Source organism: Pseudomonas putida (assembly GCA_041879295.1).
GTDB classification, from domain to species: Bacteria; Pseudomonadota; Gammaproteobacteria; order Pseudomonadales; family Pseudomonadaceae; genus Aquipseudomonas; species Aquipseudomonas putida_Y.
On record CP047152.1, the window covers coordinates 5,567,581 to 5,624,796 of the forward strand.

General features: G+C 62.0%; 53 protein-coding genes, 1 other RNA gene and 1 pseudogene (1 of these 55 only partly in view). 26 read left to right on the forward strand and 29 right to left on the reverse strand.

Going from position 1 to position 57,216, the window contains the following annotated elements; all coding sequences use genetic code 11:
- Positions 1–96: 96 nt before the first annotated feature.
- Positions 97–1,770 carry a type II/IV secretion system protein gene (locus GST84_25325; GenBank protein ID XGB15492.1) on the forward strand — a complete coding sequence of 558 codons (1,674 nt, stop codon included), beginning with the start codon at positions 97–99 and terminating at the stop codon, positions 1,768–1,770.
- An 88-nt stretch (positions 1,771–1,858) separates the two neighbouring features.
- Entirely contained in the window at positions 1,859–2,173 is a 315-nt protein-coding gene (locus GST84_25330; GenBank protein XGB15493.1) for a DUF2388 domain-containing protein, read from the forward strand.
- 65 nt (positions 2,174–2,238) lie between these two features.
- Here the strand turns inward: GST84_25330 and GST84_25335 are convergent, their stop codons facing one another.
- The 10 genes from GST84_25335 to GST84_25380 form a co-directional block, all read right to left on the reverse strand.
- Positions 2,239–5,112 carry a glycine dehydrogenase (aminomethyl-transferring) gene (locus GST84_25335; protein XGB15494.1) on the reverse strand — a complete coding sequence of 958 codons (2,874 nt, stop codon included), beginning with the start codon at positions 5,110–5,112 and terminating at the stop codon, positions 2,239–2,241.
- Between the two features lie 196 nt (positions 5,113–5,308).
- Entirely contained in the window at positions 5,309–5,692 is a 384-nt protein-coding gene (gene gcvH, locus GST84_25340; protein ID XGB15495.1) for a glycine cleavage system protein GcvH, read from the reverse strand.
- Between the two features lie 51 nt (positions 5,693–5,743).
- Positions 5,744–6,826 (reverse strand): glycine cleavage system aminomethyltransferase GcvT, encoded by a 1,083-nt coding sequence (gene gcvT / locus GST84_25345; GenBank protein ID XGB15496.1) that lies wholly within the window; start codon positions 6,824–6,826, stop codon positions 5,744–5,746.
- Between the two features lie 127 nt (positions 6,827–6,953).
- Positions 6,954–8,576: an ABC transporter permease subunit gene (locus GST84_25350; protein XGB15497.1), complete on the reverse strand. Its 1,623-nt coding sequence runs from the start codon at positions 8,574–8,576 to the stop codon at positions 6,954–6,956.
- 160 nt (positions 8,577–8,736) lie between these two features.
- Positions 8,737–9,738 (reverse strand): extracellular solute-binding protein, encoded by a 1,002-nt coding sequence (locus tag GST84_25355; GenBank protein XGB15498.1) that lies wholly within the window; start codon positions 9,736–9,738, stop codon positions 8,737–8,739.
- A gap of 116 nt (positions 9,739–9,854) precedes the next feature.
- Positions 9,855–11,078, reverse strand: a complete 1,224-nt coding sequence (locus tag GST84_25360) for a 2-octaprenyl-3-methyl-6-methoxy-1,4-benzoquinol hydroxylase (GenBank protein ID XGB15499.1) — start codon at positions 11,076–11,078, stop codon at positions 9,855–9,857.
- A 3-nt stretch (positions 11,079–11,081) separates the two neighbouring features.
- Positions 11,082–11,564 carry a DUF4442 domain-containing protein gene (locus GST84_25365; protein XGB15500.1) on the reverse strand — a complete coding sequence of 161 codons (483 nt, stop codon included), beginning with the start codon at positions 11,562–11,564 and terminating at the stop codon, positions 11,082–11,084.
- Positions 11,561–12,760, reverse strand: coding sequence for a 2-octaprenyl-6-methoxyphenyl hydroxylase (gene ubiH / locus GST84_25370; GenBank protein ID XGB15501.1), 1,200 nt, complete (start codon positions 12,758–12,760; stop codon positions 11,561–11,563). The genes GST84_25365 and ubiH overlap by 4 nt, the downstream gene beginning before the upstream one ends.
- Positions 12,757–14,091 carry a Xaa-Pro aminopeptidase gene (pepP, locus tag GST84_25375; protein ID XGB15502.1) on the reverse strand — a complete coding sequence of 445 codons (1,335 nt, stop codon included), beginning with the start codon at positions 14,089–14,091 and terminating at the stop codon, positions 12,757–12,759. Before pepP ends, ubiH begins: the two co-directional genes overlap by 4 nt.
- Before the next feature lie 21 nt (positions 14,092–14,112).
- The gene (locus GST84_25380; protein XGB15503.1) at positions 14,113–14,667 is read right to left on the reverse strand and encodes a UPF0149 family protein; all 555 of its coding nucleotides are present in this window, start codon (positions 14,665–14,667) and stop codon (positions 14,113–14,115) included.
- A 181-nt stretch (positions 14,668–14,848) separates the two neighbouring features.
- On the opposite strand from GST84_25380, the gene GST84_25385 reads away from it, so the two are divergent.
- The 8 genes from GST84_25385 to GST84_25420 all read left to right on the forward strand — a co-directional run bounded on the left by GST84_25385 (position 14,849) and on the right by GST84_25420 (position 21,964).
- A complete protein-coding gene (locus GST84_25385; protein ID XGB15839.1) occupies positions 14,849–15,031 on the forward strand; it encodes a TIGR02449 family protein in 183 nt (60 codons plus the stop codon).
- On the forward strand, positions 15,028–15,348 hold the full coding sequence (gene zapA, locus GST84_25390) for a cell division protein ZapA (protein XGB15504.1): 321 nt from the start codon (positions 15,028–15,030) through the stop codon (positions 15,346–15,348). The genes GST84_25385 and zapA overlap by 4 nt, the downstream gene beginning before the upstream one ends.
- Positions 15,349–15,365: 17 nt before the next feature.
- Positions 15,366–15,545: non-coding RNA, 6S RNA (gene ssrS / locus GST84_25395), on the forward strand.
- A gap of 124 nt (positions 15,546–15,669) precedes the next feature.
- Positions 15,670–16,278, forward strand: a complete 609-nt coding sequence (locus GST84_25400) for a 5-formyltetrahydrofolate cyclo-ligase (GenBank protein XGB15505.1) — start codon at positions 15,670–15,672, stop codon at positions 16,276–16,278.
- Positions 16,279–16,628: 350 nt separating this feature from the next.
- Complete coding sequence (locus GST84_25405) at positions 16,629–17,078, forward strand: EVE domain-containing protein (protein ID XGB15506.1); 450 nt, start codon at positions 16,629–16,631, stop codon at positions 17,076–17,078.
- 95 nt (positions 17,079–17,173) lie between these two features.
- Complete coding sequence (locus GST84_25410) at positions 17,174–18,133, forward strand: HlyD family efflux transporter periplasmic adaptor subunit (protein XGB15507.1); 960 nt, start codon at positions 17,174–17,176, stop codon at positions 18,131–18,133.
- On the forward strand, positions 18,130–20,850 hold the full coding sequence (locus GST84_25415; GenBank protein XGB15508.1) for a ribosome-associated ATPase/putative transporter RbbA: 2,721 nt from the start codon (positions 18,130–18,132) through the stop codon (positions 20,848–20,850). Before GST84_25410 ends, GST84_25415 begins: the two co-directional genes overlap by 4 nt.
- 1 nt (position 20,851) lies before the next feature.
- The gene (locus GST84_25420; protein XGB15509.1) at positions 20,852–21,964 is read left to right on the forward strand and encodes an ABC transporter permease; all 1,113 of its coding nucleotides are present in this window, start codon (positions 20,852–20,854) and stop codon (positions 21,962–21,964) included.
- A 180-nt stretch (positions 21,965–22,144) separates the two neighbouring features.
- Here GST84_25420 and GST84_25425 read toward each other — a convergent pair whose 3' ends face one another.
- On the reverse strand, positions 22,145–22,588 hold the full coding sequence (locus GST84_25425; protein ID XGB15510.1) for a hypothetical protein: 444 nt from the start codon (positions 22,586–22,588) through the stop codon (positions 22,145–22,147).
- A 154-nt stretch (positions 22,589–22,742) separates the two neighbouring features.
- Entirely contained in the window at positions 22,743–23,147 is a 405-nt protein-coding gene (gene fliL, locus GST84_25430) for a flagellar basal body-associated protein FliL (protein ID XGB15511.1), read from the reverse strand.
- Positions 23,148–23,304: 157 nt separating this feature from the next.
- Here fliL and GST84_25435 point away from each other — a divergent pair, with 157 nt between their 5' ends.
- On the forward strand, positions 23,305–24,282 hold the full coding sequence (locus tag GST84_25435; GenBank protein ID XGB15512.1) for a zinc-binding dehydrogenase: 978 nt from the start codon (positions 23,305–23,307) through the stop codon (positions 24,280–24,282).
- A 140-nt stretch (positions 24,283–24,422) separates the two neighbouring features.
- Here the strand turns inward: GST84_25435 and GST84_25440 are convergent, their stop codons facing one another.
- The 5 genes from GST84_25440 to trxA form a co-directional block, all read right to left on the reverse strand.
- Entirely contained in the window at positions 24,423–25,073 is a 651-nt protein-coding gene (locus GST84_25440; GenBank protein XGB15513.1) for a gamma-glutamylcyclotransferase, read from the reverse strand.
- 260 nt (positions 25,074–25,333) lie between these two features.
- On the reverse strand, positions 25,334–26,302 hold the full coding sequence (locus tag GST84_25445; protein ID XGB15514.1) for a 2Fe-2S iron-sulfur cluster binding domain-containing protein: 969 nt from the start codon (positions 26,300–26,302) through the stop codon (positions 25,334–25,336).
- Positions 26,302–27,768: a 4-hydroxy-3-polyprenylbenzoate decarboxylase gene (gene ubiD / locus GST84_25450; GenBank protein ID XGB15515.1), complete on the reverse strand. Its 1,467-nt coding sequence runs from the start codon at positions 27,766–27,768 to the stop codon at positions 26,302–26,304. The genes GST84_25445 and ubiD overlap by 1 nt, the downstream gene beginning before the upstream one ends.
- 203 nt (positions 27,769–27,971) lie before the next feature.
- Positions 27,972–29,231, reverse strand: coding sequence for a transcription termination factor Rho (rho, locus tag GST84_25455; GenBank protein ID XGB15516.1), 1,260 nt, complete (start codon positions 29,229–29,231; stop codon positions 27,972–27,974).
- Positions 29,232–29,458: 227 nt separating this feature from the next.
- On the reverse strand, positions 29,459–29,788 hold the full coding sequence (gene trxA, locus GST84_25460; protein XGB15517.1) for a thioredoxin TrxA: 330 nt from the start codon (positions 29,786–29,788) through the stop codon (positions 29,459–29,461).
- A 253-nt stretch (positions 29,789–30,041) separates the two neighbouring features.
- Here trxA and ppx point away from each other — a divergent pair, with 253 nt between their 5' ends.
- Positions 30,042–31,544: an exopolyphosphatase gene (gene ppx, locus GST84_25465; protein XGB15518.1), complete on the forward strand. Its 1,503-nt coding sequence runs from the start codon at positions 30,042–30,044 to the stop codon at positions 31,542–31,544.
- Here ppx and ppk1 read toward each other — a convergent pair.
- Positions 31,531–33,774 (reverse strand): polyphosphate kinase 1, encoded by a 2,244-nt coding sequence (gene ppk1 / locus GST84_25470; protein XGB15519.1) that lies wholly within the window; start codon positions 33,772–33,774, stop codon positions 31,531–31,533. The genes ppx and ppk1 overlap by 14 nt on opposite strands.
- A 213-nt stretch (positions 33,775–33,987) precedes the next feature.
- Here ppk1 and GST84_25475 point away from each other — a divergent pair.
- Positions 33,988–34,560 (forward strand): annotated as a pseudogene (locus tag GST84_25475) (DedA family protein).
- Here GST84_25475 and GST84_25480 read toward each other — a convergent pair.
- The gene (locus tag GST84_25480; protein XGB15520.1) at positions 34,465–35,760 is read right to left on the reverse strand and encodes a hypothetical protein; all 1,296 of its coding nucleotides are present in this window, start codon (positions 35,758–35,760) and stop codon (positions 34,465–34,467) included. The pseudogene GST84_25475 and the gene GST84_25480 overlap by 96 nt on opposite strands.
- A 112-nt stretch (positions 35,761–35,872) precedes the next feature.
- Here GST84_25480 and elbB point away from each other — a divergent pair, with 112 nt between their 5' ends.
- Positions 35,873–36,532: an isoprenoid biosynthesis glyoxalase ElbB gene (gene elbB / locus GST84_25485; protein ID XGB15521.1), complete on the forward strand. Its 660-nt coding sequence runs from the start codon at positions 35,873–35,875 to the stop codon at positions 36,530–36,532.
- 130 nt (positions 36,533–36,662) lie between these two features.
- On the opposite strand, the gene GST84_25490 is transcribed toward elbB, so the two are convergent.
- The gene (locus GST84_25490; protein ID XGB15522.1) at positions 36,663–37,115 is read right to left on the reverse strand and encodes a YaiI/YqxD family protein; all 453 of its coding nucleotides are present in this window, start codon (positions 37,113–37,115) and stop codon (positions 36,663–36,665) included.
- 166 nt (positions 37,116–37,281) lie between these two features.
- On the opposite strand from GST84_25490, the gene GST84_25495 reads away from it, so the two are divergent.
- Positions 37,282–40,137: a class I adenylate cyclase gene (locus tag GST84_25495; GenBank protein XGB15523.1), complete on the forward strand. Its 2,856-nt coding sequence runs from the start codon at positions 37,282–37,284 to the stop codon at positions 40,135–40,137.
- Positions 40,138–40,199: 62 nt separating this feature from the next.
- Here the strand turns inward: GST84_25495 and GST84_25500 are convergent, their stop codons facing one another.
- The 3 genes from GST84_25500 to cyaY all read right to left on the reverse strand — a co-directional run bounded on the left by GST84_25500 (position 40,200) and on the right by cyaY (position 41,315).
- Positions 40,200–40,610, reverse strand: coding sequence for a nucleoside diphosphate kinase regulator (locus tag GST84_25500; protein ID XGB15524.1), 411 nt, complete (start codon positions 40,608–40,610; stop codon positions 40,200–40,202).
- Positions 40,611–40,756: 146 nt separating this feature from the next.
- Positions 40,757–40,981, reverse strand: a complete 225-nt coding sequence (locus GST84_25505) for a DUF1289 domain-containing protein (protein XGB15525.1) — start codon at positions 40,979–40,981, stop codon at positions 40,757–40,759.
- Between the two features lies 1 nt (position 40,982).
- Complete coding sequence (gene cyaY / locus GST84_25510) at positions 40,983–41,315, reverse strand: iron donor protein CyaY (protein ID XGB15526.1); 333 nt, start codon at positions 41,313–41,315, stop codon at positions 40,983–40,985.
- A 239-nt stretch (positions 41,316–41,554) separates the two neighbouring features.
- On the opposite strand from cyaY, the gene GST84_25515 reads away from it, so the two are divergent.
- Genes GST84_25515 through GST84_25540 form a run of 6 tightly spaced genes read left to right on the forward strand, consistent with a single transcriptional unit; the run spans position 41,555 to position 46,174 of the window.
- Entirely contained in the window at positions 41,555–41,767 is a 213-nt protein-coding gene (locus tag GST84_25515; protein XGB15527.1) for a hypothetical protein, read from the forward strand.
- A 9-nt stretch (positions 41,768–41,776) separates the two neighbouring features.
- Positions 41,777–43,024 (forward strand): diaminopimelate decarboxylase, encoded by a 1,248-nt coding sequence (gene lysA, locus GST84_25520; protein XGB15528.1) that lies wholly within the window; start codon positions 41,777–41,779, stop codon positions 43,022–43,024.
- Positions 43,025–43,028: 4 nt separating this feature from the next.
- Positions 43,029–43,859 carry a diaminopimelate epimerase gene (dapF, locus tag GST84_25525; protein XGB15529.1) on the forward strand — a complete coding sequence of 277 codons (831 nt, stop codon included), beginning with the start codon at positions 43,029–43,031 and terminating at the stop codon, positions 43,857–43,859.
- Between the two features lie 13 nt (positions 43,860–43,872).
- Positions 43,873–44,583 carry a DUF484 family protein gene (locus tag GST84_25530; GenBank protein XGB15530.1) on the forward strand — a complete coding sequence of 237 codons (711 nt, stop codon included), beginning with the start codon at positions 43,873–43,875 and terminating at the stop codon, positions 44,581–44,583.
- Positions 44,583–45,482, forward strand: a complete 900-nt coding sequence (gene xerC / locus GST84_25535) for a tyrosine recombinase XerC (protein ID XGB15531.1) — start codon at positions 44,583–44,585, stop codon at positions 45,480–45,482. The genes GST84_25530 and xerC overlap by 1 nt, the downstream gene beginning before the upstream one ends.
- Positions 45,479–46,174, forward strand: coding sequence for an HAD-IA family hydrolase (locus GST84_25540; protein ID XGB15532.1), 696 nt, complete (start codon positions 45,479–45,481; stop codon positions 46,172–46,174). Before xerC ends, GST84_25540 begins: the two co-directional genes overlap by 4 nt.
- Before the next feature lie 180 nt (positions 46,175–46,354).
- On the opposite strand, the gene GST84_25545 is transcribed toward GST84_25540, so the two are convergent.
- The 3 genes from GST84_25545 to glnK all read right to left on the reverse strand — a co-directional run bounded on the left by GST84_25545 (position 46,355) and on the right by glnK (position 48,830).
- A complete protein-coding gene (locus GST84_25545; protein ID XGB15533.1) occupies positions 46,355–46,684 on the reverse strand; it encodes a hypothetical protein in 330 nt (109 codons plus the stop codon).
- Positions 46,685–47,113: 429 nt separating this feature from the next.
- Complete coding sequence (amt, locus tag GST84_25550) at positions 47,114–48,445, reverse strand: ammonium transporter (GenBank protein ID XGB15534.1); 1,332 nt, start codon at positions 48,443–48,445, stop codon at positions 47,114–47,116.
- Between the two features lie 46 nt (positions 48,446–48,491).
- The gene (gene glnK, locus GST84_25555; GenBank protein XGB15535.1) at positions 48,492–48,830 is read right to left on the reverse strand and encodes a P-II family nitrogen regulator; all 339 of its coding nucleotides are present in this window, start codon (positions 48,828–48,830) and stop codon (positions 48,492–48,494) included.
- 533 nt (positions 48,831–49,363) lie between these two features.
- Here glnK and GST84_25560 point away from each other — a divergent pair.
- On the forward strand, positions 49,364–49,630 hold the full coding sequence (locus tag GST84_25560; protein XGB15536.1) for an accessory factor UbiK family protein: 267 nt from the start codon (positions 49,364–49,366) through the stop codon (positions 49,628–49,630).
- Entirely contained in the window at positions 49,631–49,984 is a 354-nt protein-coding gene (locus GST84_25565; GenBank protein XGB15537.1) for a gamma-glutamylcyclotransferase, read from the forward strand. It begins immediately after the preceding gene.
- Here GST84_25565 and GST84_25570 read toward each other — a convergent pair.
- The gene (locus GST84_25570) at positions 49,938–52,013 is read right to left on the reverse strand and encodes a DUF4034 domain-containing protein (protein XGB15538.1); all 2,076 of its coding nucleotides are present in this window, start codon (positions 52,011–52,013) and stop codon (positions 49,938–49,940) included. The two genes, GST84_25565 and GST84_25570, sit on opposite strands and share 47 nt — an antisense overlap.
- A 256-nt stretch (positions 52,014–52,269) precedes the next feature.
- Between GST84_25570 and GST84_25575 the strand changes: the two genes are divergently transcribed.
- The 3 genes from GST84_25575 to GST84_25585 all read left to right on the forward strand — a co-directional run bounded on the left by GST84_25575 (position 52,270) and on the right by GST84_25585 (position 54,630).
- On the forward strand, positions 52,270–52,596 hold the full coding sequence (locus GST84_25575; protein ID XGB15539.1) for a magnesium chelatase: 327 nt from the start codon (positions 52,270–52,272) through the stop codon (positions 52,594–52,596).
- A 558-nt stretch (positions 52,597–53,154) separates the two neighbouring features.
- Positions 53,155–53,643, forward strand: coding sequence for a type VI secretion system tube protein Hcp (hcp, locus tag GST84_25580; protein XGB15540.1), 489 nt, complete (start codon positions 53,155–53,157; stop codon positions 53,641–53,643).
- Between the two features lie 9 nt (positions 53,644–53,652).
- Positions 53,653–54,630, forward strand: a complete 978-nt coding sequence (locus tag GST84_25585) for a hypothetical protein (GenBank protein XGB15541.1) — start codon at positions 53,653–53,655, stop codon at positions 54,628–54,630.
- 950 nt (positions 54,631–55,580) lie between these two features.
- Here GST84_25585 and GST84_25590 read toward each other — a convergent pair.
- Both GST84_25590 and tnpB read right to left on the reverse strand, forming a co-directional pair.
- The gene (locus GST84_25590) at positions 55,581–57,113 is read right to left on the reverse strand and encodes an IS66 family transposase (GenBank protein XGB15542.1); all 1,533 of its coding nucleotides are present in this window, start codon (positions 57,111–57,113) and stop codon (positions 55,581–55,583) included.
- 18 nt (positions 57,114–57,131) lie between these two features.
- Positions 57,132–57,216: the end of an IS66 family insertion sequence element accessory protein TnpB gene (tnpB, locus tag GST84_25595; GenBank protein ID XGB15840.1), read on the reverse strand. 272 nt of this gene lie beyond the right edge of the window; only the last 85 of its 357 coding nucleotides appear in the window; the start codon falls outside the window, past its right edge — the gene reads right to left on this strand; the stop codon is at positions 57,132–57,134.

Here is a 57,216-nt window from a genome sequence, read left to right on the forward strand (position 1 = left end):
AGACGCAGCAAAATCCCGAAACCTTTCACCTCCAATAGTCTCCCGCCGCCGGGCTAGCCTTGATCAGCACTACACGATCAGGCACGGACGCCAACCATGCACACCCCCGACAACCCGGCACTCGACCTCAAGCGCGTGCTTCAGGCCCTGCTCGCTGATCAGCACCTGCACGCCAGCGATACCCTGCAAGTACTCGAACACGCCGCCACCCACCCCGCTAGCCACCCGCTGGAACACATCGCCGCCTGCAGCCTGGAAAGCCGCCAGCGCCCCGGCCAGCCCCTGGACCTGGAGCACCTTTGCCAGTGGCTGGCCGACAAGGTCGGACAACCCTACCTGCGCATCGACCCCATGCAACTCGACCTGCCCCAGGTCACCGGCCTGATCTCCCCTGCCTTCGCCCAGCGCCACGGCATCCTCATCGTCGCGGCCGATGCCTCCAGCGTCACCGTCGCCAGCGCCCAGCCTTTCCAGGATGACTGGCAAGCCGACCTGGCCCGCAGCCTCGGCCGGTCGATCCGTCGCGTACTGGCCAGCCCGCAGCAGATCCGTCAGTCGGCGCAGTCGTTCCACCGCCTGGCCCAGTCGGTAAAAGGCGCGCAATACCAGCAGTCGGCCAGCCTGGGGGAACTTGAGCAATTGCTGGAGCTGGGCAAACGCCAGGCCGAGGCCAGCGCAGACGACGCACATATCGTGCATATCGTCGACTGGCTGTTGCAGTACGCCATTGAGCAACGCGCCAGCGATATCCACCTGGAACCACGCCGCGAACAGGGCCAATTGCGCTACCGCATCGACGGCCTGCTGCACACCGTCTATGCCTTCCCCGCCGGGGTCACCCTGGCCCTCGTCAGCCGCCTTAAACACCTGGGCCGCATGGACGTTGCAGAGAAGCGCCGGCCGCAGGACGGCCGGCTGCAAAGCCGCCTGCCCGGTGGTGGCGAGGTGGAGCTGCGGCTTTCGACCCTGCCCACCCCGTTTGGCGAGAAACTGGTGCTGCGCCTGTTCGACCCGCAACAGTTGCAAGAAGGCTTCGAACGCCTTGGCTTGCACGGCCAGCAACTGGCCCAATGGCAGAGCCTGCTACGTCAACGCCAAGGCATCATCCTGGTCACCGGCCCCACCGGCTCCGGCAAGACCAGCACGCTGTACACCAGCCTCAAACTGCTGGCCACACCACAGGTCAACCTGTGCACCATCGAAGACCCGATCGAGCGTCTGGAACCAGCCTTCAACCAGCTGCAGGTGCAGCCCGCGCTGGACCTGGGGTTTGCCAACGCGGTCAGGGCCATGCTGCGCCAAGACCCCGACATCATCATGATCGGCGAAATCCGCGACCGCGAAACCGCCCTGGTAGCGGTGCAGGCAGCGCTGACCGGGCACCTGGTGCTGTCGACCCTGCATACCAACGATGCCTGCGCAGCCATCACCCGCTTGCAAGAGCTGGGTGTGGCCGACTACCTGATCAAGGCGACGCTTATCGGGGTGATGGCCCAGCGCCTGGTGCGAACCGTCTGCACCGACTGCCAGGCAGGTTCATCACCCGCCTGCCGAGCTTGCCGCGGTACCGGCTTTCAGGGGCGCACGGGATTATTCGAACTGCTCGAGCCCAGCGACGCCTTGCGCGCATTGATCGGCCCGCATGCCGACCTGACCCGTTTGCGGCGCCAGGCGCTGGCCGATGGCCTGATTGACCTGCGCCGTTGCGGCGAGGCCAAAGTAGCCGCTGGGCAGACCCGTGCCGAGGAAGTGCTGCGCGTCTGCAACTGACGAAAAGTCCTTTGTATTCAAGGAACTTGCCTTGCCCGAAAAGATCCAAGCGCGCATCTTCAACCATCACCCTTCGAGGTGTTTCAACATGCGTCTCAAAACCGCCATTGCCGCGGCTACCTTGCTTTCGCTGCCTCTTGGCTCGGCCATGGCCGATACCTTCTGGCGTAACGTGATGACGTCCGGTGCTACCACGGCGTCGAGCTACCTGACCTCGCGGGATCACAAGCTGGTAGTGGCCGCGCAGGATGACGCCAGCAGCTTCGTCGCCAGCGAAGGCGAGATCCGCGGGCCGTTCCTGGAAGCGGCCATGCGCGAGGCACGGGCAGAGAACCCAGGGATGCAGGCATCCGACATGGAACTGGCCAATGCCATCCTGGCCAAGAATGCGGTAGCCGAGTAACTGCGTCGCCTGCTTCGCGGGTAAACCCGCTCCTACAGGTACCCGCGAAGCATCCAACACCAACCTCAGCGATAAGCCTCCACCGGCACACACGCACAGAACAGGTTCCTGTCCCCATATACGTTGTCTACCCGGTTCACCGCCGGCCAGTACTTGTGCTGGCGCACGTGAGCACTGGGGGCCACCGCCTGCTCCAGGCTATACGGCCTGTCCCATACCCCCAGCACATCAGCCAAGGTATGCGGTGCATGCTTCAGCGGGTTGTTCTCCGCTGGCCAGTTGCCCTGCTGTACTTCGTCAATTTCCGCGCGAATCGCCAACATCGCTTCGACAAACCGATCCAGCTCAGCCTTCGATTCACTCTCGGTCGGCTCCACCATCAGCGTGCCCGGCACTGGGAAGGACATGGTCGGTGCGTGGAAGCCATAGTCCATCAGGCGCTTGGCCACGTCCTCTTCGCTGATGCCTGTCAGTGCCTTCAACGGCCGTAGGTCAAGGATGCACTCATGCGCCACACGCTGGTTGCGTCCGCGGTAGAGCACCGGGAACGCCGCGCCCAACTGGCTGGCGAGATAGTTGGCCGAGAGGATAGCCACCTCGCTGGCGTCGGCCAGCTGCGGGCCCATCATGGCGATGTACATCCAGCTTATCGGCAAGATGCTTGCACTGCCCCAAGGGGCGGCGCTGACCGCGCTATTGTTCGGGTCCAACCCAGGCACCGGCACTACCGGGTGGCTGGCGACGAACGGCTTGAGGTGCGCGCGGATACCGATCGGCCCCATGCCTGGACCGCCGCCACCGTGGGGAATGCAGAACGTCTTGTGCAGGTTCATGTGTGAAACATCGGCCCCAATGTCTGCGGGGCGCGCCAGGCCCACCTGGGCATTGAGGTTGGCACCGTCCATGTAAACCTGGCCGCCGTGATGGTGCACCACCTCGCAGATTTCGCGTATCCCCTCTTCGTACACACCGTGGGTCGAGGGGTAGGTGATCATCAGGCACGACAGACGCTCACCGGCCGCGTGTGCCTTGGCCTTGAGGTCAGCCAGGTCGACGTTGCCATCGTTGTCGCAATCGACGATCACCACTTCCATGCCGGCCATCTGTGCCGACGCCGGGTTGGTGCCGTGGGCCGACGACGGGATCAGGCACAACGTGCGCATCGGCTGATGGCGGCTGCGGTGATAGCGCGTGATGGCCATCAGGCCGGCGTATTCACCCTGAGCACCGGAGTTAGGCTGCATGCAGATCGCATCGAAGCCGGTGATCGCGCACAGCCAGCTTTCCAGTTCGTCGATCATCGCCTTGTAGCCTGCTGCCTGGGCCGCCGGGGCGAACGGGTGCAGCTGGGCAAAACCGGGCCAGGTGATGGGGATCATCTCACTGGTGGCGTTGAGTTTCATGGTGCACGAGCCCAACGGGATCATCGACTGGTTAAGCGCCAGGTCCTTGTTCTCTAGCTGCTTGAGATAGCGCAGCATCTCTGTTTCGCTGTGATGCAGGTTGAACACGGGGTGGGCGAGGAATGGCGTGCGTCGCACCAGGCTGGCAGGGATACCTTCAGGCAGGGCCAGCTGGTCGAGGGCGGTGATTTCCAGGCCATGATCCACCCCCAGGAAGATGTCGAGCAGGCGCAGCACCGTCTGTTCGTTGCAGGTTTCATCCAGGCTCACCCCCAGGTGCCCGCGACCGAGAATACGCAAATTGATGTGCGCGGCCTCGGCGCTTTCAATGATGGCCGCCTGGGCACCGCCAACATCCAGGGTAAGGGTGTCGAAGAAGTGTTGATTGAGGCGTTTGATGCCTTTGGCCTCGAGGCCGGCAGCCAGGATGAAGGTCAGCCGGTGCACACGCTGAGCGATACGCTGCAGGCCTTCCGGGCCATGGTAAACCGCGTAGAAGCCAGCAATGTTGGCCAGCAGCACCTGGGCCGTGCAGATGTTGGAGTTGGCCTTTTCGCGGCGAATATGCTGCTCGCGGGTCTGCAGGGCCATACGTAGTGCGGTGTTGCCACGGGCATCGCGTGACACGCCGATGATGCGTCCCGGCATAGCCCGCTTGTAGTCATCGCGACAGGCGAAGTAGGCCGCGTGAGGCCCGCCGTAACCCATCGGCACACCAAAGCGCTGGGTCGAGCCCAGCACTACATCGGCGCCCAGTTCTCCGGGCGGCGCCAACACTACCAGGCTGAGCAAGTCCGCGGCCACGCAGGCCAAGGCCTGCTGGCTGTGCACCTGGTCGATCAGCGGGCGCAAGTCGCGCACTTCACCGTGGGTGTCGGGGTACTGCAGCAAAGCACCGAACACCGAGTGTTTGGCAAGGTTATCCACAGAGTCGACGATCAGCTCGAAACCGAAGCCCTCGGCGCGGGTCTTGAGTACCGAAAGGGTCTGCGGATGGCAGTGCTCGTCGGCGAAGAAGGCGTTGCTCTTGTTGCGTGCCACCCGCTTGGCCAGGGCCATGGCTTCGGCGGCAGCGGTGGCTTCATCGAGCAGCGAGGCATTGGCCAGAGCCAGGCCAGTAAGGTCGATGACCATTTGCTGGAAGTTCAGCAGCGCCTCCAGCCGGCCTTGGGCAATTTCGGGTTGGTAGGGCGTGTAGGCGGTGTACCAGCCAGGGTTCTCCAGCACGTTGCGCAGGATGACTGTGGGGGTGATGGTGCCGTGGTAGCCCATGCCGATGAGGCTGGTCCAGACCTGGTTCTGTTCGGCGTAGCCGGCGAGCTTGGCCAGGGCGGCTTGCTCGTCCAGTGCCGCAGGCAGGTCGAGGGGGCGATTGAGGCGGATGTCTGGCGGAACGGTTTGCTCGATCAGTTCGTTGCGGCTGTTGATACCCAGCGCGTTGAGCATGGCCTGCTGCTCTGTGGCATCGGGGCCCAGGTGGCGGCGCAAAAATGGGTTGAGCTCTTGCAGTTGATGCAGGGATGGCGACTGGGACATGACGACGCTCTCTTCCTAGACCAGGCCTCATGGAGACTTACAAGTCTAGGAAGGGATTGCCGATTGTGCGGGGAAACTTGTTTGCAGGCCCGGCCTCTTCGCGGCTAAAGCCGCTCCCACAGGGGCTGTACCCGTCTCGAATGCAGCGCTGTACCTGTGTAGGAGCGGCTTTAGCCGCGAAGCAAGCGACGCGGTCTTACTCGCCAATCAGCGCCTGGTAGCCAGCCGCATCCAGCAACTTGTCCAGCTCGGCCGGGTTGCTTGGCTTCAATTTGAAGATCCACGAACCGTAAGGCTCTTCGTTGAGCAGTTCCGGGCTATCGGCCAGCTCTTCGTTGACCGCAATCACTTCGCCACCGACCGGGGCGTAGATGTCCGAAGCGGCCTTGACCGACTCCACCACACCCGCAGCGTCGCCAGCGCCAAACACTTTGCCGACTTCAGCCAGCTCGACGAACACCACATCACCCAAGGCTTGCTGGGCGTGATCGCTGATACCCACGGTCACGCTACCGTCGGCTTCCAGGCGAGCCCACTCATGGCTTTCGGCAAAACGCAGGTCGGCGGGGATATTGCTCATGTCTTGAATTCCTCGATTGGCTCAGCGGTAGGCCCGCCGGTTATAAATTGTTCAGATCAGGATCTTGCCGTGGCGCACGAAGGTCGGTTTGACCACCCGCACCGGGTACCACTTGCCGCGAATTTCCACCTCGGCCCGATCACCGGTAGCCATTGGCACGCGCGCCAACGCAATGGACTTGCTCAGCGTAGGCGAGAAACTACCACTGGTGATCTCCCCTTCGCCAATACCGGCTACACGTACTACCTGATGGGCGCGCAGTACACCGCGCTCTTCCAGCACCAGACCCACCAGTTTTTCTTGCACGCCGTGCTCGATTTCCGCAAGCAGGCCGGCACGGCCGATGAAGTCGCGCTCGGCCGGTTCCCAGGCGATACTCCAGCCCAGGTTGGAGGTGAGCGGGGTGTGGTTTTCGTCGATGTCCTGGCCGTACAGGTTCATGCCAGCTTCCAGGCGCAGGGTATCGCGGGCGCCCAGGCCGCTTGGGGCGATACCGGCGCCGACCAGGTCGTTGAAGAAGGCCACTGCCTGCTCGCCCGGGAAGATGATCTCCAGGCCGTCCTCACCGGTATAGCCGGTGCGGGCAATGAACCAGTCGCCGTCGGCAACGCCTTCAAACGGGCGCAGTTCGCGAATGAGAGCTGCGCGCCCGGCGCTGAGCAGGGCCGCGACCTTTTCGCGGGCATGCGGCCCCTGGATGGCAAGGATGGCCAGATCAGGCCGGGCCTGAAAGCCCACGGAAAAACCGGCACGCTGCAATTGCAGCCAATCGAGCACCTTGGCACGGGTGGCGGCATTGGTGACCAGGCGATAGCCAGTTTCCGTGCGGTAGACGATCAGATCATCGATCACCCCGCCCTGTTCGTGCAGCAGTGGGCTATACAACGCCTTGCCGGTATCGTCGAGGCGGGCCACATCGTTGGCCAGCAAGCGCTGCAGCCAAACGGTGGCATCAATGCCGTCGACATCGATCACGGTCATATGGGAGACATCAAAGACGCCGCAATCGCTGCGCACCTGGTGGTGCTCCTCGACCTGCGAGCCATAGTGCAGGGGCATGTCCCAGCCACCGAAATCGACCGTCTTGGCGCCTAGCGCCAGGTGCAGGTCATACAAAAGCGTGCGCTGTCCCATGGGTTTCTCCTTCCGGGCGTGGCGAAGCGGCGGCGGTCGATGACGTTGGGTCGTCAGCTTTTCTTGTTACTCACACCCGCCGCGCGAATGCCGCGCATTGTAGCCGCAAGGTCGCAAGCTGACATCCTCAGTGACTGTGACCGGGTCGACGTGCCGAACGGCGAATCAGGCCGATGACCGGCAGCAGCCCCACCAAGACCAAGGTCAGTGCCGGCAGCGAGGCTCGGGCCCACTCGCCCTCGCTGGTCATCTCGAACACCCGCACGGCGAGGGTGTCCCAGCCGAACGGTCGCATCAGCAAGGTGGCGGGCATTTCCTTGAGCACATCGACGAACACCAGCAGCGCGGCACTAAGGGCACCGGGTACCAGCAGCGGCAGATACACCTTGAAAAACAATCTAGCGCCGCCTACACCCAGGCTGCGCGAGGCTTCGGGGAGTGACGGGCGGATACGCTCCAGGCTGCTCTCCAGCGGCCCGTAGGCCACCGCGATGAAGCGCACCAGGTAGGCCAGCAGCAACGCCGAGAGGCTGCCTAGCAGCAGCGGCTTGCCGGCGCCGCCCATCCAGCTGGACAGCGGAATGACCAAGTGGTTGTCGAGGTAACTGAAAGCCAGCATGATCGACACCGCCAACACCGAACCGGGCAGGGCATAACCCAGATTGGCCAGGCCAACCCCGGCGCGGATACCGCCCGTCGGTGCCTGGCGCCGGGCAAAGGCCAGCAGCAACGCCACGCCTACCGTGACCAGCGCCGCCATGCTGCCCAGGTACAGGGTGTGCAGCACCAGGCCGACATAACGCTCATCCAGGTCATGCCGGCCGCGTTGCCAGAACCACGCCAGCAACTGCAGCAGCGGGATGACGAAAGCGCAGGCGAACACCAGCAGGCACCAGCCACTGGCCAGCAGCGCCTTGAGACCACGCAGTTGATAAAGCGCCTGCACGCGTGGTCGCTCGTTGCCGCTGCGGCTGGCACCCCGGGCGCGGCGCTCGCCGTACAGCACCAGCATCACCGCCAGCAACAGCAAGCTGGCCAACTGGGCCGCACTGGACAAGCTGAAGAAGCCGTACCAGGTCTTGTAGATAGCCGTGGTGAAGGTGTCGAAGTTGAATACGGCCACTGCACCGAAGTCGGCCAGGGTTTCCATCAGCGCCAGGGCGATACCGGCACCGATCGCCGGCCGCGCCATGGGCAGGGCCACCCGCCAGAACGCCTGCAGGGGTGACAACCCAAGGACCCGCGCCGCCTCCATCAGCCCCTTGCCCTGAGCCAGGAAGGCCGTGCGTGCCAACAAGTAGACATAGGGATAGAACACCAGCACCAGAACGGTGATTACCCCTGCGGTAGAACGCACCCGGGGCAGGCGCATTGGCCCGAACACCTCACGCAGGGCGCTTTGCACCGGACCGGCAAAGTCCAGCAGGCCGACGAAGACAAACGCCAGCACGTAGGCCGGGATGGCGAACGGTAACATCAGGGCCCAGTCCAGCCAGCGTCGACCAGGGAAGTCGCAAAGGCTGGTGAGCCAGGCCAGGCTGACGCCCAGCACGGTGACACCAATGCCCACACCCACCACCAGGGTCAGGGTATTGCCAAGCAGGCGGCCCATCTGGGTGTCGAGCAGGTGGGACCAGATCTGCAGGTCGATGGATTGCCAGGACAACAGCAGCACACTCAGGGGCAGCAGCACCAAGGCGGCAATCAGGGAGACCGGGAGGTACCAGCGGCGTTGAGGGGTGTGGGGCAAGGCTGAAATCTCGAGTGCGATTGCGACCGCTGCGCGGTCGTTCGCGGGTAAACCCGCTCCTACAGGGACTGCGCAACCTTCAAAGGCAGTGCAGATCCTGTAGGAGCGGGCTTGCCCGCGAAGAGGCCCTTACAGGCCCCGGAAGGATAAGGCCTGGCGCTTAGTTGTAGCCAGCACGATCCATCAAGCGGATGGCTTCAGCCTGGCGCTTGCCGGCAATTTCCACCGGAATGCTGTCGGCCTTGAAGCTGCCCCACGCCGCCACTTCCTCCGATGGTTTCACCTTCGGGTTGGCCGGGAATTCCTGGTTGATGTCGGCAAACAGCTTCTGCGCTTCTTCGCCGGTCATCCATTCAACCAGTTTCTTCGCGGCTTCCGGGTGTGGCGCGTGCTTGGTCAGGCCGATACCCGAGAGGTTCACGTGAACGCCACGGTCACCCTGGTTGGGCCAGAAGATCTTCACCGGCAGGTTCGGGTTCTGCTTGTGCAGACGGCCGTAGTAGTAGGTGTTGACCACGCCCACATCACACTGCCCGGCCTCGATGGCCTGGATCACCGCATTGTCGTCGGAGAACACATCGGTGGACAGGTTGTTGACCCAACCTTTGACGATTTGCTCGGTCTTGGCCTCACCGTGGGTTTCAATCAGGGTGGCAGTCAGCGACTGGTTGTACACCTTCTTTGCCGTGCGCAGGCACAGACGGCCTTCCCACTGTTTGTCAGCCAGGGCTTCGTAGGTGCTCAATTCTTCGGGTTTGACCCGCTCTGTGGAGTAGATGATGGTGCGGGCGCGCAGGCTCAGGCCGGTCCAGTCGTGCGACGAGGCGCGGTACTGCGACGGGATGTTCTGGTCGATGACGTCGGACTCAATCGGCTGCAGGATGCCCATCTGCTCGGCCTGCCACAGGTTGCCTGCATCGACGGTCAGCAGCAGGTCGGCCACGCCGTTGTCGCCCTCGGCCTTGATGCGCTGCATCAGCGGGGCTTCCTTGTCGGTAATGAACTTGATCTTGACGCCGGTCTTGGCGGTATAGGCATCGAACACCGGCTTGATCAGCTCGTCGATGCGCGAGGAGTACACCACAACTTCGTCCGCTGCCTGGGCAGTGCCGCCGAACAGGGTCAGGGCCAAGGCGGCCAGTAGGGGCTTGCGTGGCAACATGAAAAGCACTCCTCGGATCGTATGAGAGGTGCGAATGGTAGTGAATCCCATTTTCCGGCTCATCTACCTATCCGTTACCGGATGTTGCAAAAGGCTGCTACGCAACCCCGGCACTCTCAAGCCTTGGCCAGATCCGGCAGGTCACCACTCAAACCCATCGCCTGGCGCACAAACAGCGCCTTGGCCTCCGGCATCTGCTCCACCAGCTTCAACCCGCTGTTGCGCAACCAGCGCAACGGCAGCGGATCGGCCTGGAACAACCTCTCGAAGCCCTCCATCGCCGCCATCAACGCCAGGTTGTGCGGCATACGCCGTCGCTCGTAACGGCTCAGCACCTTCACATCCGCCAACCGCTCGCCACGCTCGCAAGCATTGACCAGTACCTCGGCCAGCACCGCAGCGTCGAGGAAGCCGAGGTTCACACCCTGCCCAGCCAGCGGGTGGATGGTGTGCGCGGCATCGCCGATCAACGCCAGGCCTTCACCCACATAGCGCTTGGCGTGGCGTTGGCGCAGCGGCACGCATACCCTTGGGTCGGCCTGCAACACTTGGCCCAGACGGCCCTCGAAGGCACGTTCCAAAGCCTGCCGGAAGGCAGCTTCATCCAGCGCCATCAGTTGCTCGGCTTGCTCCGGGGTGGTCGACCAGACGATCGAGCACCAGTCCTGCTGGCCATCGCGGGTCAACGGCAGGAAAGCCAGCGGACCTTCGTCAGTGAAGCGCTGCCAGGCCGTGGCCTGGTGCCCGGCGCTGCAACGCACGCTGGTGACAATGGCATGATGCAGGTAGTCCCATTCGCGGGTTTCGCAGCCGGCCAGACGCCGCACCGCCGAATTGGCACCGTCGGCAGCAATCACCAATGGCGCACGCAGTTGCCGGCCATCCGCCAGGGTCAGTAGCCACTCATCGCCAGAGCGGCGTAACTGCTCCAGCCGCGCATTGGCCAGCAGGCCGATGTCGCTGCCATGCAGGCGCTCCAGCAGGCCGTCCTGCACCACGCGGTTCTCGACGATATGGCCAAGCACCTGGGCATGCACACTGGCCGCCGAGAAGTGAATCTGACCGGTGCCGCTGCCATCCCACACATGCATGTCGGAGTACGGCGTGGCGCGCCGCTGGGCAATGCCGTCCCAAGCGCCAAGGCGCTCGAGGATGCGCTGGCTGGCCGCCGACAGCGCGCTGACACGCGGCTCGAACGGGGCCTGGGCATCGAAGGGTACGACCGTCAGCGGGCCACCATCGAGCAACAGGATTTGCAGGCCACTGTGGCGCAACGCCAGGGCCAGGGCGCTGCCGACCATACCGGCACCGACAATCAACAGATCTGCGCGCATTTCCATGCCTTACGCCAGCCTCGCTTGCGGCTTGAGCCGCACATATAGGGTTTTATCGACCCGCGCCACCAACTCGCCGGCGCCATCGCGGATATCGACCTGCAAACGCGGCAGGCATTTCTTGCCGGTGGCTGCCTGCTGGCGGATTTCGTCCAGCAGTGCGTCACCGACGTGAAGCTCGGCATAGACCGGGCCTTTGCCCGGCGAGATGAAGTCGATGCTGGCGGCCTTGTCCCAGACGATGTAGTCACGCCCCAACTGCTCGATCAGCAGCAGCATGTAGAACGGGTCGACCATGGCATACAGGCTGCCACCGAACTGGGTGCCGACGTAATTGCGGTTCCAGCGGGTCAGCTTCATCGCCACCTTGACGCTACGCAGGTCCGGGCTGATGTGCTGCACACGGATACCGGCACCCAGGTACGGTGGGTAGAGGTTCAGCAGCCAGCGCAGCATGCGCGCCCGGCGCGCCAGTTTACGCGGGTTGCTCATGCCTGGCCCCGCGGATCAGGACGGGTGCCCAGGCCCATGGCCTGGCGGGCGAACCAGCTTTTTGCCGGTGGCAACAGGTCGAGCCCGAGCAGGCCCAGGTTGCGCCCGGCAGTCAGCAACGGCTGATTGCTGCCGAACAGGCGGGTGACCTGGTCGGAGAAGCCGATGGTCATCGCCTGGTCCAGGCGCTGGCGCTGGTGATAGGCCTGCAGCGTGGTCAGGTCGCCAGGCTGCTGTGGACCTGCCAGCAGCGCTTCGGCCAGGGATTGCACGTCACGCAGCGACAGATTGAAACCCTGACCCGCGATGGGGTGCAGGCTGTGTGCTGCGTTGCCCAGCACCACCAGGTGCGGCCGCACCTGCTCCTGGGCCTCGATCAAGGACAGCGGGTAGAGGTGCCGTGCGCCCACCTGGCGCAGCGCGCCCAGGCGGTAGCCGAACACGCCCTGCAGTTCGCGCAGGAAGCTGCGCTCGTCGATGTCGGCCAGGCGCCGCGCATCCATGCCCTGACGGGTCCATACCAGTGCGCAGCGGTTTTCCGGCAACGGCAGCAAGGCCATGGGGCCCTCTTCGGTGAAGCGCTCGAAAGCCTGGCCGCCATGGGCCTCACCCGGGGTAATGTTGGCGATCAACGCGCTCTGCTGGTACGGCGTGTGGCGCACATGGATACCCAACTGCTCGCGCAAGCCGGAGCGGCCTCCATCGGCCAGTACCGCCAGGTCACATTCCAGTTGGGTATCGTCGTTCAGCCGCAGGCGGTAACCGCGTTCGGTGGCCTGCATCGAGGTGACTTCCGCCGGGCAGCGCCAGCTGACCACCTCGCTGTCCAGCCCTTGCCACAGGCACTGCCCGAGCCAGGCGTTTTCCACCACGTAACCCAGCGCCGGTACGCCCTCTTCCATGGCATCCAGGCGGGTGGCGCCAAAGCGACCACGGTCGGAAACGTGAATCTGCCGGATAGGCTCGGCGCGGCGGCCGATGGCCTGCCACAGGCCCAGTTGTTGATAAATCTGCTGGGTACCGAATGACAACGCCGACGAGCGTGCATCGTAACTGGGCTGGTAGCTGTCGCCGGGGGCGAACGGCTCGATCAGCAGGATCTTCCAGCCGCGCGCCTTGGCGCCGGCCTGCAGGGCCAAAGCCAGGCTTGCGCCAACCAGGCCGCCGCCAATGATCGCCAGGTTCACCCGGCTCATGCCACGGCCTTGCGGGCAGCCTGCATCAGCGCCTCGATCTCGGCGACCGTACGCGGCACGCCCGAAGTCAGGATTTCACAACCTTGCCTGGTCACTACCACGTCGTCCTCGATCCTTACCCCAATACCGCGCCACTTTTTGGCCACGGCCTGATTGTCGGCGCCAATGTAGATCCCCGGTTCCACGGTCAGCGCCATGCCGGGTTCCAGTACCCGCCACTCGCCGCCCACCTTGTACTCGCCCACGTCGTGCACATCCATGCCCAGCCAGTGCCCGGCGCGGTGCATGTAGAAGGCGCGATAGGCTTCGCTGTCGATCAGCGCCTGCACATCACCTTCGAGCAAGCCCAGCTCCACCAGGCCTGCAGTGATGACCCGCACGGTCGCCTCATGGGCGTGGTTCCAGTGCTTGCCGGGGGCTATTTCGGCAAACGCCGCCGCCTGTGCCTTTAGCACCAGCTCGTAGATGGCCTTCTGCTCGGGCGAAAACCGCCCACTGACCGGGAAGGTGCGGGTGATGTCGCTGGCATAGCAGTCGATTTCGCAGCCGGCGTCGATCAGCACCAGGTCGCCATCCTTGAGCGGCGCATCGTTCTGTTGGTAGTGCAGGATGCAGCCATTGCGCCCGGCCGCAACAATCGAGCCGTAGGCCGGCATCTTTGCCCCGCCCTTGCGGAATTCGTAATCCAGCTCGGCTTCCAGGCTGTACTCGTGCAGCCCGGCCCGGCAGGCCTGCATGGCCCGCACGTGGGCTCGCGCAGAAATATCTGCGGCAGCACGCATCACCTTCACTTCCGCCGCCGATTTATACAGGCGCATATCGTGCAACAGATGATCCAGCGCAACGAACTCGTTCGGAGGCTGGGCGCCCAGGCGTGCCTTGGAGCGGATCACGTTGATCCAATCCATCAGCCGGCGGTCGAACTCCGGGTTGCTGCCCATGGCGCTGTAGACCCGCTCGCGGCCTTCGATCAGGCCAGGCAGGATCTCGTCGATATCCGTGATGGGGAAGGCATCGTCAGCGCCGAAATCGCGCACTGCCCCTTCCTGGCCCGCCCGCAGGCCGTCCCACAGCTCGCGCTCGGGGTTGCGTTCACGGCAGAACAGCACGTACTCGCCATGCTCGCGCCCCGGAATCAAAGCAATCACCGCCTCGGGCTCCGGGAAGCCGCTGAGGTACTGGAAGTCGCTGTCCTGGCGGTACACGTGCTCGACGTCGCGGTTGCGGATGGCAACTGCGGCGGCGGGCAGAATGGCGATGCTGTTGGGGACCATCTGCGCCATCAGCGCCTTGCGCCGACGGGCATACTCGGCCTTGGGAATGTGGCTCATGGGCAGACTACCCCTGGTTGATCAGTGCAGCGAGGGCTTGGGCGCGGGTGCGGCCGGCTTGGCCAGTTCGGAGAACAGCAGCAGGGGCGCCACGCGCAGGTATTCCATGACTTCCATGTAGTCGCTCTCGCCGTCTTCGGACTCTTCGAGCGCTTCCTGGACCTGCGAAATGGCTACCAGGTCCTGCAGCACTTCCCTGGCCTCGTCGGACAAGTCCTTACCGCCAGCGTTCAGGCCGAAACCGGTCACGAAGCCTTGGCACCACTGGCCCAGCGCGGTGGCGCGGTCGCTCAGTGCAGCATCATCGGTAGGCAGCAGCAGGACGATCGCCATGTCGTCGCTGGTCAGCTCGCCCTTGACCATTTCCTGCAAACCGACCAAGGCATTGCGGACCCTGTCACCAGGCTCGGTTTCCAGCAGTTGGGCGGCATCGGCCAACCAGGCATCGGCATCGAAGCCGGCCCCGGCGCAGCTGCGGCCAATCAGCAGGCCGTGCAGTTCGGCCGGGGTGACGGGATGACCATTGCTCGAGAGCAGCATGGCGAAGGCGTTGTAGGGCGATTGAGTATTGGGCATGGGCAGCTAGGCGCCAGACGGCGCAATGTCTAGAATGAAGACCTTGTATCCTAGCATCGGCAGGCGCGCCAAGACTATCGGCACTGGCCGTTGCCGCCCAGGGAGAGGCATCATCGCCAGGGGACTCAACGACGGAGCGAATCGAGTGCAACCCACGCAAGAGAACGACCTGCAGGCACTGATGAGCCGATTCGAGTTGCTGATCGAACGCATCGAGCAACTAAAACGGCAAAATGCACTCCTAGTAGCTCAGGAAAAATCCTGGCGCGAAGAGCGCGCCCACCTCATCGAAAAGAACGAGATCGCCAAGCGCAAAGTCGAGTCGATGATTTTACGCCTCAAGGCTCTGGAGCAAGACTCATGAGTTCAAGCAATAGCGTCACTGTGCAGATCCTCGACAAGGAATACTCGATCATCTGCCCGCCGGAAGAGCGCAACAACCTGGTCAGCGCTGCGCGCTACCTGGACGGCAAAATGCGCGAAATCCGCAGCAGCGGCAAGGTGATCGGTGCCGACCGCATCGCGGTCATGGCAGCGTTGAACATTACCCACGAAATGCTGCACCGCCAGGAAGACCGCAATGATGCGCCGGTCAGCGGCACAAACCGCGAACAGGTGCGCGACCTGCTGGATCGGGTAGATAAGGCTTTGTCCGACGACACGGATACCAAAATCGGCTGAGATTGGTATACTGGCGCCACTCCCTGGGGGATGCGCCAGTCGGTTATGTCCCTGAGCCGATACGCACAACCACGGGGGTTGCACGCTGGGGCCGGTGTGCATGTCCGCCCGACGGAAAGCCTTAACGCCCCCTGCAATCTCCACCTTGAACTTTCGGGTTCAAGGGCTACACCGATAGCGGTCTTATCGGGGAGCCTGAATTCTCTTGCCCGCCCTCCCCGGCGGGCAATTCGTTTTGGCCGACTTTATTCAAGCTTTGTACGAATAGTCACCGCGCAGGCACTTTTCGTATAAAGCAGCACATCTGGGACCGCCTGTGCCATGACCGAAACCGTGCCGCTCACCCGCCCCCAGCTACGTCGCCTGCTTCGCAATGCCCGCCGCGCCCTGACCCCTGCCCAGCAACGCCAGGCTACGCTCGGCCTGTACCGCCAGTTGGCGCAACACCCCTTGTTCCGCCGCGCCCGCCACATCGCCCTGTACCTGCCCAACGACGGTGAAATCGACCCTCGCCTACTGCTACGCGAAGCACAGCGTCGCGGCAAGCGCACCTATCTGCCGGTGCTGCACGCCTGGCCGCGCACGCGCATGGTGTTCCAGCGTTTTGAGCAGGGTGAGAAGCTCAAGCCCAATCGCTTCCGTATTCCAGAGCCGATAATCGATCGCAAACGCCAACGGCCAATCTGGGCGCTGGATCTGATTCTGCTACCGCTGGTCGGTTTTGACGAAGTGGGCGGACGCCTGGGAATGGGCGGTGGCTTCTATGATCGCAGCCTGGCCTACCAGGCGCGTCGGCAAACCTGGAAAAAACCGTTGCTGCTGGGGCTGGCGCATGAATGCCAGAAGGTCGAGCGGCTGGCGCAGGCCAGTTGGGACGTACCACTGCAAGGCACGGTCTCGGACCGTGGCTGGTACCTGGCGCCACGTTGAGCGGCGCCAGCGGGGGATATCAACGTTGTGGCTGGCTGGCGTCAACCGGCATCTGATAGGCGCTGTCCAGCTTGCGCTCCCAGAACCCTTGCGCATAACCGGTAGTGACCACACCCAGGCCAAAAATGAACACCAGGATCCACAGTAGATCCGGCTTTTTACGTTGATTCATCGAAGATTGCCCCCCAGGCAAACTGTTCTGTACTCGGCGATATTCTGGGTACCGCCGGTGCACGCGCTTTAAACGGTGCGCATTTTCCGACAACATGCGTCCGCACGCAAACCTTGACGCCAACCGGCTGTCGGTTTCGTGCAACAGGTTATTTCAAACCTTTTCAGGAGCAGCATTCATGGCCTACTGGCTGATGAAATCCGAGCCCGACGAGCTCTCCATCGAAGCCCTCGCACGCTTGGGTGAAGCGCGCTGGGACGGCGTGCGCAACTATCAGGCGCGTAATTTTCTGCGGGCCATGAGCGTGGGTGACGAATTTTTCTTCTACCACTCCAGCTGCCCGCAACCCGGCATCGCCGGCATTGCCAGAATCACCCGCGCGGCCTACCCGGACCCTACCGCGCTGGACCCGGAAAGCCATTATCACGATGCCAAGGCCACGACCGACAAGAACCCGTGGAGCGCAGTGGATGTGGCCCACCTACAAACCTTCCCAAGGGTGCTGGAACTGGGGAGGCTGAAACAGCAGGCTGGGCTGGTCGAGTTGCCGCTGGTGCAAAAAGGCAGCCGCCTGTCGGTCATGCCGGTAACGCCCGAGCAATGGGCGGTGATTGTCGCGTTGCGCTGAATGCGCAGCTAAGGTCAAGGGCTTGACCAATATCAACACGCCATACATGGCCGTCAGGCATGATGGACTGTGCATGACCGCAAGGATGCAGATCGATGAACCGATACGCCCCTAGAATCTTCGCCACTGCACTGATCGCACTGCTCGTTGCAGCCGGCGGGCTGGGGTACTGGAAGTCGCTCCACGACCAGTTGCCCGAAGGCCTGAGCATGGGCAACGGCCGCCTTGAAGCCACCGAAGTGCAGATCGCCAGCAAGATCCCAGGTCGCCTGGCCGAAGTACTGGTCGATGAAGGCGACAACGTTACCCGTGGTCAGCTACTGGCACGCATCGACACCCGCACGATGGAAGCCCAGCGCAGCCAGGCCGAAGCCGAAGTGCTGCGCGCCCGGGAAAACTACGCCGCCGCCCAGGCCAGCGTGCAACTGCGCCAGAGCGAACTGCTGCTGGCCAGCCAGGAGCTCAAGCGCGTGCGCGAAATTTTCCAGCGCAAGTACGCCAGCCAGCAGTTGCTCGACCAACAGCAGGCGCGCTTTGACACGGCCAACGCAGCAGTAGTCGCCGCCCGCGCCCAACTGGCAGCGATCAAGGCTGCAATCGGTGCCGCCGAGGCGCAAGTCGCCCAACTCACCAGCGAAATCGATGACAGCAGCCTGCGTGCGCCCATCAACGGCATCATCCAGCTGCGCCTGGCCGAACCCGGTGAAGTGCTGGGTGCCGGCGGCCGGGTCTTGATGCTGATCGACCCCAGCGACCAGTACATGAACCTGTACCTGCCTGCGTCCACCAGCGGCCGACTGACCGTAGGCGATCAGGCGCGCATCGTGCTCGACGCCCTGCCCGAGCGCGCGCTGCCGGCCAAGGTGGCCTTTGTCGCAGCCAAGGCCCAGTTCACCCCCAAACAGGTGGAAACCCGCGACGAACGGCAAAAGCTGGTGTTCCGGGTCAAACTGCGCCTGAGCGACCCGGGCGCCGTGCCGCAAGCCAAGCCAGGCATGCCAGGCGCCGGCTATGTACGCACGGCTGAGGTGGACTGGCCGGCCAACCTGCAATGAACGCCCCGGCGCTGCTGGCCGAAGGCATCAGCCACCGTTACGGCGACCTCATAGCCCTGCACCCGCTAGGTTTCAGCCTGCCTGTGGGCACCCGCTGCGCGCTGATCGGCCCCGATGGGGCCGGTAAATCGACCCTGCTGGGGTTGATCGCCGGCGTAAAACGCCTGCAGCAGGGAGAGCTGCAGGTGCTGGGCGGCTCGATCCGCCAACGCCGCCATCGCACCGCGCTATACCCCAAAGTAGCGTTCATGCCGCAGGGGCTGGGCAACAACCTGTACCCGGAACTGTCGATCAGCGAGAACATCCGCTTTTTCGCCACCCTGTTCGGGCTGGGCCGCCGCGAGTGTGAGCAGCGCATGGCCAATCTGTTGCAGGCCACCGACCTGCAGCGCTTTGCCCAGCGCCCGGCCGGCAAGCTGTCGGGTGGCATGAAGCAGAAGCTGGGCCTTTGCTGCGCGCTGATCCACGAGCCAGACCTGCTGATCCTGGACGAGCCGACCACCGGCGTCGACCCACTGTCGCGGCGGCGCTTCTGGGAGCTGGTTGAGCAGGTTCGCGCACAACGCCCGCAACTGACCCTGCTGGTGGCTACCGCCTACATGGAAGAAGCCGAACAGTTCGAGCATTGCCTGATGCTCGATGGCGGCCACTTGCTGGCCGCCGGCCCTAGCCACGAACTGGCTGCAGTAACCCCCAGCGGCAAGCTGGATGACGCCTTTACCCACTACCAGGGCGCGGGCAAGGCGCAGCATCAACCACTGGCAATCCCGCCGCGCCAAGCCACGGACGGCCCGGTCGCCATCGAGGCACACGACCTGACTCTGCGCTTTGGCGACTTCACGGCGGTGAACAAGGTCAGTTTCGCCATTGGCCGAGGGGAGATCTTTGGCTTCCTGGGTTCCAACGGTTGCGGCAAGACCACCACCATGAAGGTGCTCACCGGCCTGATGCCGGCCAGCGAGGGCAGCGCTAGCCTGCTGGGTCGCCCGGTGGACGCCAGCGACCTGGCCACACGCAAGCGGGTCGGCTTCATGTCGCAGAGTTTCTCTCTGTATGGCGAGCTCAGCACCCGGCAGAACCTGGCCCTGCATGCCCGCCTGTTCGACTTGCCCAAAGCCGAGAGCGCCCAGCGCATCGATGAGCTGATCGAGCGCTTCGACCTCGCCGCTATCGCAGACCAACCATCTGGCGCCCTGCCCCTCGGTTTGCGCCAGCGTCTGTCGCTGGCAGTGGCGGTTCTGCATCGCCCGGAAGTCTTGATCCTCGACGAACCGACCTCTGGCGTCGACCCGGCCGCCCGCGACGACTTCTGGCGCCTGCTGGTAGAACTGTCGCGCGAGCAGGGCGTGACCATTTTCCTCTCCACCCACTTCATGAACGAAGCCCAGCGCTGCGATCGTATTTCGCTGATGCACGCTGGGCGGGTGCTGGCCTGCGACACACCCGATGCCCTGCAGCATCAGTACCAGGGCGCCACGCTGGAGGACGCGTTCGTTCGCTGCCTGGAGCAGGCCCAGGAGCTGGCGCCAGCCGCCACCGACAGCAGCGTGCTGGAACAGGCGTCCACCCCCACCCTGCCGCTACGCCAGGGTTTCAGCCTGCGCCGCCTGCTGGCAGTGGCCGGCCGTGAGGGCAAGGAGCTGCTGCGCGACAAGGTGCGCCTGGCCTTCGCCTTACTGGGTGCACTGTTCATGATGGTGATCTTCGGCTACGGCATTTCACTGGATGTGGAAAACCTCGCCTTCGCCGTGCACGATCAGGACCAGAGCCCGCAAAGTCGCGCCTACCTCGAAGCCTTCCGTGGCTCACGCTACTTCGCTGAACAAGCGCCAATCCGCGACAGCAGAGAGCTGCACCAACGCCTGCAACGCTCGGAAATCAAACTGGCACTGGAGATTCCGCCCGGCTTTGGCCGCGACCTGTATGCAGGGCGCCAGCCGGTGGTGGCCGCCTGGCTCGACGGTGGCATGCCGTTCCGCGCAGAAACCAGCCGCAACTACGTGGAAGCCGTGCACCAGGCCAACCTGGAGCAACTGGCACAGGCCAGCCCACAACCGCAGCCACGCCAGGACCCGGTGCGCCTGGAAACGCGTTTCCGCTACAACCAGGATGTGGTCAGCGTGAACGCCATCGGCCCTGGCGTAATGGCGCTGATATTGGCCTTCATTCCGGCCATGCTCACTGCGCTGGGCATCGTGCGCGAGAAGGAGCTCGGCTCCATCACCAACTTCTACGCCACACCCCTCACCCGCCTGGAGTTCCTGCTTGGCAAGCAGATGCCCTACCTGGCTGTGAGCCTGGTCAACCTGGCGCTGTTGGTGGCGATGAACCGCTGGCTGTTCGCCGTACCGCTCAAGGGCAGCGTACTGGCCCTGGCGTGTGGCGGCATGGCCTACCTGCTGGCAACCACCAGCCTGGGCCTGCTGATCTCGGCATTCACCCGCACCCAGATCGCCGCCATTCTCGGCACCATGATCATTACCAGCCTGCCGACCATCCAGTTTTCCGGGCTGATCGTGCCACGTTCGTCGCTAGACGGCGCGGCAGCGGTGATGGGCCAGTTGTTCCCGGCAGGCTACTTCCTCGACATCGCAGTCGGCACCTTCACCAAAGCGTTAGGCCTGCGTGAGTTGTGGCCGCAGTGCCTGATCCTGCTCAGTTTCTTTGCCGCATTCACTGGCCTGAGCCTGGCAATGCTGAAGAAACAGGAGGCCTGACATGTCGCGCCTGAACCACACCCTGCGCCTGGGCCTGAAAGAACTGACCAGCCTGCGCCATGACAGCGTCCTGCTGCTGTTCCTGCTATATGCCTTCAGCGTGGCGATCTATATGCCGGCAGCCGGCTCGGTGATCGGCGTACACAACGCCAGCGTGGCGGTGGTGGATGAAGACCATAGCCTGCTCTCGCGCAAGCTCAGCGAAGCCCTGCAACCGCCCGAGTTCCAGCCAGCCGTGCCGCTGCCTCCGCAGCGCCTGGACCAGGCCATGGACAGCGGCCAGTACACCTTCGTCATCAACATACCGGTGAACTTTCAGAGCGACCTGCTGGCCGGGCGCTCGCCGGAGCTGCAGATCAACGTCGATGCTACAGCCATGAGCCAAGCGTTCATGGGCGCCGGCTACATCGGCCGCATCTTCGAGCGCGAGCTGCTCGACTACAGCCAGCGTGGTAACGAGCAAAGCCCGGTGCTGATCAACCCCAAGGCGCTGTTCAACCCCAACCTGGAGGGGGGCTGGTTTCTGGCAGTGATCCAGATCGTCAACAACATCACCATCCTGGCGATCATCCTCACCGGCACCGCGCTGCTGCGCGAGCGTGAGCACGGCACCCTCGACCACCTGCTGGTGCTGCCGCTGACCGCGCTGGAGATCATGCTGGCCAAGATCGGCAGCAACGCGCTGGTGGTGGTGATCTGCACCTGGATTTCGTTGGTGGTAGTCGTCAAAGGTGCACTGGGCGTGCCGCTTTCTGGCTCGATGGGGCTGTTCCTGGCCGTGACCGCGCTGTACCTGTTCGCCAGTACATCGCTGGGCATTTTCCTCGCCACCCTGGCGCGCTCGACGCCGCAGTTCGGCCTGCTGGCGATCCCGGTGATCATCCCGATGCTGTTGCTGTCCGGTGGCAGCACACCACTGGACAGCATGCCGCAGTGGCTGCAGTGGGTGATGCAGGGGTCACCCTCAACGCACTTTGTCAGCCTGAGTGCCGCAATCCTGTTCCGGGATGCCGGGTGGGCGGTGGTATGGCCGGATATCCTGGCGCTGACGCTGATCGGCCTGGTGTTCTTCAGCGTGGCCCTCGCGCGGTTCCGCCGTACCCTGGCGTCTTGAAGGCATGCGCGAGCGTCCGCCGAAAGTTGGAAAACTGGCACAAAGACAAAGGGCGCCTTTCGGCGCCCTACTCACAGACAGGTCGACTTGTCATCGCCATATACCTGCCCGGCTCTGTAATTGCTGGTTGAACCAGGATCCTCAGAGTCTTACAAGCCCCTTGCGGGAACAGGCTGATTATCACGCATCGAGCGTAACATTGACAACAGACCGCTCTGTTGCTGGATGTGTGAAACCCAGCGTAAAGCCAACTGCAGCCCTCACGGCGGCGAAATGCTCTGGCCGCATTGTAAAGGTCATGTATTCCCGACCACTTCCTTGCCGCGATTTGACCCGACATCTGTCCAATCTGGAGGTAGCCACCGTGTAGATCATGTCGCACTTGGCCCAGCATGTCAGGGCCGAACCAGGCAGATAACTCGGCAGCACAACGTGATGCCCTGCCATGTGATCCGGTGCAGTGGTACTCAAAGGGACTATCGTCACTAACTGGCGATTTTGACTGTGCTTGCGAAGAACGACCACGGGACGCACCTTGATCATTTCAGGCACTTGAAAGCCTGAAAAGTCGCACATCAGTACAGTCGCCTCTTTCGGCTGGTACTTCAAAGCCATTGCCAACACTCTCGAGCAACTGAAGACAGGGCACAATCTAGCTTGGCCATGGCCCCAAAAACTGAAAACTGGCGGGCTTACAGGAAAGACAGAAGGGTCCTACACACGGGGTAAGCCTGAATTCAATCCGACTTATCAGTGATGGACCTCACACTGTTTCAGGTCACTGCACAATCAGGTTGTTGAACAGCAGGTCCTCAACGATCGGCTTGCCCTCTTCCGCCTCCAGCACCTGCTGCACCTGTTTCAGCGCCTCTTGGCGAAGATGCTCCTTGGCCTCGACGTTGCTCATGCTGTCCACCGTCTGCTGGGTGAACAATGCCACCAGCTGGTTACGGATCAGCGGTTCGTGGTGTTTCACCGTCTTGGCCGCTTCGTCACCCGTCACGCGCAGGGCCACGTCAGCCTTGTACACGCGCAGCCGCGGGCTGCCGTCGAGCGCATAGTTGCCAACAAAGGGCGGGCTCAGACTGATGTAGGCGACCTTGGGCGCCCCTTCCTTGGCTTCTTCGGCCATGGCCGCAGCCGGCAGCAGCAGCGCCAGCACCATCAAGATCCACGCTTTCACGAATTCGCTCCTCAATACAATTGGCGCCAGCTTACCCAGCACACCGCTCAAACCCAAGCCCGGGCTTATGCCGCCCCATCAGGGCGGGCCATGCTCGTTGACCCACCAAGCGGCCCTCCTACACTTATCGGCCACTACCCGCAAAGGAATAGCCCCGATGAAAGCTGTGTTGTGCAAAACCCTGGGTCCAGCGCGCAACCTGGTGCTGGAAGAGGTGGCCAGCCCACTGCCGAAGAAAAACGAGATCCTGTTGGACGTGCACGCTGCCGGGGTCAACTTCCCCGACACCCTGATCATCGAAGGCAAGTACCAGTTCCAGCCACCGCTGCCGTTCTCTCCCGGTGGAGAGGCAGCGGGCGTGGTGGCCGCCATCGGTGAAAAGGCCGGTGCGTTCAAGGTAGGCGACCGGGTCATGGCGCTCACCGGCTGGGGTGCGTTCGCCGAGCAAGTGGCGGTGCCGTTCTATAACGTTCTGCCGATCCCGGCGAGCATGGACTTCACCACCGCTGCGGCCTTCGGCATGACCTACGGCACCTCGATGCACGCCCTGCGCCAGCGTGGCCAGTTGCAGGCAGGCGAGACGCTGCTGGTACTGGGCGCTTCCGGTGGGGTCGGCCTGGCGGCGGTGGAGATCGGCAAGGCCATGGGCGCGCGGGTGATCGCGGCGGCCAGCAGCGCCGAGAAACTGGCCGTGGCCAAGGCTGCCGGGGCGGATGAACTGATCGATTACAGCCAGGCCAACCTGCGCGAAGAAATCAAACGTCTGACCGGCGGCCAAGGCGTGGACGTGATCTACGACCCGGTCGGAGGCGAGCTGTTCGAACAAGCGGTGCGCGGGTTGGCCTGGAATGGCAGGCTGCTGGTGGTGGGTTTTGCCAGCGGCAGCATTCCACAGCTGACGGCCAACCTGGTGCTGCTCAAGGGCGCGGCGGTACTGGGCGTGTTCTGGGGGGCATTTGCCCAGCGCCAGCCGGAGGACAATGCCGCCAACTTCCGCCAGCTGTTTGCCTGGCATGCCGAGGGCAAGTTGAAGCCGCTGGTGTCGCAGACTTATCCACTGGAACAAGCCGGGGCTGCTATAGAGAAGCTGGGGCAACGGCAGGCTGTGGGTAAGTTGGTGGTGCTGGCCAGGTAAGGCAGTACCGCGAATACGGTGGTGACGGCAACGGTTAACGGCGGGTGGAATTGGCCGGCAGGCCCGGCCCCTTCGCGGGTAAACCCGCTCCTACAGGCGACCGCGCAGGGTTTACCCGCGAAGAGGCCGGAGCTGGTTGTTCACACTTCGCGCAGATTATGGCAACGCCTGAATCGCGCTTCCAGATTGCGATCGGGCATCTGGTGACTGCGCAGTGCATTCAAGGTCTGCTCGACATAGTCGCGCGTGGTGCCATAACGCCCCTTGGCACTGGCCAGGATCTGGCTGAGCAAAGTATCCGGCAAGTTGCCGGCATAGCACGGCAAATGCCGCTCCAGCACAAAGCCCAAGGCCTGCACCTTGCTACCATCGCCCAGGCGACAGTGGAGCCAGTGCGGCCGGTAGGCCGGATACGGCATCTCGCGCTGCCACAGGGCCATCAGTGAGTCGTCTAGATTGCGCTCATCCAGCCGGTAGGCAAAACCGCTGCAGGAACCACCTCGGTCCAGGCCAAACACCAGGCCGGGGGTTTCCGGGGTGCCGCGATGTTCATGCGACCACAGGTACAAGCCACGGTGATAACCATGTACCCGCGCGCGCTGACGCTCCACCGAATTGCATTCCGGGCGCCAGATCAACGAGCCATAGGCAAACAGCCACACCGGCCCGCCCTGATGCCTGGACATGGTTGTCTTCATGGAGCTGAACAACTGTTCGCGAGTATGTTGCTGACCGAAATCGAGTGCTGGAGGGTATGAAACTTCCCAAGACATACTTTCAAGAGCCGACATAAGCTGCCGCCATTATTCCTGTGAACTACGGAGGTAGCGAGATTCGATTACGCTGCGGCCCGAGGCCGCTTTACCAAGGGCGCTTTACCAAGGGCGCTTGCAGTAACCATAGGCCAGAATTACAGGAATACTCAAGCCCTTGAGCACGCGTTTCATGCACGGCTCCGACGACTGGAAAGTACTGTTTCAGCAACGGTGAAAGTTATTGGCCAAGGCGGTAATAATTACCGCCTTATACCCATACTTTCAAACTTCGGTTATTAACCGCGCGGCGCGTAGGCGAACACATCGGCACGCATGCGGTGCGCATCCATACCAGCTTCGACCAGGGCGTCGAGTGTGGCGTAGATCATGTTCGGTGAGCCACTGGCATACACATGCACGCTATTGAGGTCGGCAATGTCTTCGCATACCGCTTCATGCAGCATGCCGCAGCGGCCTTCCCAGCCGCACAGGTCGCTGACCACTTGATGCAGGAACAGGTTGGGCAGGCGCAGCCATTCGTCCCAGTGCTCGATCTGGTAGAAGTCCTCAGGCCGGCGCACTCCCCAGTACAGGTGCACCGGGTGCTTGAAGCCCTGGGCCCGGCAGTGCTCAACCAGGCTGTGCATCTGGCCCATGCCGGTGCCGGCGGCAATCAGCACCAGCGGCCCGTCTGGCAGCTCGGCCAGGTGGGTGTCGCCAAACGGCATTTCGATGCGCGCCAGGCCATCTCGCCTGAGCTGGTCGATCAGTTGCACCGCACTGGGTTCACGCGCCAGCACATGCAGCTCCAGCTCGCGCCCGGCATGTGGCGCGGACGCCAGCGAGAAGGCCGCCTGCTTGCCGCCCTCACGTTCGATCATCAGGTATTGCCCTGCGTGGTAGCGCAGTGGCTTGCCGGCAGGCGCACGCAGGCGCACCCGCCAGACGTCGCCACCGACGTCGACGCACTCACTGACGCTGCACGCCAGCTTGCGCACTGGCAGCTCGCCCAAGGCAAGCACACCGTCCCAGAGCAACACGCAGTCCTCCAGCGGTTCGGCAATGCAGGTGAACAACTCGCCATGGTCGCGGACTTCGCCATCCTGGCGAACCCGTCCTTCAACCAACAACGCGGCGCAAACATGGCAATTGCCATTGCGGCAGCTGTTTGGGCAGTCATAGCCCAGCCGCCGTGCTCCATCCAGGATCCGTTCCCCGGGTTCAAGCGCCAGCACCGCCCCGGACGGCTGCAACGTTACCTGCATCAATCTATTCCCAACTGATCCCACAGCTCATCGATACGGCGGGTGACGGCCTCATCCTTGACGATGACCCGGCCCCATTCGCGTGTAGTCTCGCCCGGCCACTTGTGAGTAGCGTCCAGGCCCATCTTCGAACCCAGCCCCGACACCGGAGACGCAAAGTCCAGGTAGTCGATCGGGGTGTTGTCAATCATTACCGTATCACGCTTGGGGTCCATACGCGTGGTAATGGCCCAGATCACATCGTTCCAGTCACGAGCGTTGATATCGTCATCGGTGACAATAACGAACTTGGTGTACATGAACTGTCGCAGGAACGACCACACACCCAGCATTACGCGCTTGGCGTGGCCTGGGTACTGCTTCTTCATGGTCACCACCGCCATGCGGTACGAGCAGCCTTCCGGCGGCAGGTAGAAGTCGGTGATTTCCGGGAACTGCTTCTGCAGGATCGGCACGAACACTTCGTTCAGCGCCACGCCGAGAATGGCCGGCTCATCTGGCGGCCTGCCGGTGTAGGTGCTGTGGTAGATCGGTTTTTGCCGGTGGGTGATGCGCTCGACGGTGAACACCGGGAAACTGTCCACTTCGTTGTAGTAGCCCGTGTGATCGCCGTAAGGGCCTTCCGGGGCCATTTCGCCCGGGTGGATCACCCCTTCCAGAATGATCTCGGCGGTTGCCGGTACCTGCAGGTTGCTGCCGCGGCACTTGACCAGCTCGGTGCGATTGCCTCGTAGCAGGCCGGCGAAGGCGTACTCGGAGAGGGTGTCCGGTACCGGGGTCACGGCGCCGAGAATGGTCGCAGGGTCAGCGCCCAGCGCCACGGCGACCGGAAACGGCTGGCCGGGGTTCTTCTCGCACCACTCTCGGTAGTCGAGGGCGCCGCCACGGTGGCTGAGCCAGCGCATGATCACCTTGTTGCGGCCGATCACCTGCTGGCGGTAGATGCCCAGGTTCTGGCGGTCCTTGTTCGGGCCACGGGTAACGGTGAGGCCCCAGGTAATCAGCGGCGCCACGTCGCCAGGCCAGCAGTGCTGAATCGGCAGGGCGCCGAGGTCGACATCATCCCCCTCGACCACCACTTCCTGGCACACCGCGTCCTTGACCACTTTTGGCGCCATCGACACGACCTTCTTGAAGATCGGCAGCTTCGACCAGGCGTCCTTCAGGCCCTTGGGCGGCTCGGGCTCTTTGAGGAAGGCCAGCAGCTTGCCGATTTCCCGCAATTCGCTGACCGACTCGGCGCCCATGCCCATGGCCACCCGCTCCGGGGTACCGAACAGGTTGCCCAGCACGGGAATGTCGAAGCCGGTGGGTTTTTCGAACAGCAATGCCGGGCCCTTGGCGCGCAGGGTGCGGTCGCAGACCTCGGTCATTTCCAGGACGGGGGAGATCGGTACCTGGATGCGCTTGAGTTCGCCGCGCTGTTCCAGGCCACGGATGAAGTCGCGCAAGTCGCGATACTGCATGCAGGAGCCTCGTGTTGGCCGTATCGGTCGGGGTGCAGAGTGTAGCGCCGTTCGAGGCCTGTTTGGGGGCAAAAATGCACTGGGGCCGCCTTGCGCCCCTTCGCGGGCACGCCCGCCCCCACAAGGATTGTATTTAACCTGTGGGAGCGGGCGTGCCCGCGAAGAGCCGCAAGGCGGCCCCAATTACTGCCTGATCGGGAAGCTTACTTGCGCTTCATCGACAGGAAGAACTCATCGTTGGTCTTGGTCTGCTTGAGCTTGTCGACCAGGAACTCGATGGCGGCGATTTCGTCCATCGGGTGCAGCAGCTTGCGCAGAATCCACATACGCTGCAGTTCGTCGTCAGCGGTCAGCAACTCTTCGCGGCGGGTGCCGGAACGGTTGATGTTGATGGCCGGGAACACACGTTTCTCGGCGATGCGGCGGTCCAGCGGCAGCTCCATGTTGCCGGTGCCCTTGAACTCTTCGTAGATCACTTCGTCCATCTTCGAGCCGGTTTCAACCAGCGCAGTGGCGATAATGGTCAGCGAGCCGCCCTCCTCGATGTTCCGCGCAGCACCGAAGAAGCGCTTGGGCTTCTCGAGGGCGTGAGCGTCGACACCACCGGTCAGCACCTTGCCGGAGCTCGGGATCACGGTGTTGTAGGCACGTGCCAGTCGAGTGATCGAGTCCAGCAAGATAACCACGTCTTTCTTGTGCTCGACCAGGCGCTTGGCCTTCTCGATCACCATTTCGGCAACCTGCACGTGGCGGGTTGGTGGCTCGTCGAAGGTGGAAGCGACCACTTCGCCACGCACGGTGCGCTGCATTTCGGTCACTTCTTCCGGGCGCTCGTCGATCAGCAGGACGATCAGGTGGCACTCGGGGTTGTTGCGGGTGATGTTGGCCGCAATGTTCTGCAGCATGATCGTCTTACCGGCTTTCGGCGGGGCAACGATCAGGCCGCGCTGGCCTTTGCCGATCGGGGCGCACAGGTCGATGACGCGACCGGTCAAGTCCTCGGTGGAGCCGTTACCGGCCTCCATCTTCAGGCGCTTGTTCGGGAACAGCGGCGTCAGGTTTTCGAACAGGATCTTGTTCTTCGCGTTTTCCGGGCGGTCGAAGTTGATGGTATCGACCTTCAGCAGGGCGAAGTAACGCTCCCCTTCCTTCGGTGGGCGGATCTTGCCGACGATGGTGTCGCCGGTACGCAGGTTGAAACGGCGGATCTGGCTGGGCGATACATAGATATCGTCTGGGCCGGCCAGGTAGGACGCATCAGCCGAACGCAGGAAACCGAAACCATCCTGGAGAATCTCCAGCACGCCGTCACCCGAGATCTCTTCGCCGCTTTTCGCATGCTTCTTCAGCAGGGCGAAAATCACGTCCTGTTTGCGCGAACGGGCCATGTTTTCGATGCCCATCTGTTCGGCCATTTCCAAAAGATCGGTAATCGGCTTTTGCTTGAGTTCAGTCAGGTTCATAAGGGGAATGACGTAATCATGTAAGAAGGGAGAATTAAGCTTCTGGCTTAATGAGGCCGCGCCGCTGGATGGCGACAGGATCGCGTACTGATTCGAATTAGGGATGCTTCGGCGACGGCATGTAGAGGGCACTGGAAAAGCAGTGCGAGGCCGAATGTAACACTTGCTTTTTTCTGCGTCTAGTGCTCAGGAAAAGAAAAGCCCCGCATTTGCGGGGCCTTCTGACATCACAGGTGGGCGTCGAGGAATGCGGCCAGCTGCGATTTGGACAGCGCACCAACCTTGGTGGCTTCGACGTTGCCGTTCTTGAACAGCATCAGCGTCGGGATACCACGCACACCGTGCTTGGCCGGGGTTTCCTGGTTCTCGTCGATGTTCAGCTTGGCGACGGTCAGTTTGCCCGCGTAGGTGGAAGCGATGTCGTCCAGAACCGGAGCGATCATCTTGCATGGACCGCACCATTCAGCCCAGTAGTCGACCAGTACCGCGCCTTCGGCCTTCAGGACATCGGCTTCGAAGGAGGCGTCGGTGACATGTTTGATCAGATCGCTGCTCATGGATATCTCCAGGGTCGTAAGCAAAAAACGTGGCCCATGATAGCCGCACCCACGCCGGACAGGAAGCCACGGACGATTGAGTGTAACTATAGTTGCGCAAGACGCCGCGAATCGAAACTGTCATATGACCGTCATAGAATCGAATGGCACATTGCCTTGTATCAAGACCAGCACAACGGCGGAGTGCCACGCGTTGGCGATAGCCTGCTATCGTGGCACGATTGCCAGGTTAACGACCGAGAACAACCAGATCATGCCGCATACCATCGCGAAGAACCTGTCCCTGATCGCCGCCATCGACCTTGGCTCCAACAGTTTTCACATGGTCGTGGCCAAGGCCCACCATACCGAAATCCGCATCCTTGAGCGGCTCGGCGAGAAGGTTCAGCTGGCCGCCGGCATCAACGAAGAACGCATGCTCAGTGAAGAGGCAATGGAAAGAGGCCTGGATTGCCTCAAGCGCTTTTCCCAGCTGATCAACGGCATGCCAGCAGGCTCCGTGCGTATCGTCGGTACCAACGCCTTGCGCGAAGCGCGCAACCGTAACGAATTCATCCAGCGCGCCGAAGCCATCCTCGGCCACCCGGTGGAGGTCATCTCCGGCCGTGAAGAGGCGCGCCTGATCTACCTGGGCGTGTCGCACACCCTGGCCGACACCCCCGGCAAGCGCCTGGTCGCCGACATCGGCGGCGGCAGCACCGAGTTCATCATTGGCCAGCGCTTCGAGCCGCTGCTGCGCGAAAGCCTGCAGATGGGTTGCGTCAGCTTTACCCAGCGCTACTTCCGCGACGGCAAGATCACCCCGGCCCGCTATGCCCAGGCCTACACCGCCGCGCGCCTGGAACTGATGAGCATCGAAAATGCCCTGCACCGCCTGACCTGGGATGAGGCGATCGGCTCATCCGGCACCATTCGCGCCATCGGCGCCGCCATCAAGGCCGGCGGCCTGGGCAATGGCGAGGTCAACGCCGAAGGCCTGGCCTGGGTCAAACGCAAGCTGTTCAAGCTGGGCGAGGTCGACAAGATCGACTTCGACGGCGTCAAGCCAGACCGCCGCACCATCTTCCCGGCTGGCCTGGCAATTCTCGAAGCGATCTTCGATGCCCTTGAACTGAACCGCATGGACCATTGCGACGGCGCCCTGCGCGAAGGCGTGCTGTTCGATCTGCTCGGCCGCCACCATCACGAAGACGTGCGCGAACGCACCCTGAACTCGCTGATGGAGCGCTATCACGTGGACCAGGGCCAGGCTGCGCGCGTCGAGCGCAAGGCGTTGCACGCATTCGACCAGGTGGCCGACGCCTGGGATCTGAAAGAAGGAAACTGGCGGGATCTACTGGGCTGGGCCGCGAAAGTGCACGAAATCGGGCTGGACATCGCCCATTATCACTACCACAAGCACGGTGCCTATCTGATCGAGCACTCGGACCTGTCGGGCTTTTCCCGGGAAGATCAGCAGATGATGGCCCTGCTGGTGCGCGGCCACCGCCGCAACATCCCCAAGGACCGTTACGCCGAACTGGGCGATGAAGGGGTCAAGCTGCTGCGCCTGTGCGTGCTACTGCGCTTTGCCATCCTGTTCCACCACATCCGCGGCACCCAGCAAATGCCAAAGGTAGAACTGCACGGCGGGGACAACAGCCTGGATGTAGCTTTCCCTGAAGGTTGGCTGGAGCAGAATCAGCTGACCCAGGCCGACTTCGCCAACGAGGCGGAGTGGCTGGCCCGGGTCGGCTTCGTCCTCAGCGTACGTTGAAGACCGGGTTGCTCAGGCGCTCCAGCAGGGTCGCCTGAACGCTGCGCGGGTTCTGGTTGCCGGTCGGGGTACTGCGCACGTAGCGCCCGTCTGGCTGCAAGGTCCAGGCGTGGGTATTGTCGGTCAGGTAGCCTTCCAGCTCCTTCTTCACCCGCAGCAACAGTTTCTTGCCTTCCACCGGGAAGCAGGTCTCGACACGCTTGTCGAGGTTGCGCTCCATCCAGTCGGCGCTGGACAGGTAGATCTGCTCTTCGCCGCCATTGAGGAAGTAGAACACCCGCGTGTGCTCGAGGAAGCGGCCAATGATCGAGCGCACCTGGATGTTGTGCGAAACCCCCGGAATGCCCGGGCGTAGGCAACACATGCCACGCACCACCAAGTCGATTTTCACGCCCGACTGGCTGGCCTTGTACAGCGCCTTGATGACTTTGGCGTCGGTCAGCGAGTTGAACTTGGCGATGATGTGCGCCGGCTTGCCTTCGAGGGCAAACTGGGTTTCCCGCGCGATCATGTCGAGCATGCCCTTTTTCAGGGTGAACGGCGCATGCAGCAGCTTCTTCATGCGCAAGGTCTTGCCCATGCCGATCAACTGGCTGAACAACTTGCCGACGTCCTCGGTGAGCGCATCGTCAGAGGTCAGCAGGCTGTAGTCGGTGTACAGGCGGGCGTTGCCGGCGTGATAGTTACCGGTACCCAGATGCGCATAACGCACGATCTCGCCCTGCTCGCGGCGCAGAATCAGCATCATCTTGGCGTGGGTCTTGAACCCGACCACACCGTAGATCACTACCGCACCGGCCGCTTGCAGGCGGCTGGCCATCTGCAGGTTGGACTCTTCGTCAAAGCGGGCGCGCAACTCGATCACCGCAGTGACCTCCTTGCCGTTACGGGCTGCGTCCACCAGGGCGTCGACGATTTCCGAGTTAGCCCCCGAGCGGTACAGGGTCTGGCGCACGGCGAGCACATGCGGGTCCTTGGCGGCCTGGCGCAGCAGGTCGACCACTGGTGTGAAGGACTCGAACGGGTGCATCAGCAGGATGTCCTGCTTGCTGATCACACTGAATATGTTGTCGGCGTTCGCCAGCAGCTTGGGGATCGCTGGGGTGAACGGTGTGTATTGCAGCTCCGGGTGGCTGTCCAGGCCGGTGATGCTGAACAGGCGGGTGAGGTTGACCGGGCCGTTGACCTGGTACAGCTCGCTTTCGCTGAGGCTGAACTGCTTCAACAGGTAGTCCGACAGGTGTTTCGGGCAGGTATCGGCCACTTCCAGGCGCACGGCGTCACCATAGCGGCGCGAGAACAGCTCACCGCGCAGCGCGCGAGCCAGGTCGTCAACCTCTTCAGAGTCCAGCGCCAGGTCGGCGTTACGCGTCAGACGGAACTGGTAGCAGCCCTTCACCTTCATGCCCTGGAACAGATCGTCGGCGTGCGCGTGGATCATCGACGACAGGAACACGTAGTTCGCGCCCGGGCCGCCCACCTCTTCCGGCACGCGAATAACCCGCGGCAGCAAGCGTGGTGCCGGAATGATCGCCAGACCCGAGTCGCGACCAAACGCGTCCACCCCCTCGAGCTCGACTATGAAGTTGAGGCTCTTGTTCACCAGCAGCGGGAACGGGTGAGTCGGGTCGAGGCCAATCGGGGTAATGATCGGGGCAATTTCGTCGCGGAAGTACCGGCGCACCCAGGTTTTGAGCTTGGGTGTCCAGTGACGACGGCGGATAAAGCGGATCTGATGCTTTTCCAGCTCAGGCAGCAGCACGTCGTTGAGGATCGCGTACTGACGCTCCACCTCAATGTGCACCAGCTCACTGATGCGCGCCAGCGCCTGGTGCGGCTGCAGGCCATCGGCACCGGCCTGCTCACGGGCGAAGTTAATCTGTTTCTTCAGACCGGCGACACGAATCTCGAAGAACTCGTCGAGGTTGCTGGAGAAGATCAACAGGAACTTGAGGCGTTCCAGCAGCGGGTAGCTCTCGTCCAGTGCCTGCTCCAGCACCCGGATATTGAACTGCAGTTGCGAGAGTTCGCGATGAATATACAGGCTGCTGTCGTCCAGGCCAGGGACGGTGATTGCAGGGGACGGCGCGGGCGCCGGAGCCACAGGCTCGACCACCTGCTCCGCTACAGGCTCGGCCGCCGGAGGCAGGTCGGGCGGGGTCTGCACCATCTCTTCTGGGAGCTCCTGAGCATCCTTGATCGCGACAGGGCTTAGCACTTCATTATTCATCTGGCGTTCCTGAGGACGTTAACGCCCTATCATCTATTGAGCGGCAAGATAAGCGCCCATTATGACGCCCGTGTTACACACATGGGCAAGCCGTGGCAAGTGGCCTCTGGCATTGTCTGCGCTGAAATTGTTCACGTCGAGACACATTTGGACACTTTCACGAACGCGCGCGAAGGGGTAGGCTGCGCGTTCATTTCGCCAGCACCTCAGAAAATGCTTCAACAATTCCTGCAGGATTTCGGCTACTTCGCCCTTTTTCTAGGCACCTTCTTTGAAGGCGAGACCATTCTGGTGCTTGCGGGTTTCCTTGCGTTCCGCGGTTACATGGATATCAATCTGGTGTGCCTGGTGGCCTTCTTCGGCAGCTACGCGGGCGACCAGTTGTGGTACTTCATGGGCCGACGCCACGGGCGCAGGATCCTGGCGCGCAAGCCGCGCTGGCAGGCAATGGGTGACCGCGCGCTGGACCACATCCGCCGCCATCCTGATATCTGGGTGCTGAGCTTCCGCTTTGTCTATGGTTTGCGCACGGTCATGCCGGTGGCCATAGGCCTGTCGGGTTACCCGCCACGCCGCTACCTGCTGCTGAACGGGATTGGCGCGGGCATCTGGGCAGTGGCCCTGGGCGCCGCTGCCTACCACTTCGGCGCCATCCTCGAAGGCTTGCTGGGCAACGTCAAGCGTTACGAGCTATGGGTGCTTGGCGGTTTGGTGGCGCTGGGCGGCCTGCTTTGGCTGCGCCGGCGCTTCCGCGCGTTGCGCGCGGAGCGCAGGGCGGCGAGCCAGCCCCAACCCCCAGAGGCTGAGCAGGCTGTAAACCACGAGCAGAAGCCAGGCCAGCGGCACGACCACCGCTAAGCCCAAGGCGCCGGCCAGGTACAATGCCGGCGCATTCAGAAACAGCCGCACCACCTCCAGGCGTGCAGACCAGGGCCGGTTCTCCAGCAACGCGCCCAGCACGAACAAACCAAACGCCATCAGTGACCAACCGAGCACCAGCGCGGCGACCGGCACGTGCTCGGCCACGTCCATCAAGTAGCTGCCCAAGGCCACGTAGACCACGAACTGCGCGGCCACGTAGGCTTGCTGCGCGCGCCCCAGGGCAATCTCGAACTTGCGAAATAGCGCCAGGTCCTGTTTGGCCTGTGGGTAGCGTGCGGCCACATCGGCCGGACGCCAGCCGGTAGGCATGAACCAGATGCGCAGCTTGTCCCACAGGCTGGTGGTGCGCCGGGCGTCGTGCCAGAGCTGGGCATAGAACTGCAGGTTTGCCCATAGCGGGTTCCAGCTGGCCAGCGGCGTGGTCACCCCGAACACCACCGGCTCAGCCGGGTCCTCCTCCTTGAAAGTGCCGAACAGACGGTCCCAGAGAATGAACACACCGCCGTAATTGCGATCCAAGTAAGCAGGGTTTTGCGCATGGTGGACGCGATGATTGGATGGCGTGATCAACACCCACTCCAGCCAGCCAAGTTTGGGGATATGCCGGGTATGCACCCAGAACTGATACAGCAGGTTGAGCGAGGCCACGGTGATGAACACCAGTGGCGGCACGCCCAGCAGCGCCAGCGGCAGGTAGAACAGCCACGAGAAGATGAACCCGCTACTGGTCTGGCGCAGCGCCGTGGTGAGGTTGTACTCCTCGCTCTGGTGATGCACCGAGTGCGCAGCCCACAGCACGTTGCGCTCATGCCCCAGGCGGTGCAGCCAGTAGTAACAGAAGTCGTACAGGACAAAGGCCAGCAACCAGACCCACCCTGCCTCTGCCGGCAATCGCAGCAGCGCCAGGTGCTCGAAGGCCAGGGCATAGGTGACCAGCCCTACGCCTTTGGTCAGCAGCCCGGTACTGGTCGACAGTGCGCCGGTACTCAGGCTGTTGATCGAGTCGGCCAGGGTGAAATTGCGCTGGCCACGCACGCGATCGGCGACCAGCTCGACGGCTATCAGCACAAAAAAGAACGGTACGGCCAGCAGTATCAGGTCCATGGGCGCGACCTCAGGCGTTATCCACCAAGATTAGGCCGCACCCGCAGGAATCCCTATGGCGACATCTGCCAAACTAGAGGACATTTAGCGCCTCGACACTGGAGTAATGAGCATGACAAAAAAAGTAGCGGTGATTCTTTCCGGCTGTGGCGTGTATGACGGCGCCGAAATCCACGAAAGCGTGATCACGCTGCTGCGCCTCGACCAGCGCGGTGCGCAGGTGCAGTGCTTCGCGCCGAACATCGCACAAATGCATGTAATCAACCATCTGACCGGCGAAGAAATGCCCGAATCGCGCAATGTGCTGGTGGAGTCGGCGCGCATCGCCCGCGGCGAGGTCAAGGATATCCGTGAGGCCAAGGCCGAAGACTTCGATGCGCTGATCGTGCCGGGCGGTTTCGGGGCAGCGAAAAACCTGTCCGACTTTGCCGTGGAAGGCGCCAACTGCAGCGTGAACCCAGACGTGCTGGCCTTGGCCGAAGCCTTTGCCGACGCCTGCAAACCCGTTGGCCTGATCTGCATCTCGCCGGCGCTGGCGGCGAAGATCTACGGGCCGGGCGTGGTCTGCACCATCGGGAGCGATGCCGGCACTGCGGCGGCTGTCGAAAAGATGGGCGGCACCCATGAAGAATGCGATGTACACGACATTGTCGAAGACACCCAGCGCAAGCTCGTGACTACCCCGGCGTACATGGAGGCCAAGTCGATCAGCGAGGCGGCGGGCGGGATCTACAAGCTGGTGGACAGAGTGCTGGAGCTGACGCACGAGTAAGTGACTGCGTTAGCTTCTTCGCGGGCATGCGCGGTCGCCTGTAGGAGCGGGTTTACCCGCGAACACCGGCAGAGCCGGTGCCATCCACCGCGCCAGGCTGGGCTGTCGCCTACAGGAACCGTGTCAGCGCTCAGCTTTTCGAGAGCCGGGCAATGATCCGGTCCAGTGCATTGGCAAACGCCTGTTTCTCGCGTTCGCCATAGGCCGCCTGCCCGCCCCCCACCTGGCCCTGCTCACGCAGCTCGGTGAACAGGTTGCGCGCCGCCAGGCGGTCGCCCATGTTGCGCTCGTCGAACTCACGCCCACGCGGGTCCAGTGCGGCTACGCCCTTTTTCACCAGGCGGTCGGCCAGCGGCACGTCACTGCATATCACCAGCTCGCCAGGCACGGCGTGCTCCACAATGTAATCGTCGGCCGCATCCATGCCGCTGGGCACCACGATCAGGCGCACGATCGCGAACGCCGGCTTGGCCACAGCCTGCCCCGCCACCATCACCACCTCGAACTTGCGCTTGAGGGCGAACTTGACGATCAGATCCTTGGCCGCCTTGGGGCAGGCGTCGGCATCGATCCATACACGCATTGGACACTCTCTACATGAACTCAATGCGCCCATCATGCCTGAAGCGCAGCGAAAGCTGGAGCAGGCAGGCGCTGGAAAAATGGCGCCAGAATTTCAATTGCCGCTTATCCGACCCCGCCACTCAGGCTAAACTCGCCACAGTTTCAATGGCCTGCCCGAGCGCGCAATGAACCACCCTCACGAAATACGCCCTGACCTGGACGAAGGCATCGACCGCAAGGTCCTGGCGACATTGCGTGCACGCTTCCTGCATCTCAACCAGGGCCGACTGCAGCGGGCAAAGGAGGGCCTGTCAACACGCCAGCAACAGGTACTGTCGCTGCTGCCGCTGCTGTTTCATGTGAACCACCCGCTATTGCCGGGTTACGTCTCCGGCAGCACCCCCGCGGGCGTATCGGCTTACGAGCCAAGCGCCGAGCTGGTGGCAGATGCCCAACGGCTTGCCCGCTCGTTCACCTACAAGGCCCAGCATGGCAACCCGCCACGCCCGATCCACGGCCTGTTCCTGATGGGCAGCCTGGGTTCGCTGGCGCAGGCTGAGCAAAGCGACATGGACCTGTGGGTGTGCCATGCACCCGGCTTGCCCGAGCAGCTGCTGGGTGAGCTGCGCCGTAAGTGCCAGCTGCTGGAGGTCTGGGCGGCAAGCCTGGGGGCCGAAGCACACTTTTTCCTGATCGATACACAGGGCTTCGCCCAGGGTCAGCGCGATGGCCAGCTCGGCTCCGACGACTGTGGCACCACCCAGCACTACCTGCTGCTGGATGAGTTCTACCGCACCACCCTGTGGCTGGCCGGGCGCACGCCGCTGTGGTGGCTGGTACCGGTGTACGAGGAGCACAACTATTACAGCTACACCCAGACTTTGCTGTCCAAGCGCTTCATCCGCAGCCAGGACGCCCTTGACCTCGGCAACCTGGCGCACATTCCGCCCGGCGAGTTCGTCGGCGCTGGCCTGTGGCAATTGTTCAAAGGCATCGACTCGCCCTACAAATCGCTGCTCAAACTGCTGTTGACCGAAGCCTACGCCGGCGAACACCCTGCGGTGCGCTGCCTGAGCCTGGACTACAAGCAGGCAGTGTTTGCCAACCAGCTCGACCTCGACGAGCTGGACCCCTACGTGATGGTCTACCGGCGCATCGAACGTTACCTGCTGCAACGCGGCGAACCCGCGCGCCTGGAGCTGGTAAGGCGCAGCCTGTACCTGAAGGTGAACAAGAAGCTCAGCGACCAAGGCCGCAACCAAGGCTGGCAACGCCGGCTGCTGCAGCGCCTGGCCGACGAGTGGGGCTGGGACCAGCGCCAGCTGGCCCTGCTGGACAGCCGCAGCCAATGGAAAGTGCAGCAGGTTGCCGTCGAGCGCCGCGAACTGGTGGCCGAGCTTAACCTCAGTTATCGCTTCCTCAGCCAGTTCGCCCGCACCCAGAACGCCAGCAGCCGCGCCGACCAGCGCGACCTCAATGTGCTGGGCCGGCGCCTGTACGCCGCCTTCGAGCGCCGCGCCGGCAAGGTCGAAGTGATCAACCCCGGCATCGCCCCTGACCTCGCCGAAGGCACCCTTACGCTGGTTCAGGCCCCCAACCGCAAGGAGCCGGGCAGCTACCACTGGGAGCTGTACAGCGGCAATCTGAGCACCCATGAGGTGCAGCACTTCAGCCCGATCAAACGCTGCCGCGAGCTACTCGAACTGCTGACCTGGGCCCATCGCAACGGCGTGATCGACAGCAGCACCCGCATGGCGCTGCATCCAGGGGCCAGCGACCTCGGGGAATTCGAGCTGTTCAACCTGCTGGGCTGTCTGCGGCAAAGTATTCCCCTGCCCTTGCCGACCGTCAGCGAAGTGCGCCTGTTGCAGCCCAGCGTTGCCGATGAGGTGTTGTTGCTGGTCAACGTCGGCGTCGACCCGCTGCGTCACCACCGCGACCTTAACGTTTTGATGACCACAGAGCGCACCGACGCGTTGAGCTACGCTGGCGTGCGCGAAAACCTGGTGCTGACCCTGGACCAGGTCACCGTCAACAGCTGGAACGAGGTGCTGGTCCAGCGCTATGACGGCGAACACGCGCTGGTGCGCTGCCTGCGCGACTTCCTCAACAGCCCGGCGCAGCGCGGCCACCGGCCACGGGTGCGAGTACGCTGCTTCTGCCAAAGCCGCGCCCAGCCTATCGGCCAACGCGTAGAAGAAATTTTCGACACTGCGCAGCTGCTGCGGGATCAAGGGCTACACCACCGCTACCTGCTGCAAGTGGCCCACCACACCCATGTGCTGGAGCTGTTGCCCGAGCATGTCAGCCTGACGACCCTGGCCGAGCATGAAGCGCTACTGGCCTACCTGGGCGAAGAGCGCGGCACCTACAGCCCGCTGTATCTGGATGCCAATGCGCTGCAGGACCACGACCTGCGCCTGGTGCTGGAGCAAGGCCGGCCAGCCTGCATTCAGGTGTTCTACCGCCTGCAGGCCGGCTGGGCCGACGTGTATGTGCTGGATGAATACAACGCATTGTGGCAACAACGCCTACCGCTGCATGACGAAGCGCATCTGCTGTTGCCACTGCAACGTTTTCTGCGCTCGGTGGTGATGCGCCGCGATGCCCGCCTGCCCCTCGATAGCCTGCGACCCGCCTCGCTGGATATCCACTACGCGCAGCTGTTGCCCACTGGCCCAGGCAAGGCACGCAACATCGAGCCGCGCCTGGCCCCGGCCGAGGGCAGCGACCAGCCTTACTATGAGGTACAGGCGATTATCCAGGCGGGTGTAGCGGGCGTGGCGCATGTGACGCTGTACTGCGACCAGCAGGAGTTTTCCGAGCTGGAACATGGTGAGCAGCTGTATGCGGTAGTGGCCCGACAGATCATCGGGCAGCGGCGCGGCGCAGAGCAGTACCGGTGCTATATCACCGACCTGGATTTGTCCGAGCTGCTGGATGACCGGCTGGGGGCAACGCAGGTATACCTGAGCTACAAGCGGGTACTGGAGCAGGCTTTGAATGAGGGGCTGCAGCAGGTTTTGGCGCAGGCCGTGTGAATTCGCAGCCCAAGGCGGCTAGCCCTCTGCCGCAAATGGGCCGCGAAGCGGCCCTCTGGCCCTTACAGGTCGAAATCACCCGCCGCTTCCGGCTGGTACTCCACTTCCAGCAACTTCAGCTTGAGGGTCTTGCCCCCCGGTGCCGGCCAGTCGATCTGTTCGCCTACCGACAGCCCCAGCAAGGCGCAGCCAATCGGCGCCAGGATCGAGACCTTGCCTTCCGGCCCGGCATCCTTGGGATACACCAGTGTCAGGTGGTAGTCCTTGCCGCTGGCTTCCTCACGGCAGTGCACCCGCGAGTTCATGGTCACCACGCCCGCCGGCACTTCCTCGTGACCAACCACCTGCTCGGCGCGGTCCAGCTCGTCCTGCAGGGCGAGCACACCCGGCGTACTCTCGTCGAGGCTGTCGATCAGACGCTCCAGACGTTGTACGTCCAATCGGGTGAGGATTAGGGAAGGCTTGGTGCTCATGATCCAGTCAGACTCCTTTGAACAGGCAGTTTTCAATGCGCAAATAAAGCAAAACCCCGCCCAAGGGCGGGGTTTGAGAAGGCTTTGGCGTCACCGACGCAGAACCCGACACTACCACAGCCGGGCAAATACTCAAGCCCCTGCGTTCAGTGTGCCTTAGCCTGCTCGCGCAAGACCTGGGCCTCGCGGCAGATCTGCCGGCGCCGTTCGTCATCGGCCGAGCGCCATTCGCGGATGTGCTCGACATGCCGATGGCAACCGGTGCACACCCGCTGTTCGTCCAGCCGGCATACGCTGATGCACGGTGACGGCACTGCCGGGCTGACGTTGCTGTAAAGCGGCTTGGGCGGCCGGACCTGGGCGTTACTCATGTCAGATTTCGTCGAAGTCCAGCTTCTCGCCGGCCCGCTCCCAGACGATACGCTCAAGCATTTCACCCAGTAACTCTTCGCTCTTTTCGCACACCCACTTGCCGCTGTCTTCGTCGTAATCGAAGTGGAAACCACCGGAGCGGTCGGCAAGCCACAACTGGCGCAGTGGCTCCTGACGGCTGAAGATCAGCTGGGCGCCGCCCTCGAACTTGACGGTCAGGACACCAGCGGAGTTCTCCATGTCCAGGTCCAGACCGCTCTCGTCGAACAGATCTTCCAGGGCCTGTTGGGTCGCGTCGACCAGGTCATGGAAACGCGCTTCACTCAAACTCATTGCAGGAACCTCGAAATTGGCTGCGTTACAGGCAAGCCGGGCAAGATACGGGCGCTCGCCGCCGAATGCAAAGGTTTAGCCGTTGCCTTCACCGGCCTCTTCGCGGGCAAGCCCGCTCCTACAGGGGGCTGCGCAGAGGCTAAGCATAGCCCGCCCGGCGGACCGGTCCTTGCATAGGCAAGCCGCCGGTCGCTCGGTATACTCGGGCGCAATACTGCATTTTTCTAAGGATTTCACCCATGAAGCGCCTGATTTCCTCCTTCGCGGCGCTGGTCGCTGTTGCCTGCCTCGTTTCGGCCTGTGGCCAGAAAGGCCCGCTGTATCTGCCTGAAGATGGCGATAACGGCAAAGCGCACAAGTCGCACCAGCACCAGCCAAAAGCCAAGCCGGCCCCGGAACAAGAACAGCAGCCCGAGCTGCAGTCCGAGCCCGAGCAGTCGCCAGCGCAGTAAGGAAACCAGATGAACGCTTTCAACTACCGCGACGGTGAGCTGTTCGCGGAAGGCGTGGCCCTGTCGGCCATTGCTGAACGTTACGGCACCCCCACCTACGTGTACTCGCGCGCCCACATCGAGGCCCAGTACCGTAGCTACGCAGACGCCCTGCAAGGCACCGAGCACCTTGTGTGCTTCGCGGTCAAGGCCAACTCCAACCTTGGCGTGCTGAACGTGCTGGCGCGCCTGGGCGCAGGCTTCGACATCGTCTCCGGTGGTGAACTGGAGCGTGTGCTGGCCGCTGGCGGGCGTGCCGACCGCGTGGTGTTCTCCGGCGTTGGCAAAACCCGTGAAGACATGCGCCGCGCCCTGGAAGTTGGCGTGCACTGCTTCAACGTCGAATCCACTGACGAGCTGGAGCGCCTGCAAGTAGTCGCCGCCGAAATGGGCAAGGTTGCCCCGGTGTCGCTGCGGGTCAACCCGGACGTCGATGCCGGTACTCACCCGTACATCTCCACCGGCCTTAAAGAAAACAAGTTCGGCATCGCCATTGCCGATGCCGAGGCCATCTACGTGCGCGCCGCTCAGCTACCGAACCTGGAAGTGGTCGGTGTCGACTGCCACATCGGCTCGCAGTTGACCACCGTCGAGCCATTCCTCGACGCCCTCGACCGCCTGCTGGTGCTGGTCGACCGCCTGGCCGAGTGCGGCATACACCTGCGCCACCTGGACCTGGGTGGCGGTGTCGGCGTGCGCTACCGCGACGAACAGCCGCCACGGGTGGCCGACTACATCAAGGCCATCCGCGAGCGCGTGGGTGAACGCGACCTGGCCCTGGTGTTCGAGCCAGGCCGCTACATCGTCGCCAACGCTGGCGTGCTGCTGACCCGCGTGGAATACCTCAAGCACACCGAACACAAGGACTTCGCCATCATCGATGCAGCGATGAACGACCTGATCCGCCCGGCCCTTTACCAGGCCTGGATGGGTGTCAGTGCGGTCAAGCCACGTCCAGGCGAAGGCCGTGCCTACGACCTGGTCGGCCCTATCTGCGAGACTGGCGACTTCCTCGGCAAGGACCGCGTACTCAACCTGGCCGAAGGTGACCTGCTGGCCGTAGAGTCCGCGGGCGCCTATGGTTTTGTCATGAGTTCCAACTACAACACCCGCGGCCGTTGCGCTGAAATCCTGGTCGACGGCGACCAGGCGTTCGAAGTACGCCGCCGCGAGACCGTCGCCGAACTGTATGCTGGCGAAAGCCTGCTACCGGAGTAAGCCCATGCTGCTGCGTTTTACCAAGATGCATGGGCTGGGCAACGACTTCATGGTCCTGGACCTGGTCAGCCAGCACGCGCACATCCAGCCCAAGCACGCCAAGCAATGGGGTGACCGCCATACCGGTGTCGGCTTCGACCAGTTGCTGATCGTCGAGGCGCCGAACAACCCGGAAGTGGACTTCCGCTACCGCATCTTCAACGCCGACGGCTCCGAGGTCGAGCAATGCGGCAACGGTGCTCGCTGCTTTGCCCGCTTCGTGCTGGACAAGCGCCTGACCGCGAAAAAGCGCATCCGCGTGGAAACCAAGAGCGGCATCATCGTGCTGGACGTGCAGAACGACGGCCAGGTGAGTGTCGACATGGGCCCGCCGCGCTTCATCCCTGCCGAAATTCCCTTTGTCGCCGACGCACAAGCGCCAAGCTACCCGCTGGAAGTTGACGGCCAGTTGTACTCGATAGCCGCCGTATCCATGGGTAACCCGCACGCCGTGCTGCGTGTCGACGACGTGCAGACTGCCCCCGTGCACGAGCTGGGCCCGAAGATCGAAAACCACCCACGTTTCCCTCAGCGGGTGAATGCCGGCTTCATTCAAGTCATCGACCGCCACCGCGCCAACCTGCGCGTGTGGGAACGCGGCGCCGGCGAAACCCAGGCTTGCGGCACCGGCGCCTGCGCCGCGGCCGTGGCGGCGATCAGCCAGGGCTGGATGGACTCCCCGGTGTCCCTCGACCTGCCCGGTGGCCGCCTGCACATCGAATGGGCCGGCCCCGGCAAGCCCGTGATGATGACCGGCCCGGCCGTACGCGTCTACGAAGGACAGGTTCGTCTCTAAACGAGTAACCGCCATGACCGATCAGCCTAAGGTTGTACCCAAGCAGTCCGCCGAGCTCGATGCCGAAGCGGTGGTCGCCTACCTGCGCGCCCACCCTACCTTCTTCGCCGAGCACGACGAGCTGCTGATCGAACAGCACATCCCGCACCAGCGAGGTGACAGCGTGTCGCTGGTGGAGCGCCAGCTCAAGCTGCTACGTGACCGCAACATCGAAATGCGCCATCGCCTGTCGCAACTGATGGACGTGGCCCGCGACAACGACCGGCTGTTCGACAAGACCCGCCGGCTGATCCTTGACCTGCTCGATGCCGGCAGCCTGGAAGAAGTGGTAATGGCGGTCGAAGACAGCCTGCGCCAGGAATTCCAGGTGCCCTTCGTCAGCCTGATCCTGTTCGGCGATAACGTCGCGCCGGTTGGGCGCTGGGTCAGCAATGCCGAGGCGCAGCAAGCCATCGGTGCCCTGCTGGGCGGTGGCAAGACCGTCAGTGGCAACCTGCGCGAGCACGAGCTGGCTTTCCTGTTCGGTGAAGAGCAGCGCCAGGAAGTGGGCTCCAGCGCCGTGGCAGCTCTTGAGTACCAAGGGCTGCACGGGGTGCTGGCCATCGGCAGCCGCGACCCGCAACACTACAAGAGCAGCGTCGGCACCCTTTTCCTCGGCTATATCGCCGAGGTGCTCGGCCGCGTTGTGCCACGCGTTACCCAGACCCTGCGCCCGGTACGCTGATGAAACGCCAGCTGGAGGCTTATTGCGCACACCTGCGCAACGAGCGCCAGGTGTCGGAGCACACCTCGCAGGGCTACCGTCGCGACCTGGAAAAAGTCATCGCCTACTGCGAAGAGCACGGCATTGCCGACTGGCAGGCGCTGCAAATCCAGCAGCTGCGCCAGCTGGTCGCTCGCTTGCACCACCATGGCCAGTCCCCGCGCAGCCTGGCACGCCTATTGTCGGCAGTACGCGGCCTATACCGCTATCTCAACCGCGAAGGCCTGTGCCAGCACGACCCGGCCACCGGCCTGAGCGCGCCCAAAGGTGAGCGTCGGCTGCCCAAAGTACTGGATACCGACCGCGCACTGCAGTTGCTCGATGGGGGTGTGGACGACGACTTCATCGCCCGGCGTGACCAGGCGATCCTCGAGCTGTTCTATTCCTCGGGCCTGCGCCTATCCGAGCTGACCAACCTCGATCTTGATCACCTCGACCTCGCCGCCGGCCTGGTGCAGGTACTGGGCAAGGGTGGAAAGGCCCGCGTGCTGCCGGTGGGTCGCAAGGCTCGCGAGGCGTTGCAGGCCTGGTACCGTTTGCGCGGCATCGGCAACCCGCGCGACCGTGCAGTGTTCATTACCCGCCAGGGCAATCGCATCAGCCCCCGGGCCGTTCGGCTGCGAGTAAAGGCCGCCGGTGAGCGTGAGCTGGGCCAACACCTGCACCCGCACATGCTTCGCCATTCTTTCGCCAGCCATGTGCTGGAATCGTCTCAGGACCTGCGCGCGGTGCAAGAGATGCTCGGCCATGCCGACATCAGCACGACGCAAATCTACACCCACCTGGACTTCCAGCACCTGGCCGCGGTGTACGACAGCGCCCACCCTCGGGCCAAACGCAGCAAAGGCACAGACTCATGAGCATCAAGCTGATCACCTTCGACCTCGACGACACCCTGTGGGACACCGCACCGGTGATTGCCACCGCGGAAGTCGTGCTGCGCGACTGGCTCGAGGCCAACGCACCAACCCTCGGCAGCGTGCCGGTGGAACACCTGTTCGCCATCCGCGAGCGCCTGGTGCAAGCAGAGCCCGGCCTCAAGCACCGCATCAGCGCCCTGCGCAGGCGTGTGCTGTTCCATGCCCTGGAAGAGGTCGGCTACAGCGAGCAGCACGCGCAGGCGTTGGCCAACGAAGGCTTCGAAGTGTTCCTGCATGCCCGCCACCAGGTGGAGATCTTCCCAGAGGTGCAACCGGTGCTTGAGATCTTGCGCCATCAATACATCCTGGGCGTGGTCACCAACGGCAATGCCGACGTCAGCCGGCTGGGGCTGGCCGATTACTTCCGCTTTGCCCTGTGCGCCGAGGACCTGGGCATTGGCAAGCCAGACCCGGCGCCGTTCCTCGAAGCGCTACGCCGTGGTGAGGTGGACGCGGGTGCGGCGGTGCACATCGGCGATCACCCTGGCGATGACATTGCCGGTGCCCAGCGCGCCGGTTTGCGCGCGGTGTGGTTCAACCCGCAGGGCAAGGCCTGGGCTGGCGAACAGGCGCCGGATGCCGAGATCCAGCGCCTGTCGCAGCTGCCTGACGTGCTCGCGCGCTGGCGCTGACGGGGCCGCTTTGCGGCCTCTTCGCGGGCACGCCCGCTCCCACAGGGACCGCGCAGATCCTGAACCCTGTGGTGAACCTGTGGGAGCGGGCATGCCCGCGAAGAGGCCGGCACAGGCAACACAAAACCCACAGGCATAAAAAAGCCCGCAGCGACGGCGGGCTTTTTTGCGATCAGCCACTCAGATAGGGCGGCTGCCGTACTTGTTGTCTGGCTTCTTGGGCGGGTCGGCGACCACGTTGGCCTCGACTTCCTGCACCTTGCCACCGCGAGAAAGGAATTCTTCCATCGCCTTGGCCAGTGCATCACGCTCTTTCTGCTTGGCTTCCATGCTCGGCATCTCGTCTACCGAGACCGCCGCCTTGGATTTGCCCTTGGCAACGGGTGCCGGGCTGCTGTCGTCATCGCCAGCGTCTTCCACGCCGTCATCAGCCGCCGCCTCGAGGCCCTCATCACCCTCGTCTTCGTCGCCTACTTCGAGGTCATCATTTTCCAGATCGTCGTCGCTCATGTTCTACCTCATGACTTGCGAAAAGCAGGTTGGTTATAGACCAGTGCAGCCGTAGACCGGCAGCCACCAGTGAAAATTCAACTGGCCGTGGGTTAGGCCACTGCCCTTGGGTCGGCACTCCTGACGGGAGGCGGTACCCAGCAGGCCCTGCTCCTGGCAGGACCTGACAAATCCATTAGCCCCTGCTGGCCACACGCTATTGGCAAGCCTAGCAAAGGCTGGCGAAGTGTGGGGACTACTCGTCAAACACCCTTCGGCGCGCATTCTAGCGCGCCCGTGGAAAAAGCAAAGCACCATAAACGCCCTGTGACTTGTAAGTTTTTTACCTACGTCACGAACGTGTCGAATAAACCGTTTGCCGTGCGGGAAATGCTGAAAAACTGGCAAAAAAATGCCCGGCAAGCCGGGCAAGTTTTTACCGCGTCGCAGTTACAGGTTGTAGCCGCGTTCGTTGTGCTGAGCCAGGTCGAGGCCGACCGACTCTTCTTCTTCGTTGACCCGCAGGCCCATCACCACATCCAGCACCTTGAGGATCACGTAGGTGACGATGGCGGTGTAGACCACAGTGAAAATCACACCCTTGGCCTGGATCCAGACTTGCATGCCGATGTCGGTGACGGTACCGAAGCCACCCAGTGCCGGGGCTGCAAACACACCCGTGAGGATGGCACCGATGATGCCGCCAACACCGTGCACGCCGAAGGCATCCAGCGAATCGTCATAGCCGAGTTTGCGCTTGAGGGTGGTAGCGCAGAAGTAGCAGATCACACCCGAAACCAGGCCGATCACCAGCGCGCCAATCGGCCCGACAGTGCCCGCAGCCGGGGTGATGGCGACCAGGCCAGCCACCACGCCCGACGCGATGCCCAGCGCACTTGGCTTACCGTGACCGATCCACTCGGCGAACATCCAGCCCAGTGCGGCGGCGGCGGTAGCGATCTGGGTGACCAGCATGGCCATGCCGGCTGTGCCGTTGGCGGCAGCAGCAGAGCCTGCGTTGAAGCCGAACCAGCCGATCCACAGCATCGCCGCGCCCATCAGGGTATAGCCGAGGTTGTGCGGGGCCATCGGGGTGGTCGGGTAGCCTTTGCGCTTGCCCAGTACCAGGCAGCAGACCAGGCCTGCGATACCGGCGTTGATGTGCACCACGGTGCCGCCAGCGAAGTCCAGTACGCCCCAGTCCCACATCAGGGCACCGTCACCGCTCCATACCATGTGGGCGATCGGCGCATACACCAGGGTGAACCAGATACCCATGAATACCAGCATCGCCGAGAACTTCATGCGCTCGGCAAAGGCACCGACGATCAATGCCGGGGTGATGATGGCGAACGTCATCTGGAAGGTGATGAACACCGCTTCAGGGAACAGCGCGGCGGCCGAGGTCAGGCTGTCAGGCGTGACGCCGCTGAGGAAAGCCTTGGAGAAGCCGCCAACGAAGGAGTTGAAGTTGAGCACGCCCTTTTCCATACCGGCGGTATCGAAGGCCATGCTGTAGCCGTAAATGACCCAGAGAATGCTCATCAGGCCGGTAATTGCAAAGCACTGCATCATCACCGACAGCACGTTCTTGGAACGCACCATGCCGCCATAGAACAGGGCCAGGCCCGGAATGGTCATGAACAGCACCAGCGCCGTTGCGGTCAGCATCCAGGCGGTGTCGCCGGAGTTCAGCGCTGGGGCAGCTTCCTCTGCCAGGGCAAGCCCGGGCATTACGAGGGACAATAGGGCTCCTAGCCCTGCGATCTTACGCAGAGTCATGTTGTTTTCTCCTGGGGCGTTGGGTTTGGTGAGGCTTTGTTGCTGCTTAAATCGCGTCGGTATCGGTTTCGCCGGTACGGATGCGGATTGCCTGCTCCAGATTCACCACGAAAATCTTGCCGTCACCGATCTTGCCGGTGTTGGCTGCCTTGGTGATGGCTTCGATTACCCGATCAAGGTCCTTGTCATCGATGGCGACATCGATCTTCACCTTGGGCAGGAAATCGACCACATATTCAGCACCGCGATACAGCTCGGTGTGGCCCTTCTGCCGACCGAAGCCTTTGACTTCAGTGACGGTGATGCCCTGCACGCCGATTTCCGACAGCGACTCGCGCACGTCGTCCAGCTTGAACGGCTTGATGATGGCTGTGACTAGCTTCATGAAACTCTCTCCCGATTTGGTGGACTTGCCCCAGGAAAACAAACCCGTCTCAAGTCTAAGCGCAGCGGTTGGCTTTGTAACGCGTCGTCGGCATCCGGCTCCGCGTGCGCACTGCCTGGTCACAAGGAACTGCTTCAGTGCATGGCTCGTACAGGTCATTGCAGAAACCTTGCCAGTTCCGACAAAGCGTCGAAAAACAGAGCGTTATGTGATTTGGTCGGGATTGGCCAGTCGCTAGCATGGGAAACATGCACAATTTCGGTGCGCAGCAACGGGGCAAGTTGCGCGAAAAATGTGCAACGGATTAGAAACCGCAGATCATTCTTTGGGAGCAACTGTCTTGCTCAATTTCTAAAAGTTGGCGCGATTCCTGTGGGAGCGGGCTTGCCCGCGAACACGGGCGAAGCCCGTGCCATCCACCGCGGTGTCTTCTTCGCGGGTAAACCCGCTCCTACGAAGGCCAATGTGCACTCAGGCGCCAGGTTTGTGCGTGCTACACTGGCGGCCATTTCTCCGTTTCAGTGGACAGCCCCATGCTCGCGCCCAAAGCCCTTCTCGATGCCCTGAGCGACCAGGCCTCGCGCCTGTTCAGCAGCGATGCCGCCCAGCCCCGTGCGGAACTGGAAAGCCAGTTCAAAGTGTTGATGCAAGGCGCCTTCAGCAAGCTGGACCTGGTCAGCCGTGACGAATTCGACAGCCAGATGGTCGTACTGGCGCGTACCCGCGCACGCCTCGAGGCCTTGGAAAAACAGGTAGCCGAACTGGAAGCCCGGCTGAACCCAACCTCACAGGATGAGTGAATGCAGCCCTCAAGCGCATACCCGGTACTGTTGTTTTCCTACGGAACCTTGCAGGATAAAGCCGTGCAACTGGCCAACTTTGGCCGTGAGCTGAACGGCCAGGCCGACCGTATGCCGGGCTACCGCCTGGACTGGGTCGAGATCACCGACCCTGGCGTACTGGCGACCAGCGGCAAGTCCCATCATCCCATCGTTTCCCCCAGCGGCCAGGCCAACGACAGCGTGGCCGGCATGGTCTTCCAGATCAGCGAAGACGAACTGGCAGCGGCGGACCGCTATGAAGTTGCCGACTACAAGCGCGTTGCCGTCACCCTTGCATCGGGCCTGACAGCCTGGGTCTATGTACGTGCCTGAGACGGTTCGATGCAGGCTGAACCCGCAACGACCCGGTGTGGGGGAAGGCCTGTTTCGGTGGTAGCTCACTTGCATGCAGTGTGCCGCGGAACAACGCCGCCCCGCACTGAGTAAACAGCGTCTTCACCCGGTTGTGCGAATTGAGGATCTCGGCCTGGATATCACCAATGGCCGTATCCCGTGGCTGCAAGCTGACCGCTCGGTTGACCCATTCGATGGCGGCAAAGCGGCTTTGCTTGCGGGTGCCACGCCCCTGCATCCAGGCCAGCCCCAGTTCGGCGCAGGCACGCCCGGCAAGCCACGGGTCCGGGTGCTCGACCAGGCTCAGCAGGTAAGCAACCGCCTCGGTCCGCTCCTGCACTTCACCAAACCGGCGTAACAGAATCCCCAGATGCAAACGCGCACGCGCGTTGATCTGCGGGTTGCCCAGCGCGTCGACAAGCAGTCGCCTGACCGCCAGCATGGCACTGCGCTCGTTCAAATCCTCATCGCCATCCATGCGCAGGCAGGCGAGGTTGTACTTGGCCTGCCTGCTGCCCGCCTCCACCGCACGCTGCAGCCAATACCCGGCTGCCTCGTCATCCAGGTAATGCGCCGGGGTGTTGGCCAGGCCGCCACGGTGCAGTTCATACAAGGCTAAGGCAGCACCCGGCAGGTTCAGTTCGGCGCAGCGTTCATACAGGTAGCAGGCCACTTCATGGCGGTTGGCTGCCCACAGCAACCGTGCCACTTCAAGCACTTCGAACCCCGGTGCCTGACCCGCGCACTGGCGATTCACCGCCCGTTGCAACCATAGCCTTGCCTGCTCGGCCGAGCGTGGCAGCGCCCACAGCCCGAAACGGTGCCCGGCCGCGCGCAATGCACAGGCAGCAGCATGTGAACGGCCGTCACACAGGCGCTCAATGGCGCCGTGTAACAGTTGCTTCTCATCTGCCATACCATCACGCAGTATCAGCTCGACCAAACAGCGAAAAGGCACGCCCATGGCGCGGATGGCGCCGAGATCGGCATTGCACGCCAAGCTCGCGGCAAAGTCGCGCATAGCGCCAGCATGGTCTCCCGATACCCTGCTGCGCAGCGCCCCCCGCCATGCCAAAACGACGGTACGCTCTCTGGGCCTTAACGGGCGCTCTGACCAGTCTTCGACCACCTGCTGCCAGTCGGTGACGGTCTGCAACGGGGCAGCGTGTGGCAGCATCAGGCGGCCTTCGACGGCCATCCAGCGCAGCGCATTACGCAAGCGCTCGTCCCAGGTTGCGCATAAGGGGCCACTGATCAACAGCTCGAACGCATCGAGGCTGCCGCCCCAGTGGGGCAGCAGGTACACAGCAAGGGCCTGGATCGCTTCGAAGCAACCGGGGCGGGCAATCAGCGCATGGCGCAGCCAGTAATGGCGAGGATCTTCGTGTTCATGATCGACCCGCTTGCCCAGGTAGAGCGGCAGCGCCTGTGGCAGCTCGGCCAAGGCCAACAACCCATGCCTCACCAGCAACGGCGCTGCAGCTTCCTGCACCTCTACATCGGCATGTGCACTGGGCCTGAAGCGTGCAGGCTCCCCCTGAAACAGTTGGAGCAACCAACCTGGCTCATGGAACTGCGCACTGATGCGCAGCATGCCAATGGCCGCTGCCACGGGGCGCGCAGCGCGGTCCATTGCACGCAACAGGTGCGCGGTGGCGGATTCACAAATTTGCGCAACAGCCAGCAAGCGTGCAGCGTTGCGTGGGCCATCAACCTGCACCTGGCAGGCGCGGTGGAAGCAGTGCATGCCCATTACCACTTGTGGGTGGTAAGCCCTGGGGCAGGCGTCAATCCAGGCTCTGAGCACTTGGCTCAGCGCCCTGTCACTCTTGTTTTCCTGATCGAGCAGCATGTGCCCTTCAATGGCCGCCAGGTAGGCCGGGAACTCGCCGGGCGGGGCTTGGCGCCACTGAGCCTCGAGCCTGTCGAAAAAGCGGTTGAGTTCAATGAATGCACTGGCCTGCACCAGTTCGCGAATTACCTTGTGCGTGCGGGTGAGCGTTTGCACGGAGCAATACCTCAAATCCATTTGAAAGAAGAAGCAGTGCCATCCCATGGCAACTGCGGTTGCCCAACAACACTAAGTCATACCTGACGACTGCGCAAAGCCAATTGGATCCATTTTTGCCGAAACCCATGAAAACGCAGGGAAAACCCCTGCCCTGAAAAACCACGACGCACACTTGTTGCGCCTGCCGTGGCAGCACTGGCTATTCTTTGCCCAGCCGCAGGAAGCGGCATTTTCCAGCAACAACGGAGTGTTCATGTCCCTAGCCCTCGTCCACAGCCGCGCCCAGGTAGGCGTGCAGGCACCGGCGGTCAGCGTCGAAACCCACCTGACCAACGGCCTGCCTCATCTCACCCTGGTCGGCCTGCCGGAAACCACAGTCAAGGAAAGCAAGGACCGGGTGCGCAGCGCCATCGTCAACTCCGGGCTGAAGTACCCGCAGCGGCGCATTACCCAGAACCTAGCTGCCGACGGCCTAGTGCCGATTGCCACCTTGGCCGATTTGGAATGCCTTGGCGAACCTGCGCTGTCGGGGAAATTGCGCCCGGTGCGGGGCGGCGGCGGCAGCAGGTTTTCGAAATAGCTGCAGAAAATTCGGACGAGATACGACTAGTTAGAACGCTGCAACATCCACATCAAACTGAATACCACCTTGACCATTTTAAAAATGGTAATCAGGCAAAAAGCTAGCAGCCTATAGCCTGCTCCACCAAATCCTCCACAGAGCTAACCGCTGAGCATGAGATTGCCAAAGGTAGATTCTCATCTAGCAAACGCTCCGATACTTTTCAATGAATAGAAAATCTTCAATAAGCCAAAAATTTAGACCTTCGAACAATGGATATCGATTTGATATCCATACCCAATAGGGTCCTGCTCCACGCAGCGCCGAACTGCCATCCAAGAACTTTTCAAGAAACATCTTCTAATGTGATCGAGCGGGATTTATCGGCAAATTTGTAGGCAATTTCGCAAACTTAATCTCGCCTGCTTGCGGCAGCGATTCGGTGTGACTATTTTACACCAGTCCCATCGGCACAAGCAGTCCAATCCGCCGTGCTTGAGGAACAAGCCTTAAACGACGCTGTCCGAGCAACGTCATTGTCATTTTCAGACCAATTGTTACCAGGGAGTGGAACACATGGCTTTCGATGCCTATATCCAAATCGCGGAAATCACTGGCGAAGCGCTGGACCAGCAATACGCCAACTGGATCGAAATCGTCGGCTATAAATTCGGTGCCAGCCAAAGCACCTCAGCCACCGCAAGCTCTGCGGGTGGTGCATCTTCAGGGCGCACCACCCTCACCAATTTCACCTTCACCAAATACCTGGACAGTGCCAGCTGCAAGCTTCTTGAAGCCAGTTGTGCCGGCCAGCACCTAAAGGAAGTGAAGCTGGTGGTATGCCGTGCTGGTACCGACAAGCTCAAGTACTACGAAGTCGTTCTCGAAGAAGTGATCATCGCCGACTACGCCCAGAGCGCCAGTTCCGGCGTCCCGATGGAAGTCGTACAGCTAAACTACGGGCGGATCAAAACCACCTACACGCGGCAGAAGCGCCTCGACGGCAGCGCGGGCGGCAACGTCACGGGCGGTTGGGACCGTATCAACAACAAGAAGTATGCGTGAGGTGCGACCATGTCCGAGGCACGCAGCTTCATTAATTCGCACACGCAGTCATATGATTCGCTGAAGGCCGATACGCCCATGACGGCCAATCAGCGCGGCAAGTTTGATGTGTTGAATGCGCATATCGTCAATAGTGTGGTGGTAGGTGGTGAACTGGTTATTGTAGGTGATCCAACCACGCCCTCCTGTACAAGTCATGAAGCATTTTTAATGTCTCAGGCAGAAGGGATTCATCATCTACTCGAGGTCAATGGTGCTGGGGTGGATGATTTTTTATTGGATAACTACGAAATGTTGAATAGTTTTCTTGCTCATGCGTCGATGGGGGCAGGCGCAGTAAGTGACGGCTGGAGCAGGCATCTCGATGCAATCAAGGAAACACTCGGGCAGGTTGAGCAGCTTCATCGAGATTACTTGGGGGGCGGCACGATCAAAGCGCGTGATGAATTTTATGCCAAGCGGATGGTTTTGTTCATTAGGTTGGAGGAGCAGCTGGATAGGCTAGCGGCATACGGTTCGGGCTTGCGTAAAAAGGGGAAAGCAAAGAGAACGCTAGGGATTTCCACGAAGAGTTATCTGCACTCTGGTGAAATTGTTGGGTATGCGGAAAAGATCGCTGGAGTTTCCAAGGCTGCTAATCTCATAAAGAAGGGCACTTATATCGGTATCGGGCTAGATGTGGCTGCAACAGGATTGAGTATCCATCAAGCGTGCACCCTTGGGCGAGAAGATGAGTGTGTGCAAGCCAGGTATGTCGAAGGGGGCGCCTTGATAGGCAGCATTGGCGGCAGCGCCGCAGGGGGAGCCGTTGGAGGTGCTATAGCTACAGTGGTTTGTACTGCGGTGTTGGGTATTCCTACTGGAGGTAGTGGTGCGTTAGCTTGTGCTGTATTGGGTGGGACTTTAGGTGGCAAGATTGGTGGGGACAAGGGTGGACAAGGCGGGGAATATTTTGGTGACATACTTTATCGCAGTGTAAATCCATGACAATCACTATTGCGGAACTCGTTGTATTGGGTAGTTTTGTTTTGGCGACACTATCGCTCTTGGTGTTAGTGTATTTATCGTATCGTTACCTAGAGCTTATAGAAACAATGCTTTCCAACTCTAGCTTTGTGATGGGGAATAAAAATCTGTATTCGCGGGCGGGCTTGATTGGGCGTGTCATGCGGATCTGCACGGTGTCGATATTGCTGACTATGCCAAAGGTATTCGTGTATAGAGGGCTGGTTGATTCAAGGGAGGTAGATAGGTTCCCGATGGCGATGCGGTGTCTATTGGTTGTGTTGTGGAATCTTATGCTAGCCTCGTTTTTAATCTTTGTCTGCATGAGTGGATAATAATTAGGTAGCTGCGAAAGTTAGGTTCACTGGTCGGGTCGACAGTGCGCAAAATTAGAAACAGGGCGGCTATGAGGGAATCTAAACTGCGACATTTTATTTGGAACCTATAGAACAGTATCCGTGGGACGCAGCGAACATGCTGGAAACGAAACTATGCCTTTTCACGGTTTATTTGCGTCATTTCACCATACCCCCTTTCGGCTAAGGGGCCATACGAAGACTTGCAAAACATCTATAAGATAGTTTGCAGTTAAGTGTCTCGGTGTGGCTCTATACAGAAAATGGCCGAGTTTTAATCATCAGACTCACGCACGAGTTCCATAGCAGAAGCTAGCTTGCGACTGATGGAACTGTGCTCCGGTACCGAAACGCATTAACCAGATAAGCGCGGTGTTCGGTGCGGCCAAGCCGTAATGAGCTCATTCGTTCGTCAACCTCCGGCGCTAACACGATGAAATGGCCGGGGCACAACGGCGTATATCATCAAGCAGATCATGTTCCAGATTTCCTTTCTCAACCGCTACAGGTGTGCCGAACACCGCAAGCTCCGTAAGCGCTCCATAAACCCCACCTAACCAAAGATGGGCAGCGCACCTAGCTGTGTATGTGAGGTGTGCAATTCCATGGCAGTAGCGCTTCGTAGTCTTCGACTGAGCACGCCTGCGGCAGGCGTTCCAGTGCGTGGCGCAGCCACGCATAGGGTTCTTGGCCGTTGGCTTTGGCCGTTTCTACCAAGCTGTAAAGTTGTGCGCTGGCAGTGGCACCTTTGGGCGTGTCACTGAACAACCAGTTCTTTCTCCCGATGACAAACGGGCGGATCGCACGCTCGGCCGCGTTGTTGTCCATCGGCAAGTAGCCGTGCTCGACGTAGCGTTCCAATTTGCTCCAGTTGCTGGCCAAGTAACCGATGGCCTTGCCCAAGGCATTCTGCGTCGTGACCTGAGGTTGCGTTTTCTCTACCCAGTTTTTCAGCTGAGTCAGCAATGGCAGGCTGCGCTCCATGCGGGCAACCTTACGATCTTCGTCGTCACTGTCCTTCAAGTCGCGCTCGACGCCATAGAGCTTATTGATCAGGTTCAATGCGATGTCAGCGCGTCCTGTTTTGCCCTTGGGCTGTACTTTCTGCGCTTCGACGAACTTGCGGCGCGCGTGCGCCCAGCAGCCCAATCGCTCCAGCCCGTCCTGTGCGGCCAGCGCGTTGTAACCGGCGTAGTCGTCGGTCATGACATAGCCGCGATAGCCGTCCAGCAGGCGCACCGGCACCTCCTGCGCTCGGCTGGTGGCGTAGTCGAAAAGGATCACCGGGCGATCAGGTGGGCCGCCGGTTTGCACCCACATCCAGGATTGGCTGCTGGGCTCACGACCAGGCTCTTTCAACACCTGCACACGTGTTTCATCACAGTGGATGATCCGACTGTTCAACAGGCTTTCGCGCATCAGATTCAGCAGCGGCTGAAAGTGCTCGCTGCATTGAATCACCCAGCGTGCCAGGGTCTGGCGCGGGATATCGATACCGTGACGCCCCAGCACTTTTTCGAAGCGGTGAAGCGGCAAGCCGTCTACGTATTTGGTGGTCAGCAGCATGGCCAGCACACTCGGGCTGGCCATGCTTTTCTCGATCATCTGGGCGGGCTTGTCCGCCGTTACGGGCGCTGACTCGCAGTCCCGGCAGCCGTACACCTTGCGAACATGTTTGATGACGCGAATCTGCATCGGGACGATTTCAAGTTGTTCGCTGACTTCTTCACCGATGGCATGTTTACGGCAGCCACAAGCGCAGGTCAGTTCATGCTCGGGCAGTTCGTGGACAACTTCGATACGCGGCAAATCAGCTGGCAGCGGCTTGCGCTTGCCACGGCGTTTGGTTGGCGCAACGACTTCTTCGTCGTCAGCCTCATCCAAGGGCTCGGCCAGGCTTTCCGCTTCGTCGAAGAGTGGCAACTGTGGTGTCGCCGCATCGCCAGTCTGCTCGGTCTTGCGCCCGAACAAGCGCTGGCGCAATAGCGCAACTTCCTCTTCGAGATGAACGATCTTGCCCTTGTCGGACGCGCGCTCGTGGATCATCTGCTCAAGCAGTTGCTTGAGCAGAACAGGATCGTCAGGGAGGTTTTCGGGCATGGAAATCATGCCGCGGATTATACCGAATCAGGCGACGTATCGAGGCGTCAAAACCTGATGCGGACGGTTGCGCCAGAGGTCGAAGCCATCAAGCAGCCAGTTCAGTTCCTGA

Coding starts and splice junctions, on each gene's coding strand:
- gcvH (XGB15495.1), bottom strand. CDS start 5,692: ATGAGCAATATCCCCGCCGACCTGCGTTTTGCCGAAAGCCATGAGTGG.
- GST84_25530 (XGB15530.1), top strand. CDS start 43,873: ATGACCGATCAGCCTAAGGTTGTACCCAAGCAGTCCGCCGAGCTCGAT.
- GST84_25400 (XGB15505.1), top strand. CDS start 15,670: ATGACCGAAACCGTGCCGCTCACCCGCCCCCAGCTACGTCGCCTGCTT.
- ubiD (XGB15515.1), bottom strand. CDS start 27,768: ATGCAGTATCGCGACTTGCGCGACTTCATCCGTGGCCTGGAACAGCGC.
- GST84_25560 (XGB15536.1), top strand. CDS start 49,364: ATGCTCGCGCCCAAAGCCCTTCTCGATGCCCTGAGCGACCAGGCCTCG.
- GST84_25415 (XGB15508.1), top strand. CDS start 18,130: ATGAACGCCCCGGCGCTGCTGGCCGAAGGCATCAGCCACCGTTACGGC.
- hcp (XGB15540.1), top strand. CDS start 53,155: ATGGCTTTCGATGCCTATATCCAAATCGCGGAAATCACTGGCGAAGCG.
- GST84_25565 (XGB15537.1), top strand. CDS start 49,631: ATGCAGCCCTCAAGCGCATACCCGGTACTGTTGTTTTCCTACGGAACC.
- GST84_25495 (XGB15523.1), top strand. CDS start 37,282: ATGAACCACCCTCACGAAATACGCCCTGACCTGGACGAAGGCATCGAC.
- GST84_25505 (XGB15525.1), bottom strand. CDS start 40,981: ATGAGTAACGCCCAGGTCCGGCCGCCCAAGCCGCTTTACAGCAACGTC.
- GST84_25405 (XGB15506.1), top strand. CDS start 16,629: ATGGCCTACTGGCTGATGAAATCCGAGCCCGACGAGCTCTCCATCGAA.
- GST84_25330 (XGB15493.1), top strand. CDS start 1,859: ATGCGTCTCAAAACCGCCATTGCCGCGGCTACCTTGCTTTCGCTGCCT.
- lysA (XGB15528.1), top strand. CDS start 41,777: ATGAACGCTTTCAACTACCGCGACGGTGAGCTGTTCGCGGAAGGCGTG.
- GST84_25500 (XGB15524.1), bottom strand. CDS start 40,610: ATGAGCACCAAGCCTTCCCTAATCCTCACCCGATTGGACGTACAACGT.
- GST84_25480 (XGB15520.1), bottom strand. CDS start 35,760: ATGGACCTGATACTGCTGGCCGTACCGTTCTTTTTTGTGCTGATAGCC.
- GST84_25440 (XGB15513.1), bottom strand. CDS start 25,073: ATGTCGGCTCTTGAAAGTATGTCTTGGGAAGTTTCATACCCTCCAGCA.
- GST84_25380 (XGB15503.1), bottom strand. CDS start 14,667: ATGCCCAATACTCAATCGCCCTACAACGCCTTCGCCATGCTGCTCTCG.
- ppx (XGB15518.1), top strand. CDS start 30,042: ATGCCGCATACCATCGCGAAGAACCTGTCCCTGATCGCCGCCATCGAC.
- glnK (XGB15535.1), bottom strand. CDS start 48,830: ATGAAGCTAGTCACAGCCATCATCAAGCCGTTCAAGCTGGACGACGTG.
- GST84_25545 (XGB15533.1), bottom strand. CDS start 46,684: ATGAGCGACGACGATCTGGAAAATGATGACCTCGAAGTAGGCGACGAA.
- GST84_25515 (XGB15527.1), top strand. CDS start 41,555: ATGAAGCGCCTGATTTCCTCCTTCGCGGCGCTGGTCGCTGTTGCCTGC.
- GST84_25420 (XGB15509.1), top strand. CDS start 20,852: ATGTCGCGCCTGAACCACACCCTGCGCCTGGGCCTGAAAGAACTGACC.
- elbB (XGB15521.1), top strand. CDS start 35,873: ATGACAAAAAAAGTAGCGGTGATTCTTTCCGGCTGTGGCGTGTATGAC.
- rho (XGB15516.1), bottom strand. CDS start 29,231: ATGAACCTGACTGAACTCAAGCAAAAGCCGATTACCGATCTTTTGGAA.
- gcvT (XGB15496.1), bottom strand. CDS start 6,826: ATGGGACAGCGCACGCTTTTGTATGACCTGCACCTGGCGCTAGGCGCC.
- GST84_25435 (XGB15512.1), top strand. CDS start 23,305: ATGAAAGCTGTGTTGTGCAAAACCCTGGGTCCAGCGCGCAACCTGGTG.
- zapA (XGB15504.1), top strand. CDS start 15,028: ATGAGTTCAAGCAATAGCGTCACTGTGCAGATCCTCGACAAGGAATAC.
- GST84_25335 (XGB15494.1), bottom strand. CDS start 5,112: ATGTCCCAGTCGCCATCCCTGCATCAACTGCAAGAGCTCAACCCATTT.
- pepP (XGB15502.1), bottom strand. CDS start 14,091: ATGAGCCACATTCCCAAGGCCGAGTATGCCCGTCGGCGCAAGGCGCTG.
- GST84_25575 (XGB15539.1), top strand. CDS start 52,270: ATGTCCCTAGCCCTCGTCCACAGCCGCGCCCAGGTAGGCGTGCAGGCA.
- GST84_25410 (XGB15507.1), top strand. CDS start 17,174: ATGAACCGATACGCCCCTAGAATCTTCGCCACTGCACTGATCGCACTG.
- GST84_25540 (XGB15532.1), top strand. CDS start 45,479: ATGAGCATCAAGCTGATCACCTTCGACCTCGACGACACCCTGTGGGAC.
- GST84_25490 (XGB15522.1), bottom strand. CDS start 37,115: ATGCGTGTATGGATCGATGCCGACGCCTGCCCCAAGGCGGCCAAGGAT.
- ubiH (XGB15501.1), bottom strand. CDS start 12,760: ATGAGCCGGGTGAACCTGGCGATCATTGGCGGCGGCCTGGTTGGCGCA.
- GST84_25445 (XGB15514.1), bottom strand. CDS start 26,302: ATGCAGGTAACGTTGCAGCCGTCCGGGGCGGTGCTGGCGCTTGAACCC.
- ppk1 (XGB15519.1), bottom strand. CDS start 33,774: ATGAATAATGAAGTGCTAAGCCCTGTCGCGATCAAGGATGCTCAGGAG.
- GST84_25360 (XGB15499.1), bottom strand. CDS start 11,078: ATGGAAATGCGCGCAGATCTGTTGATTGTCGGTGCCGGTATGGTCGGC.
- trxA (XGB15517.1), bottom strand. CDS start 29,788: ATGAGCAGCGATCTGATCAAACATGTCACCGACGCCTCCTTCGAAGCC.
- GST84_25590 (XGB15542.1), bottom strand. CDS start 57,113: ATGATTTCCATGCCCGAAAACCTCCCTGACGATCCTGTTCTGCTCAAG.
- cyaY (XGB15526.1), bottom strand. CDS start 41,315: ATGAGTTTGAGTGAAGCGCGTTTCCATGACCTGGTCGACGCGACCCAA.
- GST84_25325 (XGB15492.1), top strand. CDS start 97: ATGCACACCCCCGACAACCCGGCACTCGACCTCAAGCGCGTGCTTCAG.
- GST84_25365 (XGB15500.1), bottom strand. CDS start 11,564: ATGAGCAACCCGCGTAAACTGGCGCGCCGGGCGCGCATGCTGCGCTGG.
- GST84_25355 (XGB15498.1), bottom strand. CDS start 9,738: ATGTTGCCACGCAAGCCCCTACTGGCCGCCTTGGCCCTGACCCTGTTC.
- dapF (XGB15529.1), top strand. CDS start 43,029: ATGCTGCTGCGTTTTACCAAGATGCATGGGCTGGGCAACGACTTCATG.
- amt (XGB15534.1), bottom strand. CDS start 48,445: ATGACTCTGCGTAAGATCGCAGGGCTAGGAGCCCTATTGTCCCTCGTA.
- GST84_25385 (XGB15839.1), top strand. CDS start 14,849: ATGAGCCGATTCGAGTTGCTGATCGAACGCATCGAGCAACTAAAACGG.
- xerC (XGB15531.1), top strand. CDS start 44,583: ATGAAACGCCAGCTGGAGGCTTATTGCGCACACCTGCGCAACGAGCGC.
- GST84_25585 (XGB15541.1), top strand. CDS start 53,653: ATGTCCGAGGCACGCAGCTTCATTAATTCGCACACGCAGTCATATGAT.